Here is a 57,671-nt window from a genome sequence, read left to right on the forward strand (position 1 = left end):
ACAGGGCTTGACGATTCGGTATTGAATATTATTAGTATTACAGATACGGGTATACTCACTTATCAGACTAAAGCTTCGGCTACAGGTATCACATATATAAATGTCGTTTTTGTTGTAAAATAAGTCTCTTGATATGAATTTCAGACTAAAAAGAATAATCTGCCTTACGTTAGCAAAGGGTACATATCTGTTGTCCACAATATTGATTACTCTAAATATGAATGCGCAGAACTATGGGAGTTTCCCTTATGAGGAAAGCTTTAAATCGACAGGACAACCATTTGCAATATCTATTCCTTCCGTATCCAGTGGTACTAATTCGGCCGTATTTACAGATGCAGGACTAAAATTGACCAATGCGGTGCAAAGTCAGTTTGGAGCAGTATTTGTAAATAGTCTCCAATTTAAGACAATCAATGGTATAAAAATCGAATTTGAATACATGATCTATGGCGGAGAAGCTACAAATAACGCAGATGGCATTTCTTTATTCCTTTTCGATGCATCAGTTAATAATCCTACCATAGGAACAAAGGGTTTTGGTTTGGGATATACCTTCAACAGGGCTATTGAGATATATAAGACTGCAAGAGCTCCCGGCTTAACGGGTGGTTATTTGGGTATTGGCTTCGATAATTATGGAAACTTTAAAAGCGTAAGATTTCAGGGCGAATCCAGGGTGAATGGTCTGTCGGATGGTAATGTTTTAAGGAATAGTAACGTAACTTTAAGAGGAGCCAAAGGGGCGATAGACAGTAATTATAAAGGTGCAAATATAGATGGATATTCCGGATATCCCGTCCTGATTTCACAGTCTACACTTACCCCTTCACTTAACAGAAAAATTAATGTAAATACTGGTGCGTACACTAGCTTTACTTCCAGTATTAATGCCGGTGATGCTTTTTCGTTAAGGGGGGGAGCAAGCTTTAATGATGAACAAACAAGCAACACTGCTTATCGAAAAGCCATTGTAGAGCTTTATCCCTGGGTGGATAATAACACAAACACCGTTTTAGGTAAACTTGTAACTGTCAAAATTCAGGTTGGCACTAAGCTTGTAACTGTTATTCAAAATTTTGAATATCCCGTTCAATTAACTTATATCGAAAACAGTTACTCTAATATGGCAGATGGGGATTTGAGTAATAGTGATGGTAGTGCCAGAAGTGTGTCTAAAGTGCTGAATTCTAAAGCACCGGAATATGTTCGTATAGGTTTCGCTGCATCGACAGGTGCTTATTACGATAATCACTATATTAAGAACTTAAAAATTACCTTGCCATCAGCAGCTATAGCCGCTGATGACGAAGTTGAAACTCCATTAAATAAGCAGGTAAGTATATATCCATTTACAAACGATATCGGATTTACCGGTCCGATAAAGCCTGACCAGATCGGCAATTCTTCTTATCTCGATCCTTCTTCTTTCCGCTTTGTTGATAACAGTGGCAATCCTCTGCCGGGGTACTCATATGCAACCACAGAAGGGCTCTGGCTATATGATCCAGGCACAAGTAAAGTGATATTTACTCCGGCACTGAATTATCAGGGAGAAGCTACTGTTAAATATGATATAAAAGCAGGATTAGGAGGCGAAGAACCTTATATAGACGATGCTTACAGGTCGTTACCAGCAACCATTACCATATTAGTAACTCCTCCTCAGGCAATTGTGACTAATTTAATGTTACAGCCGTTGATCCGGTAAACTATAAACTATTTTCAGAATAAAATGGATTTTGATATAGAGTATCCGGTCTGGTTTTATTAGAAAGAATAAAGGAAATGTTGAATATTTATATATCCTCTTTATTACGATACTTATCTGGTCAGGAACAAATTTAAAAAGTATTTGAGATATCTTTTTCTTCGCTGAGAAAGGCTCTGAAATTATATAAAAAGCTTACCTTCTCAATATAAAATATCGCATGACTGCTACCGAATACCTATAAGTAAGTACTATAAGGGATTAATATCATTATCAAATGCTATTTCGGAACTATTAATCGTTTTGTATTTTTATCGCAAAATAATAATTAGCATGGAATACGATAGCATATATTTATCCAAACAACTCCGTTGTCCTGCCGGAGCAGAAGCGCGTCAAATAGGAGTGAATATGTTTCAGTCAAACAGCAACATGATATTCGAAACAATAAAAGCCTTGAATATTCGTCCACATACAAGAGTTTTTGAAATCGGATTTGGTAACGGAATGCATTTATCCTATCTGTTCGAAAAAGAAAATACTCTCATATACGAAGGTATTGATATTTCGCAGGCAATGGTGGAGGAAGCTAATAAGAATAATGATGCACTCGTAAAATCGGGCAGAGTTGCTTTTAAGCATACTGCCGAATCTGAATCTTTATCTGCACCAGACTCTTCTTTCGTTTATTGCTTCTCTGCAAATACCCTTTATTTCTGGAACAATCCACAAAAATATTTCGACGAAATATACCGTATTTTAGATGAGGATGGGCTGCTTGCTATAAGTTTTATCACCAAATCTTTTGGTGATAAACTATCTTTTACGCAAACAGGCTTTACTTTTTATGAGATCGAAGAAGTAGAAGTATTTCTAACTAATTCGGGATTCGGAAATATACAATCCGTTATATTAACCGAAAATACAATTAGTAAAGACGGACAGAAGGTTTTACGTCCTTTTGTTATTATGACCGCAACAAAAGATCAATACTAAGTAGTATGAGAATGGGTTAAAATACCTAGAAATGGTGATTGTATAATTTCATTTATCGATGTTATTTTGTATTCATAAATGAACATTGTTCACTATTGAGATGAGAATATTGAGAGACGATAAATATAAATCGATACTGAAGGCAGCCCGGACAGAGTTTGTACAGAAAGGTTTTAAAGATGCATCTATGCGCGCTATTGCAAAGAATGCAAATGTGGGATTGAGCAATATTTATAACTATTTTAGAAATAAAGATGAAATATTTCTTGAAGTTGTGTCTCCTGCCAGAGATGACTTATTTGCATTTGTAAAAGAAAAACATACTGAAAAATATATCGACTTCAACTACATGTCAACTATCGATTATCAGGAAGAGACAGTAGATGTATATATACAATTACTTGTGAAGTACAAAGAAGAAATCCGTCTGCTACTTTTTCATTCGCAAGGATCAACAATGGAAAACTTTCGTGAGACCCTGACCGAGTATCTTACCCATGTTTCGGATAATCATAAATCAATAGTAAAGATGCATTATCCGCAAATGCAAGAAGTATCATCTTTTTTTACCCATACTTTATGTGCATTTATGGTAAGTACTGTAGGTGAAATTGTAACGCACGATATGGATAGGCAAAAAATCAGAGACTTCTTTAAAGAATACTTCAGATTTCAAATTGCCGGTTGGCGAGAATTGACAGGAATATAAACGGAGGCAATTTTTAGCCTCCTTTTTTTTGAACAAAACGGGACATTGTTCGCTATTGGTTAAACAAAATAAATATATATACAATAATCGTATGAATACATTAAAAAAACTTCGGCAATATATGGGAAACCGGAAAATCCTATTTCCCGTATCTATGCTATTGTCGGCACTCAGTGCATTGGCTGGTATGCTGCCCTTTATCTTTATCTGGCTTATTGTAAAAGAACTTTTAGTGACAGGAGGTACTCCTGGCTCAGATGTGAGTGTCTATGCATGGTGGGCTGCCGGATCAGCTGTTGGGGGCGTTATTCTTTACTTCGCAGCTTTGATGTCGTCTCATCTGGCAGCATTCAGGGTAGAATCCAACTTACGTAGTGAAGCTATGCAAAAAGTTATAAAGATGCCGCTTGGATTTTTCGACACCAATACTAGTGGGCGTATTCGTAAGATTATCGACGATAATGCCAGCGTAACACATAGTTTTCTGGCACATCAGCTACCCGATCTGGCCGCAACAGTGTTGATTCCTATCGTATCACTGATTCTTATGTTTGTGTTTGATTGGCGGTTGGGGCTTGCCAGTCTTATCCCCATTTTTATTTCTTTTCTGTTGATGGGATTTATGATGAACTCGGAAGGACGCTCGTTTATGCAGAAATATATGACATCGTTAGAAGAGATGAATACTGAGGCTGTTGAATATGTAAGGGGGATTCCGGTGGTGAAAGTTTTTCAACAAACGATTTATTCATTTAAAAATTTCCATAAATCTATTCTGAATTATAATAAAATGGTGTACAATTATACCCTCATGTGGAAACAACCCATGTCAATATATATTGTTGTTATCAACGGATTTGTTTTCTTTTTAGCACCTGTAGCCATCTTGCTGATTGACTATTCGGGCGATTATGCCTCCGTTATACTCAATTTCTTCTTGTTTGTATTGGTAACCCCGGTTTTTTCGCAAGGCATTATGAAAAGTATGTATCTGAATCAGGCTCTGGGACAAGCTGCCGAAGCAATGGAACGTTTAGATAATCTTATTGCTTTTGCTAATCTGCCAATCTCAGGTAACCCAAAGAAAATAGAACGATATGATATAAGCTTTAAGGATGTTTCTTTTTCTTATCCAGATGCTGAGCAGAAAGCTATAGATGGCATAAGCTTCAGCATATTGCAAGGAAAAACCGTTGCTTTAGTAGGAGCTTCCGGGAGTGGCAAAACTACTATTGCCCGTCTTATCCCGCGTTTTTGGGATGTAAGTAAAGGGCAGGTTTCGATTGGAGGTATAAATGTAAAAGATATCGAATCGGAAGAATTAATGGATAAAATATCCTTTGTTTTCCAAAATACAAAACTATTTAAAACCTCTCTACTCGATAATATCCGATATGGTAATCCGGATGCGACAATGGATGATGTTCACCGGGCTGTAGATATGGCTCAATGCCGGGAGATTATTGAAAAACAGCCATTAGGCTTACAAACCAAAATAGGCACAGAGGGAACTTACCTATCGGGAGGAGAACAACAACGGATTGTACTAGCTCGTGCTATACTGAAAAATGCTCCAATTGTTATATTGGATGAAGCTACGGCTTTTGCTGATCCCGAAAATGAACATCTCATACAGCAGGCTTTAGGCGAATTGACCAAAGGTAAAACTGTCCTTATCATTGCCCACAGATTGACCAGCATTGTCGACGCAGACCAAATACTGGTGATTGATAAAGGACAAATTGCCGAACAGGGCACTCATAAAGATCTGCTGGATAAAAATGGAATATATCTAAGAATGTGGAATGAATACCAACAATCGGTTCGTTGGACAATAAGAAAGGAGGCTAATAATGCTTGAAACAATAAAACAACGTTTTGCCCTGTCAGATAAAGGCGCAAAAGATTTTTGTAAGGGAATTTTTTTTACAACACTACTCGATATCGCTTTAATGCTTCCCGCTGTATTTACTTTCATTTTTCTTGAAGATTATCTTCGTCCAATATTCAATTCATCTGATAGTATTTTGCATGGAATAGCATATTACATAATTTTGGCTCTTGCTTTTATGTCGGTTATGTATCTTATCACTCTTTGGCAATATCAAAGTACTTTCACCAGTGTATACGAAGAAAGTGCAAATCGTCGTATCTCATTAGCTGAAAAATTACGAAAATTGCCTTTAGCATTTTTTGGAGAGAAGAATCTATCGGATTTGACAGCTACTATCATGGACGATTGTACCGATTTAGAACATACATTCTCCCATGCTGTACCACAATTGTTTGCATCATTGATTAGTATTGTACTTATTGCAATCGGTATGTTTTTCTACAATTGGCAACTGGCATTAGCTCTCTTTTGGGTTGTACCATTGGCTATGTCTATACTGCTAATATCCAAAAAGAAGATAAGAAAAGACTTTGGAGGAAACTACCTGGATAAACGCGATGTAAGTGAATATATACAAGAAGGCTTAGAAGCTGTTCAGGAAATAAAATCTTACAATAAGGAAAAAGATTATCTCAAAGATCTAAATAAAAAGATCAATAAATATGAGAAAAGTCAGACTACGGGCGAACTGATGACTGGTATACTTGTAAACGGTGCACAAAGCCTGCTAAAGCTTGGCTTGGCTAGTGTCATCATTATTGGCGCTAAATTATTGGCAACAGGTGATGTCGATTTATTTACATATCTTATTTTTTTGGTTATCGGGTCAAGGGTGTATGCTCCTGTATCGGAAGTCTTTAACAATTTGGCAGCTTTGTTCTTTCTTGATATCCGGATCAATCGGATGAATGACATGGAAGCATTACCTATTCAGCAAGGAGAAACTGTATTCAATCCTTCTGACTATAATATTGAGTTCAATAATGTTAGCTTTTCTTACGAATCGGGCAAACAAGTATTAAGGAACGTTTCCTTTACGGCCAAACAAGGAGAGGTTACAGCATTGGTAGGCCCTTCCGGAAGCGGGAAGAGTACAGCTGCAAAACTTGCAGCCCGATTTTGGGATGTTCAGTCAGGTAAAATATTACTTGGAGATCAGGATATCAATCTTATTGAACCGGAAAATTTGTTGCAAAATTATGCTGTTGTTTTTCAAGATGTGGTACTCTTTAATGCTTCTATCATGGAAAATATCCGAATCGGGAATCGGGATGCATCTGATGAAGAGGTGATGTGTGCCGCAAAACTAGCTCAATGTGACGAGTTTGTAAGTAAGATGTCGCAAGGATATCAAACTGTAATTGGAGAAAATGGCGAGACACTTTCGGGAGGCGAACGTCAACGGGTATCTATTGCCCGCGCTTTGTTGAAAGATGCGCCTATCGTCCTACTCGACGAAGCAACAGCGTCATTGGACGTGGAGAATGAGACAAAAATACAAGCTGGCATATCGGCACTTGTGAAAGATAAGACTGTATTGATCATTGCGCATCGTATGCGGACAGTTGCTAATGCAAACAAGATTGTTGTGCTGGATAAAGGTAGTGTAGCCGAGATGGGAACGCCGGAAGAATTGAAGGAACAAAATGGGATTTTTGCAAAAATGATGGAAAAACAAATGGCGACATGATTATTCTCAGCCAGCGGATAAGAGGATGATGCTATCTATGAAAACGCGAGGCTGAAAAGAATTTTAGAGGACGGATGATATAATAAAGAGAGAAATTATTACTTTTACGTTTCTGATTATCTGGATAACAACCGGATAGCCGCCAATGCTGTAGTATTGACGGAGCAGAGCACAGGGTATTATCCTTTCGGTATATTGTTCGCTAATGTACCGGACTGCCAAAAACAATCGCACAAGGGTAATAATAGGGAATTGAAAGACGAAATGAGCTGAATATATATAACTACAGAACTTGATGGAAAGACGATTTCAGATTTACTGCCGTAGATCCGTTGGTGGAGAAAGGTTATTCGAGTTCGCTATATACATGCTATGTTAATAATCAACTAATTATTTTGTTCCTCCGGCAGGGATATAGATTATTATTAGTGATGGAAATATATAATGCATTGTATATAGAGGAATTCAGCTTCAGAATTTTATACAACCAAGGCTAATACAGAGTATAATTGAAAGAAATTAGGTTAAGCCAGATTCATAAAATACCAAAGTAATAATCTGAAAATGAATTCAATATTACGAGAAATAACACCCTTGTCCGAAAAGGACTGTTTTTATATAACAGACAGGATAAAAACAGAATTTACATACCCCTTGCATTGCCATGATGAGTATGAACTCAATTTTGTAGAAAATGCTTCAGGTATAAAGCGGATCGTTGGCGATTCGGCCGAAATAATTGGCGATTACGACCTTGTACTCATAACCAGTAAAGATCTTGAGCATGCCTGGTTTCAGAATGACTGTCCACCGAAACAAATAAGAGAGATTACTATCCAATTTTCGTCAGACCTATTCATTAATAATTTTCTTAATAAGAATCAGTTCAAATCGATAAATAGGATGTTCGAACAAGCACGAAAAGGTATTTGCTTTTCGAATAAGGCTATAATGAAAGTTTATCATATGCTCGATGTATTGGCCTCTGAGCAACAGGGCTTTTATTCCGTTATTAAATTTTTAAGCATATTGTACGAATTGTCATGTTATTGTAATAGCGAGGGTATGTATACATTATCCAGTTCTTCTTTCGCCAAAATCAGTTCGCATTCCGAGAGTAGGAGAGTACAAAAGGTACAAACATATATCGATGAGCATTTCAAACATTCAATCCGTTTAGAAGATCTAGCTCATCTGGTAGGCATGTCTCCGGCTGCATTTAGTAAGTTTTTTAAACTGAGAACCGGAAAGACTTTATCAGATTACGTTTTGGTTATACGAATCGGGCATACTATAAGACTGTTGGTAGACTCATCGATGTCTGTATCTGAGATTTGTTACGAATGTGGATTCAATAATATATCTAACTTTAATCGGATATTCAAGAAAAAGAAAGACTGCACTCCATCTGAATTCAGAGCTAATTATCCGAAACGAAAAGTAATTATTTAAGCACCAAGGATCTATTTCCCTGCACATGATATTTTGTATACAATGATTGTTTGCCTTGGTCCGTATGTGTACATATATCGGAGTAAAGCGTGTGATAGAAAAAAAGCTTATCTGCCAATGCTGACAGATAAGCTTTAATTACCAAAACTTTATTTACCTTACTTAGCTTTGAACATCCAGAACCAGGCTGTTCCTCCTACTTCTACGTCAGCCTCTGGATAAGAAAGAACCAGTTGGTTATTATTTATTATTAAGATATCATATTCATATACCTTAACCCTTCCTTCGTTGGGTGATATACCACACAATACGTTTACAGCTTTTGTTTTGAGTTTTCCGGTTGCCCATACTGTACCATCGCCTAAAACTATTTTCTGAGTTATATCGAAAGAAAACGTACCTTTTTCCTTAGTTCCATCCGATTTGTTCTTGGTCAAACTGGCACCTTGTAATGAAAATATCATACTTGCTCCAACACCATCGCCTGCGGCTTGTCCATCTATTGCGTCAATGTTTAAGGTCCACCAAGCCGGAGCATTGTTAACCATATAGCCGCCATTACCCCACACTGCCGGTTGAGTCGTATCCCATACCCATTCTTTCTCTCCTGTACCACACAGATATCCCCACTCTAAAGGTACAGGGAACGATAGTTCGTCGACAGATACACTCAGTTCTTTTGATATAGTAGTTCCATTCGGATTCAGCCCGGTGAAGGTTATCTTATTAGTACCTTCTACCACCAACAGTACAGTATCGGTTTGCCGCTGAGAAGTTCCCACACCGTAGTCCCAGTTAGAGAGAACCGGACTATGATTTTCTAATATGACTTTATTCGAGTTTTTACCATTAACAACTATTGGTGTAGCTTTGATATTCAACTCATTTGCCGATATCTCACCTCCTATAGGATTCGTTTTTTCGATAGGATCGCAAGAGGAAAAGATAATTGCCAGTAACGAAAAATATAATATAGTTAATTTTTTCATTTTCTTATTTTTTAGTAAAATTAGTCATCATTTATTACCAGCCAGGATATTCTACATCAGACGTTCCCCAACCTTTATTTTGAGTTAATACACCATTCGATAATGCTATCTGTGATTCAGGAATAGGCCAGAATCCGCCGGTAGCTTCATAACGGGCTTTGTAACCTCCACCAAATACTTTCATAACAGCATCTACACCTCTGTTTTTTATAGCGGCGCCTTCCTGCTGGGCTAATAATTGAGGAGCGTCGTGCCATCTCATTATATCAAAATAGCGTTGTCCTTCAAATGCTAATTCCCATCTGCGTTCACGCTTGAGGGCTTCTAAAGAATAACCAACGATAGGCAATCCTACACGGGCTCTAACTTTATTGAGACCTGTATTGTCTTGTTTTAGTTCGGAATGCATTAATAATATATCAGCAAATCTGATCAGTACCAAATCTTGCATATGACATATCTGTAGGTTAGGATTTGCCTTCTCTTTCAGTACAGCATACGATGCTACCAAAGCGCCACCATCAGGGTCGTGTGCCGTGATTGGGATATATTTCTTTTGCCAAAATCCGGTTTCCTCCATTTGTTTATCAGCGCCATATATGTATTTCGTCAATTCATCTTCTACATTCAATATAGATGCTACACGGCGAGGATCGGTTGGCTCCTGGGCTCGCCAATCATTCCATAGTTTTGAGTTTACCGGGCCTGCACCCCAACCTTGTCCGAATGGGAAAGTGTCTTCGCCTCCGTTGTTGCTTCTCAAACCGAAATGTAAGACATACTGGTTCGAGTATCCTAGTTGATATGTATCACCCCAATCTACAGTTGTTCCGAATTTGACAGCGAAAACAGTTTCTTTGTTACCATCATCGGCCCACATCAATCCTTTACCTTTTGTATAGGCATACTCTTCTACTGTATAAGAATTTGTATATGGCCACAGGTTTCTGAAATCTCCTACTAAGCCGTGTCCGCTATTCGCAATACAATTGTCTAACCATGATATAACTTGATCTTTCGAAATCGATCCATCATTTGTAGGCAAATCTGTTTTGTTATAATAGCCTGTGTAGAATAAAAATACGCGTGCCATAAGAGCCTGTGCTGCCCATTTTGTTGCATGGCCGGATTGAGTTTCGGTATATGCTTTATCATACATCAGGCTAATAGCTTGTTGCAGATCGGAGGCTATTTGGGCATATATGGCATCGGCCGGTGACTTAGGCAGATTTTCAGCTTCTGTTTTAAGTACTAATGGAACTTCACCAAACATCTGCACCATCTCGAAATAGAATAATGCACGCATGAAATAAGCTTCTCCATAATACTGGTTTTTCTGAGCGTCACTTTCCCAACCTGTACAGTTCTCCAAAGTTTCCAAAGCCATATTTGCTCTGAATATTCCTTGATAGCGAGCTGTCCAGAATGTACCGAAACGACTTGGTGCAGTATTCATGAAGTGATCCAGTCCCTGCATATCTTTATCGTTTTCGCCACCTCCTCCAAATCGTTCATCAGAAGCTAACTCAGACATATAGAATAGAGTGTGTTGAGGATTGGATATAGCCTGGCTCATTGTAGAGTAAATAGCTGTAATCATCTTATTGGCATCGTCCAGCGTTTTAGGAAAGTTACCAGTATTCTTTTTTGTATAACTTTCTGAATCTAAAAAACTGTCACAGCCGGTAAATAACAATATGGCGCCTATTATAAATATGATCTTTTTCATGTTGTTTTTGTTTAAAATTTAAGATTAACTCCAACTAAATATGTACGTGGACTCGGATAAAATCCAACATCGATACCTGAAGCCCAAGGAGTTTCGTTCGAATAGCCATAGCCTATCTCAGGATCCATACCTGAATAGCCTGTAATGGTGAACAAGTTTTGAGCAGTGAAGTACAGTCTTGCTTGAGTTAATGGCATTTGAGGAAATAATTTCTTGAAATCGTAACCAATAGTGACATTCTGCAATTTTAGAAAATCAGCATCTTCGATATAGATATCCGATATGTTTTGCCAGTTACTATGGCTGCCACTTGTCAGTCTTGGCAATTTGTTGGATGTACCTTCACCGTGCCAGCGATCAAAAATATCTGTTGTATAGTTTTGTAACGGACTGTCGGCAAACGATCGGTACGATTTTGCAATCTGATGGCCAAATGCGCCATAAGCTACAAATGATAGGTCTACACCTTTGTATTCAAAATTCATACTGAATCCTATTTTAAACTTAGGATTAGGATTACCTATCTGGACTTTATCATCGTCAGTTATAGTTCCGTCATTATTGGTGTCGACAAAGATCAAGTCTCCGGCCTGAGCTCCGTTAAGCACACCTTTACCGGCTGCTTTATACTCATTTATTTGTGCCTGATTCTGAAATACTCCATCAGTCTTATATCCCCAGAAGTATCCGATTGGGTAACCTACCTGCGCTCTGAACATTTCTTTCGTTCCCTGGCTAAGCACATGTTCCGGACCATGGATAATACCTTCTGTATTGTCTATTTCAATTACCTCATTTTTGTTGTATGTGAAATTGAAATTAGCACCGTATCTGAAATCTCTGGAGAATTTATCATTCCAGTTGAAAGCCACTTCTATACCTTGATTTCTTATATAACCGCCATTTATATATGGAGCACCTGTTCCGTATGAAGCTAATATCGGAGCTCTTACCAGCCAGTCTTTTGTGTTTTTTGTATACCAGTCAAATATTACACCTAGCCTGCTATTCAAGAAGTAGGAGTCGAAACCGATATCCCACTGCTCTGACTTTTCCCATGTCACATCTGCATTGGGTAATATATCAGGATATCCACCATTAATTAATTGACCTTTATTGTTTCCCCAATAATATGCATTATGAGTATCAAATGATATAGTTGCCAAATATTGGAACGGATCTATATTACAATTACCATTTTGTCCCCAACTGGCTCTTAGCTTGAAGAAATCTAACCAAGATTTAGTTCCGTTCATAAATGCTTCGTTGGTTGGTACCCAGCCCAATGAAACAGATGGAAAATATCCCCAACGGTTTCCTTTTGCGAAATTTGATGAGCCATCAGTACGCATTATTACTGAAGCCATATAAGTTTCATTAAAGTTATAATTAACACGGCCAAAGAATGAAGCAATTGATCCTTCGCCCCATGGTTGCCCCGAAATACGTGTGTTTGTTGAGTTTATACCTTGTGTATTACCTATCCAGGCATGATCCCAAGAACCAGGGAAAAGTGAGTTTCTGTTTTCTGCTTCAAGATCTTCTCCCATACCCCATTTTTCCATCGATTGTCCGATCACAGCATCAAAATTGTGTTTCATCTCAATGTTCCAGGCATACGATACAGTATTGTCTAAAGTCCAGTTATGTCCTAATCCCATATTCTGAACCACCCTGTCTTCCACATTTTTATTTGTTGTAGACAGGTCATATACCGGGGTGTAGGAACGATAAGAGCTGGAGTTTTGTTTATATCCAAAAGATGATCTGAAGATCAAGTTCTTTATAGGTTGTATTTGCACATAAGTATTGGCTTGTAGAGCATAATTTTTACTCTTGTTCAGACCTCTTTGGTAAACCATATCTGCAATAGGGTTAGACATGGCTCCATCAAGCCCCCAATCTGTCGCAACCTTACTCGGTTGGTCAAAATAACCTCCATTGCTATTGTATACCGGCATCAAAGGGGTTGCTATCAGTACATTATGAATATCGTTCCAATACTGATTTCCAATACCTATACCCGCATTTGTGGTATGAGTATAAGTCAGATTCTCACCTATCTTTATAGCATCAAAATCTTTTACTTTCAATAAGACATGATCAGAATTGATACGAAAAGTATAACGGCTATAATCTGGTGCAACAGGCTTACCTATAATACCATCTTGTGCGCTATAGGAAAATCCCATAGCAAATTTAGATGTTTCAGATCCGCCTGTCAGATTGATGGAATGATTTTGAGTGACTGCATTTTTGTTCCTTATTTCATCCAGCCAATTGGTTCCGTTCCATCCATTTTGTACTGCCTTATATTCATTAGGAACCACACTGGCAAAGTCGATAAGAGGAGTACCTTCATTGAAGCGTATCTCATTCATGATACTCATATACTGTTGAGCATTCAGCAACGAAGGCATCTTATAAACATTCTGCCAACCAACATATCCGTCATAACTTGCCTGTATTTTTCCGGCTTTGGCCTGTTTGGTAGTTACCAGAATAACCCCGTTTGCAGCCCGGGCTCCATAGATAGCAGAGGTAGCAGCATCTTTCAATACGTCGATTGATTCAATGTCGGATGGATTTAACAAATTGATATCTCCTCCTGCTACTCCGTCTATAACATATAATGGGTTAGAATTTCCGGTTGTACCTATACCACGAATATTAACCTTAAAGCCTTCGCCCGGCATACCCGAACTTTGTGTTATATTAACACCTGGTGTCTGGCTTTGCATAGCTCCTATTGCCGAACTGGTACTTAACTTTTGCAGATCGTTACCTGATACCTGTATAGTGGCACCGGTAGTCAGTTTCTTCTTCTGAACGCCATATCCTACTACTACAACTTCGTCCAGTTCTTTTGTATTTTCATGCAATATAACTTCTAAAGTATCTTTTCCGCTGGTACTAACTTCGAGGACATTAAAGCCTATGTACGAAAAAATTAAAGCATCGCTGCCCTGCACTTTGATCTCAAAGTTTCCGTTAAGATCCGTAATTGTAGTAACATTAGTACTTTTAGCTTTTACACTAACGCCGATCAGGGCTTCGCCGTTCACATCTTTTACAACACCTTTTATTATCCTTTCATCATTTCTGACCTGAGTAGATTCAGTAACAATAGGCTTTGCTCCTATAGGGGAGAAAGGGCTAATAAATAGTAAACACAACAATATACCATATTGGGAATATTGTCTTATCCTACACTTTTTTTGATTATAATTCATGTTTTTCATGTGAAAATATTTATGATTCTTGTGCATTTGTTTATCATTAAATCATAGTAAATTAAATTATAGTTCTTCAGACAGTTTTGTACTAATACAGTAATAGATCATGAGTTGTCGCAACATAATTTTGCTGTTAACAAAAGTAGATTATCTGAAACAAGACAACAAGTACTATTATATTGATTATTTGTATTATTATATCCTGAATTTAGAATGTTATACTTTATTAAAAGATGTTTTTATTAATAAAAGTAATTTTGTAAAATACTTATAATCAACATTATATGCTTTGTGTAAGGGGGTGTTGTTTGATCGTGTAATGGAAAAGGATAATATAATAAATGGACAAAATAGTATTATTATATTCGTGCATATATACATACTTTTGCACAGGAAGATCTATAACACTGTAATCTCAAATCCAATGCACAAAAATATAAAATCGTTTGTTTACAAAATATTTCTGATCATTACACAATCCATTACCTTGTTTATATGATTCAAAAAAAAACTTCAAAGAAAAGATAAATCTAAATAATTAACGAATGAATTTAAAAAAAGTCATATTATTCTTTATCGCATCAGCACTGGTATGCTTTGCCTGTACACCAAAAACGGAGAATAAGCAACATTTTGTGTCGGTGAAAAACGGACATTTCGTAATCGGAGATCAGCCTTATTACTATATAGGAACTAACTTTTGGTATGGAGCCATACTTGGTTCAGAGGGTCAGGGTGGCAATAGAGAAAGGCTCCATAAGGAGTTGGACTTTATGAAATCTGTCGGAATCAACAACCTCCGTGTATTAGTAGGAGCAGATGGTTATGCCGGGCAATCAGTTAAAGTCATGCCTACTCTGCAGCTCGAGCCGGGTGTATATAATGATACCATATTCGATGGCTTGGATTACTTATTAGCTGAAATGGGGAAACGAAATATGCATGCAGTCTTATTCCTTAACAATAGCTGGGAATGGAGTGGGGGATATGGCCAGTATCTGGAATGGGCAGGAGAAGGCAATGTTCCCGAAAAGGGAGTTTATGATTGGCCTGTATTTGTGGAACATGTAGCAAAATATGCGGACTGCGATTCATGCCATACCTTATTTCTCAATCATGTAAAACATGTAATGGCACGGACAAACAGATATACTAAAACAAAATACACAGACGATGCCACAATTATGTCGTGGCAGGTGGGCAATGAACCCCGTGCATTTAGTGATGAAGCGAAGCCGCTAATGGCAAAGTGGGTGAAAGAGACAACAGCCTTGATGAGATCCTTAGATAAAAACCATCTTATATCGATCGGATCGGAGGGAATGTGGGGTTGTGAAATGGATATGCAACTATTCGAACAAATGCATGCTGATGAAAATGTAGACTATCTGACAATGCATATTTGGCCCAAAAACTGGAGTTGGATAGACGTCAAAGATATACCAGGTTCGGTGCAAACTGGTATTAATAAAACAAATGAATACATGGCTGATCATATAAATATAGCCCAGAAATTAAAAAAGCCGATAGTAATGGAAGAATTTGGTTTTCCACGCGATAACCACAAATATACGCTCGACGATCCTACTACAGCACGCGACAAATATTATAAAAATGTATTTGCGCAAATTGTAAAGTCAGCAAACCAGCAAGGAGTTTTTGCCGGTTGTAATTTCTGGGCATGGGGTGGATTTGCCCGGCCTGCGCATACCTTCTGGCAACCATGGGACGATTATGTAGGCGACCCATCGCAAGAAGAGCAAGGGTTAAACTCTGTATTTGATACTGATACAACGATAGAAGTAATAAAAAAATACGCAATGCAACTAAACCATATAACGAAATAAGTAACAACTAAGAAACTGACAAAATTATGACAGAATTATTTAATAACCGATTAGAGGCGGTTAACAATGCATATGAAAAACTCATTATACAAAAAAATGAGCCTGTATTGCCAGGTAACGGCATATATGAACGTTATAAATATCCGGTACTAACTGCTGAACATGCACCCATACTTTGGCGTTATGATATAAATCCTGAAACGAACCCATATTTTATGGAGCGTTTTGGTATTAATGGAACATTCAATGCCGGAGCAATAAAGTGGCAAGGCAAATATGTAATGGTTGTGCGTGTGGAAGGTAACGATCGCAAATCGTTTTTTGCAATAGCAGAAAGTCCCAACGGAATAGATAATTTTCGGTTTTGGGAACACCCTATAACAATGCCCGAAACAGACGATCCGGACGTTAATGTTTATGACATGCGCCTCACAGCTCACCAAGATGGCTGGATTTATGGAGTTTTCTGTACCGAACGGAAAGATCCTTCAGCTAAGCCGGGCGATTTATCATCAGCCGTTGCAGCGGCAGGTATAGCACGCACCAAAGACCTTAAAACATGGGTGCGCCTATCAGATTTGAAATCGAGAAGTCAGCAACGTAATGTTGTTTTACATCCCGAATTTGTGAATGGTAAATATGCGCTATATACACGTCCACAAGACGGATTTATCGATGCCGGAAGTGGAGGGGGAATTGGCTGGGGATTGGTCAATGATATTACAAAAGCCGAAGTTGAAGACGAAAAAATTATAAACTTTCGTCACTATCATACAATAAAGGAACTGAAGAACGGAGAAGGGCCGCATCCGATCAAAACATCGAAAGGATGGTTACACCTTGCTCATGGCGTACGAGCGTGTGCAGCGGGATTAAGGTATGTTTTATATCTCTATTTGACCGATCTGGAGCAGCCCGATAAGCTGATAGCTGAGCCTGCAGGACATTTATTGGCCCCTATAGGAGAGGAACGAGTTGGAGATGTGTCTAATGTTTTGTTTTCCAATGGATGGATTGCCGACGAGGATGGAACAGTATATCTTTATTATGCATCGAGTGATACACGAATGCATGTAGCGACATCGTCTATAGACAGGCTTTTGGATTACTGCCTCAATACAGTTCCCGATGGATACCGTTCTGCAAAGTCGGTACAAGAAGTAAATGCAATTATAGATAAAAATATAGAGGTATATAAATCTGGCATTTAATTCTAAAGACCAGAATTGAACCTTTTAAATATAATACATGGAAAAAGAATTAAAGATTTCGTTAAAAGAGAAAATCGGATACGGGTTTGGTGATGCGGCATCATCTATGTTCTGGAAACTGTTTGGATCATACCTGATGATATTCTATACAGATGTTTTTGGCCTCGAAGCAGCATTAGTCGGAACAATGTTCCTCATCACCCGCATCTGGGATTCCTTTTTCGATCCGATAGTAGGTATAATATCAGACCGAACGAATACGAAATACGGAAAATTTCGTCCATATATTTTATATTTGGCAATACCATTTGGCATTATCGGTGTATTAACATTCAGCACACCCGAATGGTCGAATACTGCAAAACTGATATATGCTTATGCTACATATTCGTTGATGATGATGATATATTCAGCCATCAACGTCCCTTATGCTTCGCTTTTAGGTGTAATAAGCTCCAAGCCTCAGGATCGCAATGTATTATCCACCTATCGTATGACATTTGCCTATATTGGCAGCTTCATTGCATTATTGCTATTTATGCCTATGGCAAACTACTTTAGCGAATATAGCAAAGATATTACAGACCAGCAACATGGCTGGATGATGGCTGTAGTGGTGATAGCTATTATGTGCGTGGCTCTGTTTCTTTTATGTTTCTGGTTCACTAAAGAACGTGTAAAACCAATCAGCGAAAACAAGACGCCCCTGAAGGAGGATATCAAGGATCTCTTTCACAACAAGCCTTGGTGGATATTGCTTGGAGCTGGTATTGCTGCGTTGATTTTCAATTCTATACGCGACGGGGCTGCAGTCTATTATTTCAAATACTATGTTGTAGAAGATCATTACGGAACGTTTGATATATTTAGTATTCCGTTTGTACTTAGTGGTTTATACCTTGCAGTGGGCCAGGCTGCCAATATAATTGGAGTTATCCTCTCTGCCCCTATTAGTAACCGCATAGGGAAGAAATATACATATCTGGGAGCAATGATCATAGCTACCGTATTTAGCCTCCTGTTTTATTGGGTCGACAGGAGCAACTTAGCCCTTATTTTTACGATGCAAATACTAATCAGTATATGTGCAGGAAGCATTTTCCCGTTGCTATGGTCTATGTACGCCGATTGTGCCGACTATTCGGAACTGAAAACAGGTAACAGGGCTACCGGACTGATATTTAGCTCTTCATCTATGAGCCAGAAGCTAGGGTGGGCTATTGGCAGCGCCATCACAGGCTGGCTGTTGGGGTATTTCGGTTTCCAGGCCAATCAGGTACAAAGCGCCGAAACGATAGATGGCATTAAAATGTTTTTAAGTATTCTGCCAGCTATCGGTACAGCTATGTCGGTAGTATTTATATACTTCTATCCATTATCGGAAAAGAAGATGGCTGAAATAACAACAGCATTGAACACACGCAGAAGAAGCGAAGAAAAATGATACTATGAAAAGTTTTAAGGACGAATTACAAAATAATATTCTGCCATTTTGGATACATAAGATGACTGACAATCAGAATGAAGGTTTTTTTGGTCAGATAGATGGAGAAAACCATCTGCATCCTCATGCCAACAAAGGAGCTGTACTCAATGCACGTATTTTATGGACATTCTCGGCGGCATACCGCATACTTGGTAATACAGAATATATGACAATGGCTCATCGTGCTTTTGCATATATCAAAAAATATTTTATCGATCATGAATACGGCGGTGTTTATTGGGAATTAGACTACTTGGGAAAACCTGTAAATACAAAGAAGCAAGTTTATGCACAAGGTTTCGTTATTTACGGACTATCCGAATATTATCGCATCACGCGAGATGATGAAGCATTGCAATTGGCACAATCTCTTTTCTACTTGCTCGAAAAACATAAAGACAAGGAGAATGGAGGATATTTTGAAGCTTTCACCCGCGAGTGGCAACCTATCGAAGATATGCGTTTGAGTGAGAAGGACGCCAATGAAAAAAAGTCTATGAATACCCATCTACATATACTCGAACCTTATACCAACCTGCTTCGTGTATGGAACAATGTAGATCTGAAAGAAGCGCATAAAGCAATTATCGATATATTTATCAACAAAATAGTAGATCACCGAACCTATCATCAACATCTTTTCTTTGATGAGCAGTGGACGGTCAAATCTACCCCCATATCTTACGGACATGACATAGAAGCTGCGTGGTTGTTGTATGAAGCTGCACAGGATTTGAATGATGAAGAAGCGATGCAACAAGTATCGGTGATCTGTCTCAAAATTGCTGACGCTGCATCTGAAGGACTACAATCTGATGGAAGCATGATATATGAAAAAGATAACAATCATATAGACACAGATCGCCATTGGTGGGTACAGGCCGAAGGTGTAGTGGGCTATATGTATGCCTATAAGATATCGCAAGATGAACAATATAGGCAATATGCTGAAAAATTGTGGGCATATATTCAAAACAATATATCAGACAAAACTTATGGTGAATGGATATGGAGCCGCAATGCTAAAGGTGCTATCAACAGGAAAGAAGACAAAGCCGGATTCTGGAAATGTCCCTATCATAATAGCCGGATGTGTTTAGAAATGATAGAGAATTTCAATTTAATATAAATAATATACCATGAAAAAAATATTAATAATGGCACTGACAGCAGGAATGACTGTAGCAGGTAATGCACAGACAGGAAATATAAACAAAAAGGCAGAAGAGATCGTAGGCAATATGACTTTGGAAGAAAAAGTAGGCCAGATGGCTCAAGTCAGTATCGATGCTGTATGCAAAGGTGAAGATACTCCACCCACAAGTACTATCGAACTCGATATAGAGAAATTGCGTGAGGTGATTGTTAAATATCATATAGGGTCTATACTCAATAGCCCCAACACGCGCGCCCGTAGTACACAGTGGTGGAACAAGGTTGTGGAACAAATACAGGATATAGCCATGAAAGAAACCCGTGTAAAAGTTCCGGTTGTGTATGGACTTGATCAGATACATGGAGCTACTTATACTGCCGGGTCTACAATGTTTCCACAGGAAATAGCACTTGCTGCTACATGGCAACCACAATATGCACGCCGTATGGGAGAAATAGCTGCTTATGAAACACGTGCAAGTAATGTACCCTGGAATTTTTCGCCCGTATTGGATCTCGGACAAGACCCTCGTTGGCCTCGCCAGTATGAGAACTTCGGTGAAGACCCTTATATAGGTTCTGTTTTTGGGCGCGAATTAGTTAAAGGATACGAAGGTGATGATAATGATATATCTGATCCTACCAAAGTAGGAGCATGTATGAAACATTTTATAGGATATTCTGTTCCCGTAAGTGGCAAAGACCGCACTCCAGCCTATATACCTGAAAATATACTGTTAGAGTATCATATACCCCCATTTCAGGCCGCAGTAGATGCCGGAGTGGCTAGTGTGATGATAAACTCTGCATCGATCAATGGCGAGCCGGTACATAGTAGTTACAGGCTACTGACAGAATTGTTGAGAAATAAGATGGGATTTGACGGAATGATTGTCACAGACTGGCAAGATATCGAAAACCTATATTCGCGGGAACGTACCGCCGATAGTCATAAGGAGGCGATCAAACAAGCTATCAATGCCGGGATAGACATGTCGATGATCCCGTATGATTATAAACGCTTTTGTTCGCAATTAGTAGAACTTGTGAATGAGGGTGCTGTGCCTGTGTCGCGTATAGATGATGCGGTAAAAAGAATTATTGTATTTAAATTAAAATTAGGCTTGTTCGACAATCCGAATACTTATGCCAAAGATTATCCCGAATTCAATAGTGATAATTTTAAAAAAGCATCATACGATGCTGCTGCCGAAGCAATCACCCTGTTGAAAAACGAAAACAATATCCTTCCCCTGAAAAAAGGAGCAAAACTCTTGGTTGCAGGCCCTAACGCTGTAAGTCGAAGAGCGTTGAATGGTGGTTGGACATATTCGTGGCAAGGAGAAAAAGTGGATGAGTTCTTGGTCACCAATACTATTTTAGCTTCCTTGGAAGGAAAATTTGGGAAAGAGAATGTAACGCATATACCGGGAGTGAGTTATTCAGATAAAACCGAATACCGATCAGAATATAAAAACCGTTTCGAAGAGGCTGTTGCAGCAGCTAAAAATGCAGATTATGTTATTCTATGTTTAGGAGAAAACTCTTATTGTGAAAAGCCCGGTGACTTGGATGATCTTTATTTGAATGATTTGCAAACAGAACTGGCTCTGGAAATGCTGAAAACTGGGAAAAAAGTAATTCTTGTATTGAGCGAGGGTCGTCCGCGTGTTATATCCAAGATAGCATCGAGGCTTAGTGCTATCATACAGACTTATTTGCCGGGACCATACGGATCAGACGCTCTTGCAGACATTCTAGTAGGTGAAATAAATCCATCGGGAAAACTACCTTATACTTATCCTGCATTTCCAAACTCGTTTACTCCATATTATCATAAATACTCTGAGGAGCAAACCGCTAACGCAGGGGCATATAATTATCAGGGAGACTTCAATCCTGAATTCCATTTTGGATTTGGTTTGAGTTATACATCTTTTGAATACTCGAATATGACAATCAACAAAACCTCGATGGTAAAGGATTCGAACGAAAAAATACAGATCACAATAGATGTCAAAAATACAGGAAATAGTCAGGGAAAAGAAGTAGTGCAGCTATACTCCAGCGACTTATATGCTTCTGCCTTACCTGATATGATACGTTTGCGTAGGTTCGAAAAGATTGATCTGAAACCTGGCGAAACAAAAACTGTAAAATTTGAATTATCACTGAATGACCTCTCTTTTATCAATCTGAAGAATGAAAGAGTTATAGAACCCGGTGATTTTGAATTAAAAATTGGAGCTTCTTCTTCCGATATTAAAGATAAAAAGATGTTTACAGTTACAAATTAGAAATTGATTCCATGAAAAAACTAATATATATTATTGTATTTATACTAACCTTTAGTTCTTGCAGTAAGCACAAAGAGCCAAATCTGAAGCAACCTGTCGACAAAAATGCGACATCCGAAACGGTGCAATTATACAACAGGCTTTTTAAATTGATGGACAGAGGCATCATGCTGTGTCATCAGGATGATCTGGCATACGGACACCAATGGTATAAAGAGACTGGTCGCAGTGATGTAAAAGATGTGACAGGAGACTATCCGGCAATGGTGGGGTGGGAACTAGGACATGTAGAGATAGATGCCCCTTACAATCTCGATTCTATCTATTTTTCGGACATGAAACAGTATATAAAGGACACTCACAAACGTGGCGGGTTTACGACCATTAGCTGGCATGGCGATAACATAGCAACAGGTAATACGGCTTGGGATTGTAAACAAGATACTGTAGTAACTTCTATCTTACCGGGAGGTGTGCATCATGCACAGTATTTGGTTTGGTTGGACAGGCTTGCGGATTTTTTCTCAGACCTGAATGACGAGCAAGGAAAACCAATTCCTGTAATATTCAGGATGTACCATGAACATACAGGTAACTGGTTTTGGTGGTGCCGCGAACAATGCACTCCCGAAGAGTATAAGCAATTGTGGATAATGACTGTTGATCATTTGCGCGAGAATAAGAATGTTCATAATCTACTTTATGCCTATTCTCCGGCAACTATCAGTACCGAAGCCGAATATCTGGAACGTTATCCCGGCGACGAATATGTCGATATAGTGGGTTTTGACTGTTATGCATCCGCTGAAGATCTGAGCCGTTATATGAAAGAGATGGATACTAATCTGAAAATAGTAACAGACTTCGCTGCCCGTTCGGGGAAGCTACCAGTAGTAGCCGAAACAGGATTGGAGAGTATACCGGATACTACTTATTTTACCCGGAATGTATATCCTGTTATAAATAAATATAAAATATCATGGATATTATTTTGGCGAAATGCATGGGATAAGGAAAATCATTTCTATGTACCTTATAAAGGGCATCCGGCAGAGAATGATTTCAGGGAATTTGTAGCTAAGGAGAATATATTGATGAACAATGATCTATAATGAATGACTTATGAAAAATGTAAAGCTAAACTTAAAGAACAGTGCCCTCTTGTTTATATTCATATTTATGGCAGTACAAAGCCATGCACAAAAACAATTTAGTTTACAATCGCCAGACAAAAAGATTGAGGTTCAGATCAGAATAGGTAATATCATAGAATATAGTATTCAGCACGATAAAGATATCATGTTGGCATGGTCTCCTATATCTTTAACATTAACCGATGGAACGTTTTACGGAGTGAATTCAAAACTTTCGGGAACATCGGCCCAATTGGTAAATGAAACCATCCTATCACCTGTATATAAAAAGAATGAGGTTATAAACCATTATAACGAATTGCTATTCAGGTTCAATAATGAATTTAACCTGATATTTCGTGCCTACGATGATGGTGTGGCGTATAGATTTGTATCTACATCTAAAAAGTCTTTTCAGATAAAGGACGAACAAGTGGAATTAAACTTTCCGGAAGATAACAAAGCTTATGTACCCTATGTACAACACAAACGTAATTCGTTGGAAGAACAGTTTTACAATTCTTTTGAAAACACTTACGAGCACATAAATTTATCGCAATGGGATAAAGAACGCTTGGCTTTTCTGCCAATAGTAATAGAAGGAGCCAAGGGGAAAAAAATAGCTGTCTCCGAAGCAGACTTACTGAACTATCCCGGTATGTATCTATATAACGGATCGGCTAAAGCGAGTTTGAAAGGTGTTTTTGCCCCTTATCCGAAAGAAACAAAGCAAGGTGGCCATAATATGCTGCAAGATGAGGTAGAATCGAGAGAAGACTATATCGCTAAGTTTGACAAAGGAGGCGAATTTCCATGGCGTGCATTTATTATTTCAGAACATGATTATCAGTTGGCTAACAACGATATGGTCTATAAGTTGGCTTCTTCTGCTCCAAAAGATTTAGATTTTGGATGGGTGAAACCCGGAAAAGTAGCATGGGACTGGTGGAATGACTGGAACGTATATGGCGTAGATTTTAAAACCGGAATAAACAATCCGACATATAAGTATTATATAGACTTTGCTTCACAACATGGTATCGAGTATGTGATATTGGATGAAGGCTGGGCCGTTAATCTACAAGCAGACCTGATGCAGGTAGTGCCCGAAATAAACTTGGCTGAGCTAGTTGCATATGCTGATGAACGCAATGTCGGATTAATATTGTGGGCCGGATATTATGCCCTAAATAGAGATATCGAGGGCTTGTGTAAGCATTATTCCGAGATGGGCATCAAAGGGTTTAAAGTAGATTTTATGGATAGAGACGATCAGCCAATGGTGGCATTTCATACTAGGAGTGCCGGTATTGCCGCCCGTTACAAAATGCTGATAGACTATCATGGAAGTTATAAACCGACAGGCCTTCATAAAACTTACCCTAATGTAATTAATTTTGAAGGGGTATATGGCCTTGAGCAAATGAAATGGGCTTCAACAGATGTAGATCAGGTTACTTACGATGTCACTATGCCTTATATACGTATGTTGGCCGGTCCTATCGATTATACACAAGGGGCAATGCGGAATGCCGTAAGAGAAAATTATAGACCAGTCAATAGTGAGGCTATGAGTCAGGGTACACGTTGCCGGCAGTTGGCACAATATGTAATATTTGAATCGCCGTTGAATATGCTTTGCGACAGTCCGTCTAATTACATGAAAGAAGCTGAATGCACGGCTTTTATCTCCGAGATCCCCACAGTATGGGATCAGACTATAGCATTGGACGGAGAAATAGGTAAATATATATCTATTGCCCGTAAGAAGAATGACATCTGGTATGTAGGCGCCATGACAAACTGGGATGCGAGGACTATTGAATTAGACTTGTCATTTCTGGGCGATGGAAATTATCAGGTCGAAATATACAAGGATGGTGTAAATGCCGATAAAGCGGCTCGAGACTATGTGAAAGAGGTAATCGCGATAGGTGGAAATAAGAAATTGATGCTAAATATGTCTCCCGGTGGAGGATTTGCAATGAAGATAACAAAACAGTAATTTATCTATTATTCTTTTTCAGTACTAATAACATTAGTCTCTTTGTCGCCGAAAACGAATGGAGAGAATATATACGACCAATATCCCATGAAAACAATACAATCCCATCACTTTTATTTGCTATTAATCTCTTTAAGCATTTTTGCAGGATGTAGCAACGCTGAGAAACAGGTTTTTCAAGAACGAGATTTTATATCGTTAGCCGGAATGTGGGAATGTGATTTAGGTAATATTCACCTTCCCGGAACGGTAGACGAAAGCAAATTGGCTCCATTGACGCAAGATACAACTAATACGGCTCAACTGACAAGACTTCACCCTTATGAAGGAAAGATAAAATACAGAAAAGAAATAGAGATAGCACCTGGTCAGGCAGACAAAGAATGGCGCCTTATTATGGAGCGGACCAAACCATCGGTACTATATATAGATGGAGACAGTGTTGGAACCAGTTCATTGATACTATCGCCCCAAATATATGATATAGGAAAACTATCGGCAGGAAATCATACTATTACAATAGAAATAGATAATGGCGAAAAATCCGTTCCTGATGGAATAAAAGGTTCGCATGCATGGACCAACTCTACACAAACAAACTGGAATGGAGTAATAGGTAAATTCGGACTAGAGGCTCATAACGGAGTTTTGATAGAATCGGTTCATGTATATCCGTCTGCCTCTACAAATACAGTTCCCGTTGTAGCAAAAATAAAGTCATCGATAAATGGAAAAGCAGAGATAATGATACAAGGCTATACTTGGAATACAAAGGAAAGTATAGCTATTCCCGTACAACGTGTAACCATAGACCTGACTTCCGGTGAGAATATTTACAACTTTGAACTAAAAGTGGCAGACAAGAAAGCATTATGGAGCGAGTTTGATCCGGCATTATATAAAGTTAATTTTGAACTCGGGTGCAATAACGTAAAAGATTATCTGACAATAGATTTTGGTATAAGAGATTTTTCTACAGAAGGAACACAATTTACAATAAACTCACTCAAGACATTCCTTAGAGGAAAGCATGATGCTTGTATATTTCCACTGACGGGTTATCCTCCTATGGATAAAGAAGAATGGATCCGCCAGATGCGTATAGCAAAAGAATATGGATTCAATCACTACCGATTTCATTCGTGGACTCCACCACAAGCCGCATTTGAAGCTGCAAACGAACTGGGTATATATATGCAACCCGAGCTCCCGTATTGGGGTGAGATGAAAAGGGAAAATGTAGATCTTAACCAATTTCTAATCAAGGAAGGAGAGTATATTCTCGACAGTTATGGTAATAATCCTTCATTTGTGATGATGGCGTTAGGTAATGAGCTTGGAGGTGATTTCTCCTTGATGCACGATATCGTCGAAAAATTAAGAGTTAGAGATAATCATAAGTTATACGCATTTGGCTCCAACAATGCTTTGGGTACAGCAGGACCACAGAAAGGGGAGGATTTTTTTGTCACCAGTAGAGTGGGGGGCGAGGTTGGTTCGGACGACTATAGCCAGCATGCACGTACTACATTTTCATTTGCCGATGCTAAAGAGGGAGGCTATATGAATGGTTTATACCCATCTACCGATCGTACATTTGCTAAACCCGTTTCTGATTGTAATGTACCAATTGTAGCTCACGAAACAGGTCAGTTTCAGATGTATCCCGATTATGAATCAATAGGTAAATATTCGGGAGTGTTATATCCCTACAATTTAGAAATATTCAGACAACGGCTGACTGAAAATGGACTTATAGAGCAAGCCAAAGATTTTCATAAAGCCACTGTGCAGTTTGCAGCCATATGCTACAAAGCAGATATGGAAATGTGCTTCAGAACTGCCGGATTTGGAGGTTTCCAACTTCTCGATTTACAGGATTATCCCGGTCAGGGAAGCGCATATGTAGGGTTGCTTGATGCCTTTATGGATAGTAAAGACGGAGTAAACCCGCAGGTATTTTCGCAGAGCTGCTCCGATATTGTATTACTAGCCTCCATGCCCAAATATTGCTGGAGAAATACTGAGCATTTCAAAGCACAGTTGGAAGTATTCAACTACTCTTCGGATGCTGTTAGAAATAAACAGCTTGAGTGGTCTTTATCCGGTGCCAAAGATAATGCAATCATACAAAAAGGGAGTTTTGACATAGATGCCGCTCAAGGGCAACTCAGCAATGTAAGCTCTCTGGATATACCTTTGAATATGATTAAAGAAGCGACAAAGTTAAACTTAAGTCTCAAACTCGGAGATAAAACCAACAGGTATGATATTTGGGTATATCCTCAGCAATATGCAGAAAAACAAAGTAATACTTTCGAGACGGCATTTTCTCTGGATAATGCCATGTCAATGCTGGATAAAGGAATAAATGTACTTTATGTACCAAAACATAGTGAAATAGAAAAGCTGAGTGTGGGAGGACTATTTACTCCCGATTATTGGAATTACGCCATGTTTAAGAATATTTCGGAATCATTGAAACGGGATGTGTCGCCGGGTACGCTTTCGATATTAACAAATCCGCAACATCCGATTTTCAGGAGCTTCCCAACCGAAGCTTATAGCAATTGGCAATGGTGGATTATTCTCAAAAATTCGCGCCCTTTCATATTAGATGGAATCCCATCTGCTTATAATCCAATAGTACAAGTTGTAGATAATGTAGAACGGAATCATCGTTTAGGCCTTATATTTGAAATGAAAGTTGAAAAAGGAAAACTCCTTGTTTGTATGACGGATCTTGATAAAATTAGAGAAAAACCGGAGGGCGAACAGTTTTATCGTACAATTTGTAATTATATGAATTCCGATCGCTTCTCTCCTGATATATCTTTTACTAAGAGGGAATTAAAGGGTTTGTTTACACCTTCGACTCATTATAAGGAGGATCGCAGTTATCAGGAATAATATTACTTCAGCCTGTCATTGTGTAGACAATTTATTTAAGATTTATAATGGTTATATGTTTTGTAATCAGCGTTTTATGGAGTGTATGCAAAATAATAAAAGGAAATACCCAGGTATTTCCTTTTATTTACTAAAATTGTCAGATGTAGATTGGAACTAATTTATTCGGCAGCAGTTTCTACAAATTCCTTACCTTCGTCGTCCAGAATAACAACTTTAATGCTTTCATCCGATTTTGAGGATAAGGTTACTTTAGTAAGTTTTTTGTCTGCGTTGTAGGCAAGAGCTGTGACATTATATGATTCTGTGTACCCTTGAATAGCAGCTTGTACTTTCTCGTTCAGGTCTTCAAACTTCACGTCTACATATCCGTCATCGTTTGATTGGCTAATAGCAACGACTGCATTATTCTCAACTGATAAACTTTGTACATTGCAAAAGCTGATGTTCCAAAAACTATCGCAATGGCTAACATCATTAATTTCATTGTTTTCATGTCTCCAAATTTTTAAATTACTATTAATTGGTATAAATGTGTAAACTTCCGTTACACTATATAATTTGCAATAGCTATGCCAAAAAGAATATAAATCTTCTTCTTCTTTGTAAGTTGTTGTAATATAGTGTTTTGTGTGAATGTTCTTAATGGGGTGATAAAAATGAAATTGTAGAACTGTGGAAAATTTCCACAATTTGGACTGTGGAAAACTAAATAGAATAATTATTTGTTCGTTTTATATATGTATTAATGGAAATATTGGAAATATGTCAGAAACTCTCGAAAAAAATATAAGGTTCAAAGCTATATTGATATATGTAATTGTGGCTGTTATCTGTGGCGGTATGCTTATTTATATATATAAACTAAGAGATGATATTGATGATCAGAAAAGAAGTATTTCGCAGTACTATAAAGAGTTATCATTAGTCAACAAATTGATTGATTCGGTAAACGCATCACAGTCGAAAGTAAATATGTATGTGTCTACAAAACAAATAAAACATTATAAATCTTTCAATGAAAGCCTGAATGTTGTGGAACAGCTAATGGATTCTCTTAGTCATATAAACCCGTTACACAACGAAAAATTACAACAAATTAATAATCTTTTGATAAAGAAAGGGGTGATTGTTTCAAATTTGAATAGGCAATTCAATAATAAAAACCCCATAGAGTCTATAAATGAAATATTGAAAGACATTGACCCTGTTGTCAAGAAAGATACAGTTTTGATCACTACCACCGTACAGGATACTGTAATTTATTCGGGTGCCAAGAAAGGATTTTGGCGGAAATTGGGGGAATTGTTTTCTGCTTCAAAAGGGGCTGATACTGTGACTTCAATTACCACAGCCAGACTGGATACTTTGACTATGCCGAAAAACGATACCCTCCATGTAGTTTCGGAAGTCACAGAAATAGCAGAACAAGCGAAAGACGACTATTTAAAAAGAATTATATCTATCGAGAAAAACTTGAGCAACCTCATTGTAGCAGATCAGGAAATTTCTTCTGAAATCACGACACTACTGATTGGCTTGTATAATCAAACTGTTCAGGCCAGGCTTGATGAAATCCAGAAAAGTGAACAACTGATCCGGAACAACAATACTTATTCGATAGTAAGCAGTATTGTCTCTCTTATCCTGATTTTTATATTTATATTGCTCATTATTAATGATGTAAACAAGAGCTATAGATTGCGAAAGAATGTAGAACAAGCAAATCTGAGAATTAAGCAAGTTATGGATAGCCGGCATAAACTGTTACTGTCTGTTTCACATGACATAAAAACGCCTCTTAATTCTATACTGGGGACATTGGAATTGAAAGAAACAAACAATGGGTTTCTACATCACGAAGTGCGTACTATGAAAGATTCGGGAGAATATATTCTTGCCTTGCTGGGTAACCTTCTGGAGTTTTCGAGTATCGAACAGGGTACATCGAATATATCGAGCCGTAACTTTAATCTGTACGACCTGTGCAAGCAGACTGTAGAAATGTTTATTCCCCTTGCAGATAAGAAGAACCTTACATTAGTCTATTCGTTCGACTTCGATAAAAGTTTGATATTGTCGTCCGATTCTTTAAAGATCAAACAAATACTTATAAATATATTATCTAATTCCGTTAAGTATACATTAGACGGTTCTATTCGATTTGATGTAAGATTCTCTGATTCCAGATTATATTGTACAGTAGAGGATACAGGCGTTGGTATACCTGAAAATAAAATCAAAGATATATTCCTGCCATTTAGCCGGGTTGATCAGAATTCACATTTATCGGAAGGCTCAGGATTTGGAATGTATGTAGTAAAAGGTTTGGTCGATTTATTTCAGGGAAATATAAAAGTTACTTCCACAGAAGGGCAGGGGACCAGAACTGAAATATCTATCCCTGCAAGCGAGGTATTTATAAATGATACCTTTATTCCGAAGAAAATATTGATAGTAGACGATGATATGTCTTATTTGATAATTATCCGTAATATGTTATCAGAGTTAGGGCATATACCATCCATATGTGGCAATATAGTTGATTTTGAAAATATAATAACAAAAATCGACCAATATGATGAAATATTGACAGATATGGAGATGGAAAATTTTAATGGTATTGATGTTTTAAACAGGATAAAGCACAGTGGGATAAATATACCCGTTACAGTGATTACAGCCCAGGAAGATGTTAATAATGAATATTTTATGGCAATGGGGTTTAGCGCCTATATAAAGAAACCTGTATCGGGAGGTGACTTAAGGCTGCTGTTTGGAGGACGGCAAAAAGATGAAAGAGCAGAAGGCGTTGGCTCGCTCGATAAAATGCTAGAAGGAGACTCCGAAGCATTACATGAGGTTTTGGCATCTTTTGTCGATTCTACAAAGGAAAATACCGGTAAACTAAAACAGGCTCTACTCAATAGTGATTATAATATGGCCCAGTTTATCAGCCATAAAATGAAGCCAATGTTTATACAGGTCGGAGCAGTGGAGAAGTTAGATATATTGAAGAGGCTGGACACTCACCGTTCAGATGGAACGTCCATATTGTATCCCCAATGGGAGGAGGATGTAATTGAGCTTATTGAATATGCGGAACAGATAATAACCGAGACCGAAAATTATTTGAAAACCCATTAAATATCCATACCATACTGGTGCATTTTGTTATAAAGAGTCTTTCTATCTATATTGAGTAGGTTTGCCGCTTTGGTCTTATTTCCTTTTGTTATTTTCAGGGCTTTGGTAATTTGTTCACGCTCATCTGCCGGCAATAAGATCTGTTCAGTTTGTATAGGACTCTGAATGAATTCAGGTAAAAGGTCGGGGGTAATTTCCGTTCCTTTTGTAAACAATACGGTTCTGCGTATGACATTCCTTAATTCACGGAGGTTTCCCGGCCAGCGATATTGTTTCAGTATAGACATACTTTCCTCCGAGAACCGCTCCACATTTCGTTCCAATTCTTTATTGGCTTCAGATAAAAAACTATTCGCAAAAAGGACAATATCCTCCTTACGCTCACGTAAAGGGGGGACTATCAGAGTAAATTCATTTAACCTGTGATATAAATCTTCACGAAAACGCCCTTCGGAAATAGCCGTTTCCAAATTTTCGTTAGTAGCAACTATCACCCTTACGTCTACCTTAATATCGGTTGCGGAGCCTACCGGACGTATTTTACGTTCCTGTATCGCACGTAACAACTGAACTTGCACCTCGTAAGACAAATTTCCTACTTCGTCTAAGAAAACAGTTCCTCCCCCTGCTTGTTCAAATACACCCTTCTTATCTGCAATGGCCGAGGTGAATGATCCTTTCAGGTGTCCGAACAGTTCGCTTGGCGCCAATTCTTTAGATAAGCTGCCACAATCCACAGCTACAAAAGGAGCTTGTTTCCTTTGGCTGTTGTCGTGTATCATTCGTGCGGTATATTCTTTTCCGGTTCCGCTTTCGCCTCTTATAAGTACAGACAGGTGTGTAGGTGCAACCAGCTTTATATGCTCATACATCTGTTTGGATAGAGCGCTGTTGCCATACACAATATTTGCTGCGGGAGTATTTTCTTTTGGTATTTCAGCGGGAGTATAATTTAGGGCCTCATCTATTTTTGATCTTAGAATATCCGGATTCACAGGTTTTTCCATATAATCAAAAGCTCCCAGTTTAATCGCTGCAACCGCACTTTGAACCTCTCCGTAGCCGGTCATGACAATTACGGGGGTGTTTATTTTCTTCTCTCTTATCCATGCCAGCAGCATTATCCCGTCTCCGTCAGGGAGTCTCAGGTCGGTAATAATTAACTTGAAATCAGTCTTTAGCAAATCCTTTTTGGCTTCATCTAAAGTAGATTTAACGCATGCGTCATATCCATTTTTATCAAACCATTTCTTAAGGACAATTCCGAATGTATTGTCATCTTCAATAATTAAAACCTTGGAAGCCATTGTACATTATGAATTAGAGGAAAGTTTCTTCAAAATTATTCGTTTTTATTTTCAGACGAAAGGGTTTTATTCTTAATTAACACTAATAAATAAAATATGTTTGGACTGATTTAAGGCAATATGTTCAAAACAATATTCTTATTCTAGGCACTTATATCGATAACCAATTTTTCTTAATCCTTAAAAATTTCAACAAATACAATAAAAATTTAATTATGCAACATTGTTGCAAATGAATTTTAATTACATTTGTATTCTTGTTTCATATGTGGATGTGTGGACAAAATTGTATTTAGTTGGACAAGGCGTGCATGAAAATGTAAACGAAAATGGAAGTTTGCCTTTGCATGAACTTTGAATACAATGATTATCAGAACCAATTACTGACGGATAATAACTAGTATTTTTTATAAAAAAAGCGAATGAAATTAATTTATATATATCTGGCTTTCCTTTTTATAGGTATTGACTTGCCTGCTCAATCTTCTTTCAGAATCAACGGGTTTGTAATGAATGAAGACAAGGCGCCGATAGAAGCAGCAACGGTTTTAATTGATGGAAGCCATATTGTAGGGCAGACCGACCGAAATGGTTTTTTCCAGCTTACATTATCCGGATCAAAATTAGTAACAATACATATCGATGCCCTGGGATATTTTCCACTATCCGTACCATTCACTGTCGCAAGTGATCTTAAACGGAATTTCATACTGAGGAAGAATGATATGGAGCTAAACGAAGTGGTTGTCAGTGGAGATAGTAAGAGAAATATTCAAATGGGATCTTCTCAAAACCTCATTAAAGTGAACAAATCTTACATTGAAGAGAACTTTTCGGGTAGCCTGATGCAAAGTCTTGAAGGAATACCCGGAGTCAAAGCGATGAATATTGGTTCGGGACAGTCTAAGCCGGCAATAAGAGGATTAGGTTTCAATCGAATGATTGTCGTCGAAAACGGGATTAGACACGAAGGCCAGCAATGGGGAGAAGATCATGGGTTGGAAATAGATCAATTTGCAATAGATAATATCGAGATAATTAAGGGGCCGGGATCGTTATTGTATGGCTCTGATGCTATTGGCGGAGTAATAAATATGCAGAGTGATTATGTTCCCGTAAATACATTTGAAGGCAGACTCAATCTTTTTGCCCGAACCAATAACGAATCTATTGGGCTTTTCTCGCAACTGGCAGGCCGGAAAGACAAGTTCTATTATAAAGCTAATATGACATTGATAGACTATGCTGACTATAAGGTACCCACCGACAGTATCCAATATTATTCTTATTATATCAAGCTCAAAGACCGTAGATTACGGAATACTGCGGGCAAAGAACAGAATGCAGGAGTTACACTGGGATATATTTCGGAACGATTCAAGTCAGATTTCCAGATATCGAATGTATATGCCAAAAGCGGTTTTTTTTGCCGATGCCCACGGATTGGAAGTCCGCCTTTCGGATATAGATTATGATAAATCGGCAAGGGATATAGACCTGCCTTTTCATTCGGTCAATCACCTGAAGATTGTAAATAGTTCGGCTTGGCAGCTAGGTCGATTTCGTCTCGAAGGTAACTTTTCATATCAGAATAATCTTCGCAAGGAACAGGCCGAAGCTGTATCGCATGGATATATGCCGATGCCGCCGAATTCATTGGAACGAAAATTCAACAAGAATACTTATACAGCGAATATCCTGTTAAAATACTTATTAGCAGGTAAGCACAATGTAAACGTTGGGATAAATGCAGAACATCAGAATAATAAACGGGATGGATGGGGATTTGTCATTCCTGATTTTAACTCGACTTCTTTGGGTGGCTTCATATATGATCGTTACCACATTTCTGATGATCTTATATTCAGTGCAGGCATGCGTTTCGATCATATAAATACACATATTCGGAGCTATAACGACTGGTATAAAACCCCGGTAGGAAAAGGCGATTCCATCTATAAAGAACGGTCAGCCGATTTAATGCGGACATTTAACAGCCTGACTTGGTCGGCGGGGATTAATTACAATACGGATCAGTGGAATTTTAAGGCGAATATAGGAAAAAGCTTTCGCACACCCGTCGCAAAAGAGCTGGGTTCTGACGGTGTGAATTACCACATATTCCGTTACGAAAAAGGAGAACCGGACCTCTCACCGGAAGAATCATATCAATTAGACCTTGGAATCAATTGGAACAATGGCCTTCTGGATATTCAGCTCGATCCTTACTTCAATTACTTTCCTAACTATATATACCTCAATCCCACAGCGGGTTATTATGAAGGATTGCAGATGTACTATTATACGCAGAGCAAAGTGATTAGGTATGGTTTCGAAGCTGCACTGAATATCAGGTTATCCGAGAATCTGCAAGCTGATCTCAAAGGTGAATATCTTTATGCAGAACAGTTATCAGGCGAAAAGAAAGGCTATACATTGCCATTTTCCCCGCCGTGGTCTGCAAATATAGGATTCAGATATATGCCGAAAGCAAAGTGGGCGGGAACAGACGGTTTCATTTCTGTCAACTATAAGATTAACGGAGATCAGGATGAAATAGTACCTCCTGAAAATAAGACAAAGGGTTATCAGACACTGAACATGTCGGCCGGAAGAAGCTTTAGCTGGCAGCAATATTCAATTAAAATAAATATGCAAGGACAAAACTTATTTAATAAAAGATATTACGACCATACAAGTTATTATCGCCTGATAGATGTACCCGAACCGGGACGTAATTTTTCGGTAATGATCGGACTCGAATTCTAATCAAGAAAAAATCAATTATCCTATTAATAATCGGGATTAATCCCTTAAAAACAAGTAAGAATTATGAATAAAAAAATTGTATGGGGAGCAGCACTCCTTTTAAACCTGTGTTTATTAGTATTCTCATCGTGTAGTAGTGATGACGATGATAACGGTCCCGTCTTTCCCAAACCGGCTATAAACCTCACGGAAATAGGCAGTGAGAATAATAAAAAAGCAGTTGCCGGAAGCGACCTGCATCTCGAGGGTGGTATTATCGCTGACGGTTTAATAAAACAGATCGATATAGAAATCCATCAGGAAGACGGAGGTAGTTTCAGAATCGAAAAATCATATAAGGATGGTAAATACATAGGGGTGAAGAATGCAGATTTCCATGAGCATATCGATATCCCGGCTGATGCTCCTGCCGGAGATTACCACTTGCACTTTACTGTTACTGACCAGTCGGGACAAACTACAACCGTAGAATCGGAGCTGGCAATCGAATCTGCACCTGTAAATATTACGATTGAAGGTTTGAATTTTGGATCGGGACATGATTTCCCTCACGACAAAACCGGATACATCGGTACGGCTCCGGTAGTAGAGGCAACGTCTATTAAGGCTGAAAATGGAATTGACAGGGTATTTGTAGAAATACATAGCGAAGGAGAAACTGCCGCTTTTGATATGGATACTACTTATACATATACAGGTGAAACAGAACTGAAAGACTTCCATAAGCATATACTTATACCCGGTAATGCTCCTGCTGGGGATTATCACCTTCACTTCAAAGTATATGATAAAAACGGGAAATCACTCGAAAAGTCGATGGATATAGAGATTAAAGAAACAGGGATCGCAGTGTCAGGTTTGGAAATAGGAAACAACAACTCTGCTGTGGCATCAAACATCCATACCGAGTTTAAAGTAGATGCAACTGATGCTATAAAATCTATTCGTGTCCGTATCTATAAAGAGGCAACTCCGGCAACTTATGCTTTTAACGAAACATATTCCGATGAATTTATTGCCGGAGATGTGAAAGAGTATATTTTTCACAAACATCTGAAAGCAACAGATGCAGTGGCCGGCGAATATATAATGGAAATAAGAATCAACGATGCTAAAGGAGCCAATAAAACGATAAAAGAAAAATTGACTATTACCGGAGCGTAATAATAACCATTAAATAGCGGATAATCTTTATCCGAAGGCTATCCGCTAAAATAAGAAACAGGATGAAAAAAAAGATTATATTATATAGCCTTATCTGCCTTTTTTCGGTGGCGTGTAGCAATGATGATGAAGACGGCGGCAAGGATATGGAAAAACCAAGTATTGATATGACAGGTGACAGTGCTTTTCCTCAAAACTGTATTGTCCTTTACAGAGGAGAGAGTTTCCCGTTTAGAGCTGTATTTGCCGATAACCGCGAGTTAGGTAATTATAATATCGAAATTCATAATAATTTCGATCACCATTCTCATAGTACAGATGATGTGGAGTGTGACCTGGAACCAAAGAAAACTCCTGTAAAAGCATTTGTCTATAATCAGGATTTCTCCATACCTTCAGGAAAAACAAGGTTTGAGGCTGATAACGAGATCTCCGTGCCCGGAGATATTGATACCGGAGATTATCATTTTATGGTACGGTTAACAGATAAGGCCGGATGGCAGCAACTAAGAGCAATAAGCTTGAAAATAAAAGACAGAAATTAATATTAATTCCCGTCAGATCCGGATATATTAATTGTATGTCCGGATTTATTTTTTCAGGCAATCCGGGCAAGTACCTTCAAATAGAAGCTGTAGTGACTCCACTTTGTAGCCGCTGGGCAAATGTAGATTATTATCTAAGATGGACGAATCCAAACATATAACCCTGTCGCATATAGAGCAATGAAAGTGAGGATGTATCTTCGATAAGACCAGTTGACCATTCAGGGCATATTTGACTACATTACTATTGAGCACAATGCGATGAATAACCTTAGATTCTTCCAGGGTTTTCAGAGAACGGTAGAATGTTACACGGTCAAACAGATCAGAGAATGCGTCTTTGATCTCATTTTCGGTCAACGCAGTATCTTCGCTTTGTATCAGTTTATCGATAATACATTTGCGGCATACAGTTTTCTTAATACCATGCTCTTTTAATATCTGTTCGGCTGTCATAACTATTCTTTTTACAAAAATAATAAAAAGCTTAAGATAAACATAGCTTCTATCTGTTTTGCAGGTTCTTCTACTTTCAAGTGGCCTTAATCTGCCTCTATCGTAGTTCTCAAAATAGACCGCTGTTACACATTTACAGCGGTCGTATTTATCACCCTATTTTATCCTCGCATTATACGAGTCCGAATAATGATATTTCATCTGTAAGACAAACAGGTCATCCTTACTGTTGTGTTTCACATTCAGCTCATCTACTATTATATAGCGCTTAGTAGACAATTCATAAACAGCTATCGACACACTGATTTCCTTCAACCATTCGGCCACTTCCCTGTTTATGGGTAAGGTTTGTACCGTAAACTGCTCTGTCACGTCTTTATTGAAGACCGATTCTATCCGGCTACTGGTTGTATATCCCGGTGTCTGGGTGCGATGAATGGTTGTGGTTTCCGACTTAAAATCAGTCTGTTCCGTACCTCCGAAATTGAAGGAACACCATCCTCCGAGCGAGCCCAGGAATGCAAAGTCATTCACTTTGTACAGACAGTCGGGAAGTATCCTATAGGTTAGAGGTTTACTTATAGCTTTGCCGTCGCGACACAAATATACTCTTACAATGCCCGCTTTAGCATATTTATCCAGTACTATTTTATCTATGTCGAGGCATGCTGTATTTACGGTGTGGTAGTCACTCTTGTCTTGTACATCTGAAATTTTGTAGTCCAGATAACTATCGGCTTGTGTGTAAACTTTGTATAATATGCCCAGTTTGCACTGCGTGTCGTTACTTTCGGGCGCAGGATCGGAGAGGATAAAGTTGAAATATTGCTTCTGTCCCCTGATATGAGTAAGTACAGGCTGCCGGGTCAATGACTCTATCTCATTGTTTTGGCTGATGTCATAAACATATTCCGATAAATTATTTTTTTCCAGATTACGGTCGTATCCAGTAAGAGCAAACAGGATATCAGAATGGTAGAACGTTTCGGTGTCGACACCATTGAAACGCTTGGCTATAAAGCGAAAATCGGTCATTGTACCTGTATTACACCAGCCTCTTCCTTCGAGAAATTTATCCGAATATGTATTTGTATTAGCCCACATTGTATTCATATCGAACCACAAAGGCATTCCGAAATAAGACTTGGATAGGGTCGTGGCATATGTTCCCATTTTGGTATAATCCTTTATGCCCGGCGATATACCTGTGTCTTTGTAAATGTCGAGTTGTATTTCGCAATTTTCGTCATCTCCGAGAATGGAGTCGGGATAGTATGATTGAGTATAATTTCCATTGATGCTAATAAAATCACTGTTTTCAGGTTTAAACGATTTGAAAGTATATGCTGTACCGTAACCTTTCGAGACGATATTGATTGTTGTCCCATTTTTAATTTCGGCTCCATTGATGATAAGGGGTATCGATATATCGAAATTCCCTTTGAAGAAGGGATCGGAAAGCAGGCATTTTCTTATGTTTTCTGTTGTAATGACAACACTTTCTCTGTTTATATGGAATGTGGTATTATTGACTTTACTCTTATTGTCTGTACCTGTAAATTTGTGGGAGGTACTTGATGATGTATCAATAAACTCAAACCCGGTTTCACTTTCTGCTATATCATTTACTTTTAAAACCTGTAAGTTGAAATCAATTTTATTGTTTAATGCAGATTCTTTCTCTATCACACTTTCGAATACTACAAAATTGGGATTTCCGGCCAATGAAACTATTTCCGGCTCGTCTATCTGTGCTATTTTATTTATTATATTTTTCATTTTTTACTTACTGTTTTATTCAAAATATTTACTTAACTCATCTGTTATTGCATCAAAAAGCATATCCGCCCATTTGCCGTCCCATTGCTTTTCTATTTCCTCCTCCAGCATTGCCAGTACCGGACGCCCCCTGTAGCCGTCGCGCCGGATAGCCCTGCCGATCAGGAACAGCGTACTGTTGTCGGTAGGTATGCCGCGCGATAAAGCCCAGTCGCGTAATGCGTCGATTGGCGGTTGCTTGCCTGTGCAGGGTTTTCGTCCCTGCTCGATGTAGTCAATATAATTGTCGAACAGGGTTTCTATCACCACCGAATCGCCTATCTTGCGGATTTCCACTCTTACACTCTCTTGTAGTGTGCTGCTTTTGAGCGTGTTTTTGCCTGTTTTGGCATTTGTGCCCACCTTATTGTCCGACAGTATGGTTTGCGACAGCTTCAACACATCGGCCGCGATAGCCTCTATGACTTTTGTAATCGCTGTATCCATTATTTACGGGTTTTGATGTCGAAGTCGGGTAGCTTTTGCACGAATACCTCACAATTGTTCGCCGGAAGTATATCGAAACCGGGCAGAAGGGATTCGTCTTCAAACTGATTATCCGTATTGAACTGTTCGTCTATCAGGCAAAGGTTTTGCATATTCGCCTGAGTGAAGTTGACCGAAAAGCGGCAACCGCAGGCATTGTTGTCGTAATAGTCGCGCAGGGTGGTGTATGTCCAGTCGGGGCGGATACTGATACCATAATCCGGATTTTTCTTTATCCGTTCCACGATGTTCAGCCCGATGGAGAAAGCGAGGTTTTGCAGGTGATGCACCGACTCTTCGGTGGAAGGAAGAAACAGGATGGAAAAGTTTACCGAATTGGTGAATACATTGTCCTGATTACGCCCCGTGAGCGGGTCTTCGAGCCAGAACAGGGGATGGGTTTCCTTGCCGCTGCCGAGTTCGTAATTGCGGTTGTAATAAAAGGCCCTGATGGTCTTGTGTTGCTGCGCCTGTCGGCGAAAGATTTGTAGAATGTTGTTTATCATATCCTTTTTGTTATTGGTGATGTTTTTATGGTATAGATAAAGTTTTTGAAATTTGATAATGATTTACCATCGGAAAATTCCATTGTGAGTATTAAACTTTTGTTAAATTATTCAGTCTATATTTGTAGGACGTATAATTTCAAGATTTCAAAATTTCATAATCTCAAGATTATGTTTTTCAATTTTGAAATCTTGAAACTTTAAATCTTGAAACAAATATCACATGAAACTACCCACCCACATATCCTCTATATTCCCCCTGCGGGGGCTAGGGGGCTTATTCTTAGCCTGTTGCCTGTTCTTTGCTGCCTGCGGTGACAAGAACGACCCCTATATCCCCGAACCCGAACCACCCGTACCCCCGCCTGAGGAAAAGGAAAATATCGTCTTTAACCTCGACGGAAACCTCATCCGTGCGAGGAAATCTACATTGGGCGATGCGGTATTCAATATCGACGGCGACTATATCCGTGCAGGGGAAAAGGCTACTGGCGACATTGTATTTAATATCGACGGCAAACTGATCCGTGCCGGAGAGAAAAAGACAGGCGATGTGGTCTTTAATATCGATGGCGACTATATCCGTGCCGGAGAAAAAGCTGATGGGTATATTGTTCTTAATATAGATAGATTGTATTTGAGAGGAGTGAGTGAATACAGTAATATTATGTATAGAGTAATCAAATGGTTTGATGATGATTATAAAATATATCCGGGAAATAATACAAGCGGACAGCCAGTTTTTAGAGTAATCAAATGGTTTGATGATGACTATAAAATATATCCGGGAAATAATACAAGCGGACAGCCAGTTTTTAGAGTAATCAAATGGTTTGATGATGACTATAAAATATATCCGGGAAATAATACAAGCGGACAGCCAGTTTTTAGAGTAATCAAATGGTTTGATGATGACTATAAAATATATCCGGGAAATAATACAAGCGGACAGCCAGTTTTTAGAGTAATCAAATGGTTTGATGATGACTATAAAATATATCCGGGAAATAATACAGGCGGACAGCCAGTTTTTAGGATAATCAAATGGTTGGATGATGACTATAAAATATATCTAGGTAATAATTACTATTAGCCTTTTCTCCATTCTATTGTATTTTTTATTGCCGGGGCTTGTATTCCCAAACCCCAACAATAGAATAACAATTAATTTCCTGACCACCTATCTACTTGCACTGCATCTTCCTGTGCACGGATAATATCGGTAACTGCTACCCTCGATTCTATACGAATATTTTTTATCGCATGTATCAGAGCTTCGTTATCTATAGAAGAAGTCGGTTCTATCGGTGGCATTAGCCCGCCTGCTGCAAATTCCCGTTGAAATGGCAGCTCGAAACCCTGTGATGCTCTGGCGAAAAAGCCTGTCATATCTGTTACACTTAGTTCCTTTCGCTGGGAATTTATATAGCGTACTAAACCGAGATTTTTAGACGTAGATTCACGATTGATTACATATTCGCCACCTTCCACTTCTATATTTGTACCTTCGATGCGCATACCGCCTTGAGAATTTTGATTGTGCTTATTAAACTTTAACCAAATTATTCAGTCTATATTTGTAGATACTAATACTAAACCTTATGAAACCATTCTACTACATACTATTCTTATTATTTATCTTCACCTTCTCCACATGCGGCGACAAGAACGACCCCTATATCCCCGAACCCGAACCACCCATACCCCCGCCTGTGGAAAAGGAAAATATCGTCTTTAACCTCGACGGCAACCTCATCCGTGCGGGGAAATCTACATTGGGCGATGCGGTATTCAATATCGACGGCGATTATATCCGTGCAGGGGAAAAGGCTACTGGCGACATTGTATTTAATATCGACGGCAAACTGATACGTGCCGGAGAGAAAAAAACAGGCGATGTGGTCTTTAATATCGATGGCGACTATATCCGTGCCGGAGAAAAAGCTGATGGGGATATTGTGTTTAATAGGGATGGGGTGTATGTGAGAGGGGGAGAGGGTAAAGAGAGTACTATAATATTAACCCTTACAAAATATTATGATGATAGGTGGACTATATATACAGGAGATAGCCCTCTTGGTACTCCCTTATTAACCCTTACAAAATATTATGATGATAGGTGGACTATATATACAGGAAATAACCCTCTTGGTACTCCCTTATTAACCCTTACAAAATATTATGATGATAGGTGGACTATATATACAGGAAATAGCCCTCTTGGTACTCCCTTATTAACCCTTACAAAATATTATGATGATAGGTGGACTATATATACAGGAAATAGCCCTCTTGGTACTCCCTTATTAACCCTTACAAAATATTATGATGATAGGTGGACTATATATACAGGAAATAGCCCTCTTGGTACTCCCTTATTAACCCTTACAAAATATTATGATGATAGGTGGACTATATATACAGGAAATAGCCCTCTTGGTACTCCCTTATTAACCCTTACAAAATATTATGATGATAGGTGGACTATATATACAGGAAATAGCCCTCTTGGTACTCCCTTATTAACCCTTACAAAATATTATGATGATAGGTGGACTATATATACAGGAAATAGCCCTCTTGGTACTCCCTTATTAACCCTTACAAAATATTATGATGATAGGTGGACTATATATACAGGAAATAGCCCTCTTGGTACTCCCTTATTAACCCTTACAAAATATTATGATGATAGGTGGACTATATATACAGGAAATAGCCCTCTTGGTACTCCCTTATTAACCCTTACAAAATATTATGATGATAGGTGGACTATATATACAGGAAATAGCCCTCTTGGTACTCCCTTATTAACCCTTACAAAATATTATGATGATAGGTGGACTATATATACAGGAAGTACCCCTCTTGGTACTCCCTTACTAACTCTTACAAAATATTATGATGATAGATGGACTATATATACAGGGAGTAATACCTATTAATTTCCCGACCATCTATCCACTTGCACTGCATTTTCCTGTGCACGGATAATATCCGTAACAGCCACTCTCGAATTAATTTTTATAGATTTTATGGCATCAATAAGTGCCTCATTATCAATCGTGTTTGGCGTTTCTATCGGTGGCATCATCCCTCCCGCGGCAAATTCCCGTTGGAATGGCAGTTCGAAGCCTTGTGATGCTCTGGCGAAGAATCCTGTAACGTCCGTAGGTGTCAGTTCCTTACGTTGTGAATTAATGTAACGAACCAAGCTTAGATTTTTACTCGTTGATTCTCTGTTTATAACATATTCGCCACCTTCCACTTCTATATTTGTACCTTCTATGCGCATGCCGCCTTGCGCATGGCGTTTGCCATTAAGTAATCCGCCATCGGCAAATTTAGCAAGCTGCTTGGTCATTATGCCCACCTGAATGGCACCTGCTGCGGTAACTACCGCTGCCAGTATAGGACCGAGAATAGGGCCATAAGATAAGGCTTTGGTTGCTCCTTGTGCTACATTGGCTATGGCTTCACCGATATTTTTTATTAATGTGGCTTTGCGGTTGAGTTTTTCTATTTTTTCTTGTTCGGCTTGCTTTTTAAGTTTTTTCTCTGTTAGTTCTTTTTCTTTTTTTTCAGTTTCTTCTTTTATTTTTATCGATTCAGCTGCAGCACTTTTTTCTGCATTTAGTTTTTCTGTTAAACTTCGTATGGCTTCTCCATTGTTAGTTTCAGTAGCTTCTTTTAGTTTTGCTTCTAAATCTGTTATGACTTTAGTCCTATTTTCTGCTTCTTTTATAATTCCATCATTCTTAGCTTTAAGATGTTTTATATCTTCATCTATTGCTTCTACCTCTGCCTTATATACACTACTAATCGCAGTAAATGCCGTACCCAAATAGTCGGCGGTCTGAGTCAATGCCCCTTTTATGCTATTTGTTATTTCCTGTCCTTTTGCCGCATATTGTTTCATTTGCTCCAGCCTTAGGCCCTGCTCTTTCTTTTCGGCGGTAGTAATCATTTCTTCGATGCGGATTTTTTCATCGGTGTATTTTTTCAGTATGGCAGCTTTTTCTTTTCCTATTGTTTCCACCATTTCTTTGTCGTCCTTATACGTCTCTTTCAGTTGATTGAAGCGTGTTATCTCGTGTATCATAGAAGCTGTGAGGCTGTCGTCGTAATGTTTGAGGTACTTAAGACCTTCCTCTATATTGCGCGACATTTCGCCGACATTGATAATTCCTTTGAATGAGTTTTCTGCTTTCTTTCCCACTTCTTCGGTCTTTTTAGCTGTATCTTCAGCTTGCTTGACTGTTTCCTTAGCCGCTTCGTCGGATGTTTCTTTGGCTTTTTTGGCGGCGTCTTCGTTTATTTTGGCCATTTTGGCCCTATGTATAGTTTCAATGGCCTCGGCCCGTGCTCTGCGCTCATCTTCAATCTCAGCCAGACCTTTCATATTGGCTTGGGAGTTTTTTATCTGCTCATTGTTCCAGTTTTTCAGGATTTCTTCTTTTTTTGCCGCTTCTTTATTGAGCCGTTTTATCTTCTCCTCCGAATCTTTATCCAGTTTTTGTTTGCCATGATAGATATTCTTTGTCAGCAATTCGGTCGTCTCTTTCAATCCTTTGTCTACAAAGGTTTTCTGAGCAAAAAAGTGTTCCTCATTGTTTTTCTTCAGATCTTCTTTCAGTTTTTTGTCGAGGGCGGCAAGGCTGTCATTTTTCTGTTTGTCGTAAATGGTAATGTCTGCCCCGGTTTTTTTAGCTGATTCTATTATCAGGGCATATTCTTTTTCCAGTTTCTTTTTTGCCGTTTCGCTTTGTTCTATAAGCAACTGTTCTTTTTCTTTGTATAAGGCATTGGTCTGTTCTATCGCCTTTCCTTTTTTGGCTTCGGCTTCTATTTCGGCCACAAGTGCCTGCATGCGTGCTTCGTTGAGTTTCTCCACGGTGCCGAATGCTTTCAGGTTCAGCGTGTTTAGTGCCTCCACGCGCGCGGCTACTTCTGCCGATGCCGTTGCTATCTGCCCGATATTGTCTATCACGTTTCCGGAATGTTTATAAAAGTTTGCAATCAGGATATCTTCTACTCCCAGAAATTTGCCAAACTTGGAAACTGCTTCCTCTGCTTTCTTTGTATTGATCTCAATATCAACGTTTATTGTTTTCTTTGCCATAAGTTTTTATAGTATAGATAAAGTTTATTATTTTTAATAATGGATTAAACCAATTATTAATTCTAAAGTCTATATTTATAAGTAATAATACCTAAAATCATGAAGAAGTATCTATATATTTTATTGGCCTCATTACTTAGCTTCAGCTTTAATAGTTGTGAAGAAGATATTTATTCTAGTCCTGTATCCGAACCGCCATCTAAATTACATTATAATGCTAAACGTACAGATACAGGCTATGTAATATATTCAGGAGGTTCTTCATCCGCAAGTGATATAGTTTATAATGTCAAACCTTCAGTTGCAGGCTATGTAATATATTCAGGAGGTTCTTCATCCGCAAGTGATATAGTTTATAATGTCAAACCTTCAGATGTTGGCTATGTAGTATATTCAGGAGGTTCTTCATCCGCAAGTGATATAGTTTATAATGTCAAACCTTCAGATGTTGGCTATGTAGTATATTCAGGAGGTTCTTCATCCGCAAGTGATATTATATATACTATATCTACTTTTACTAATAGTTTTTTGATATATAAAGTTTAATAATCTTCTTACTCAAAATATTTCATCCAATATCAAATAATCCTTATATTATTCCCTGTTCCCGTGCGATTACATTGCATAATTATTCTTCGTTTTATCTCCTTATCTGCCTTTCAAATTTATACTGTTCATCCTCAGTCCGCATCTTATCTATCCGGTAAAGGAGGAATCCGAAAACTTCGACAACTGCTTTTCCAGTGATTTGGTCAAATAAGTATATTTTATCCTCCGCCAGATCGGCAATCGTTTTATACCACCCCCATTTATTACAAAAGTCTTTGTATCCTTTAGAAACCGGTTTGCCTGAGCCACCACCGTTGAATAATGGTGCAAAATCGCTTCTGATTCTTTCTTTCTGTGCAAAAAAAAAGCTACCAACGGCAAGGCTTTGTCACACGACAGGCGGCGGAACATCTCTTTGCGCTGTGTGACAGTCACCGTATTGTAGCTTTCTCCGGCAGGTCGGCATACGATGGCAAGTGTTTCCGAAATCTTGGTCGGGCTGTCACTTTCCAGCGTTTGTTCTATGTCTATCCATTCGCCTAGTGTGAGCTGATCCGATGGGGAAATAAAGTAGTCCCGCCCATCGATATTTACGTGTGTATCCGGCTCCACATCGGTATTAGAAACAAAGCGGATAGCATCAGATACAGCATTAAACTGCAGAGGACGGGAGTTGAGTAACTCGCCGGCATCCAGTTTGCAAATATCAGCCACCATCTGCACATATTCTGTCTGGTCTTGCGGTATGCGCTTAAACCATTTTTCATAATCGGCAAGGCTAAGGTCGGCCCATGATTGTGGCACGGAGATTTTTTGGTTGTTGATTTCGATTTGTAACATAATTTTATAATTAATAGTTAATAATGAATAATTAATAATGAAAAGTTAAATTGAGTATTATAGATCGCTTGCGCCATTCTTCATTCTTCATTCTTTCTCACTGTATAGATAAATTACTTTTATTTTGATAACAGATTAATCAATTTATTTTATACAGCGATAGTGAAAAACACTTAAAAGAGAGGCGAAAGTGAGTGTACATGCAATAAAATATTTCATAACTTTTAAAGCAGACTCATATTATTTTTGATATATTTGAAAGAATATGGCTGACTAATGAGAACTAAAAAACGTATAAAATGCAAAAGAAACTATTAATCATTACTTTACTTATCGTCACCCTCGTATCCTGCGGGTCTATGAAAGATGCGATGTACTCCGAAAAGAACGTGCGCAAAGTAGAACTGGGTATGACCAAAGAAAAAGTTATATCCATAATGGGCAAATCGTACACATCGGCAGGAGCAATACAGACGCCGGAGGGCAGTGTCGAAATCATCAGATGGGATTCGGTTGATGATCTCGAAAAATATGAGTTTCACTTTGTGGATAAGATATTGAAAGAATGGCACAGGGTAAGGTTGGATTATCACGACCATCGGCCGAGAGTAGCACCATAAACAAGGCTCTTAATACTATACACAAGAAGCCCGGACAAATGATTTGCCCGGGCTTTCTCTAACCAAATGAATCTTTACTTACTTGAAAGCTAAACGTTATTCTTCTGCTTCACCGGCTTTATAAGTATCCGATACGATGAACAGGTCGGTGCTTTCGGCGGAGTTATCCACTGGCAGATAACCGGATGCTACTTTGTCTTTTTCGTCGATCACACCGTCTCCGTCCATATCAGCTATCCTTAATGATCCCAATCCTAACTCGTCCAGTGCTGTTTCTGTTTTATATTCCGGCGCTTCGTCTATTTGCTCCTGAGTGGTGAACAATCCTACAACCATATAACCATCGCGGAACGAAGTCTTGCCTTCCAGTTCTACTTTGTAGAATAATCCTTCGCTATTGAAGTGTTCAAACGCGGCTTTACCTTCGGCATCGGTAGTTACGCTATTCACTTCCACATATTCTTCCCCTTCGAGCTCGAAGAATGTGATTTTCGCACCCTCTGTCACAGCTTTTTCCGCAGCGCCTGCAGCCCATTCTTCGTTGGCGGCATATACTACAAAGTTTGCTGTAAATTCAGGAATGTCAACTACCGGAATTACCGATGCTACAACGTAGATTTTGCTTAGTCCGGCATCAGTTGCACTTGCCGAAGTGACCTCAATGTCATTTACCCAGATTTTACCATCTTTTTTGGCTATTCTGAGCGGGTCGCCTTTTGCGCTCTCTACGATAACTTCATCCCCTTCCTCTGCCGGAAAGTCGAATGTGCCTTTTACTATGTGGCGGGTAATATTTTCGGCTGTTACGTCAGTTTCTTCTTCTCCTTCGCCCTCTTCACCTTCTTTTGGGGCTTTTGCCGATTCGGGAGCCGGTTCTTCAGTTTGGTCGGCTACCGCAAATACTGTCAGTGCTTCTGTTCCGAGGTCATCTATCTTCACATCTTTCAATATGCTGGTAAAATCCCCTACATTTTCCATTTCGCCTAGTTTACCCAGCACTTCTTCCAGTTGTGTTTTTGCAGGCGGCGGCGTCGGATCGTCATCATCACTACAGGCTACAGATGTGAAAAGCAATGCTACTGCTACAAAACTCAAATAAAATAACTTTTTCATAATAAACATTTTAGTTAATAAAATTGATTAATAATTTAATTGATTAAAATTTATTTAATATCAGATCGATATAACTCTTCCGTACCGAAATCCTGATAAAAAGGCTTCGGTATATCCGCAATGTTTTATGTGTGAAGTTATTACTGGCAGGTCTTCGGCTATGGAAGACAGCCTTATTCAAATTTTGGTGTAGTGTATTCTATAAGAAAGATTTGGCCGTTAGACTAGAATCGTCATCTCCGGATCGACCGAAATCATAAGTATGACGGAAAAAAAGAAAAAAATGCTGTATAGGGTACAGTACTTTTAACTTTTTATCACATTTTTGCGAAATTATCATTGTGTATTATTTACGATTTAAGAAAATTCCGGCTTAATATTATTTTGTGTTAAAAAAAAGTTCTCGAATTACTATTTACTGTATCCTGAAAGTTACACAACCCATTACACTTACCTATACACTCATCACTACACTCACCTATACACTCACCAATACTATACTAAAGACAAGACTAAACAAGACTATATAAAAAAAGAAAACTATATAAAAGAAAAAAAAATCAGAGTATGGATAATTCAAAAAAAATATCATAAAATCTGCATAAAGTTGAAATGAGTTTATCTATACCCCAAAAACGAGCCGCAACTATGATAAATTTAATTCACAATACAGTCTACAAGCTAAAATCGGAACTGGTATCCGGTTGTATCCGCAATACCTGCCGGCTGGTGTCAGAGCACACTTGCTACCTGCTGTTGTTGTTTGCTGCTCTGTGGGAAATGTTTCACGGAAGTAATGATAATTTTTCGGAAAATTTGTTCAGATATCGCTGCTTGGATTATCTCTACACTGGTGATCTTTTTGGTTTCTCTGCTGCGGGGTGTGTGCCTGTTATGAAGAAAACTGCCAGATGTAAAGTTGTTTCACTTATTTCGCAGCAATTATTTTCTATGAAAAGCAATACTGAAATATTTTCACCGGGCGAGTCTCCACCACGGGTTTCATTGCTTTATCGACACTATCTATTTTAACATAGAAACAATCCATTAAACAAAATTTACTTTCGTTACGTTAATACTATGTGTTTTTCATGGTATTAGATTTTAAGGTTAATAATGAAGATTGGTTGTTGTGAAACAACCTTTTCTTTTTTTATCTCGGAAGTAAATTTTTGCAGGACGATTCATAATTGCGGTAATTCATTAAATGAAATTATTTTCATTTTTTTTTGAAAAAAAATATCAGATAAATATTCCATTTCAGGATAATGTGGATAGGATTAACACATATTTGTTATCGTTAAATCATAAAATATGCTAAGTTTAATTCACTTAAAATTAAACATTTATTCCCTCTGATTGTTATTTTAGAATATTGGATTATTTGGTTCAATGTACTCACAAACAGTTTGATAATACCTAAAAAAGCATCACTTAATTATGAAAAGAACTATCTTCAGCCTATTGGCATTGTGCATGCTGGTGGCATGCGACAACGATTCCGATGATTCTCCTAAATTTGATAAAGATTCCTATAGAGTCGATATCAGTGCAACAGTGCAAACCGCTAATTTAGTGAAGGCGGGACCTGTTAACGGTAATTTTACAACTGATTTTCCGATAGGCGTATACGCCTACAACATTTCGTGGAAAGCCGGAGCTTCGGCTAATGTAATCAACAGGGACTCGGCTGTAGTAGCCGGAGCTGCAGGCCATAGTGTAACATTTGCCAAAGGTCCATACTATTATCCAACGGATGGCACCGATCTTAGTTTCTTTGCATTTGCCCCCCGTGGCGCTGAAACCACAGCGGCTACTGCCGGTGTAAGTCCGGTAGTGGCTATAAATATGACAGGGCAGGAAGATGTAATGTGGGCTTCAGGCACAGGAAATAAGGTGGGATCTGCGGCCGCCGTTCATCCGGTACTCAATTTCCAGCATAGGCTTACGCAGTTACAATTTATATTCAAATCTGATGCTACTTACCCTGCATCAGGAAATTCCGTAGTCTCACTCACTGTGAACGGGCAGCCCAATCTGGCCACGATGACAGTGGAAACCGGTGCATGCACATTTAGCGGCAGTGCTAACATGCAGGCGTTGTCTTCGGCAAATCAGACCGCAGGGATAGCTATTACCACAGCAGGTACAGCCGCAAATTCTCCTGTGATGACAAATACAGCTTCAGGAGCAAGCGCATATACACTTACCATCGTAGTGAAACCGGCCGGAGGAGGCTCTAATGTGACGTATACCAATGTTCCTGTAAATCTTACAACTGTAGCCGGCAGTGCCCATGCCATAACACTCACATTCACTGCTACGGCTGTTAGCGCTACTGCTACTGTGGCCGATTGGCAGACAGGTACAGGCGGTACGGTGTCTGTATTGTAAATAATATAACATAATATACTATAGAGTACCCGGTGAATGTATCGGGTGCTCTATATTGGCTAACAGAAAGAATGATAGTGCTTTGAAAAATCTATTTTTTATTTTCTCTGTTCTTGGGCTGTCCATATTAGGAGGATGTACCTCCGATACAGATTTCATGCCCGATGAAGAGCTAGCCCATAAATATATTCCTGTCACTTTCTCATTGGATAATGTTGCGACTAAAGCTGTAGATAACACATCTTTGGGATGCGATATGGTTTTGTCCAACGATAATCCGGTAATATCCGTATCCATGGAGAAGGAGATACGGCAAGGGAAAAATCTGTTGCCATATGGATTGAAGACTTCATGGACTACAGGCAACAATCAGGTGAAATGGACTACCGGCGACCGCGTAGGGATGTTTATGCGTGATGCGGGAGGGAGTAATTCTTATGCAAGAGACAATGTCCTATATACTGTAGCCTCGGGTGGTGCAGCAAGTGCTTCTTTAACTACTAGTGCTTCACCGCTTTATTTCCCAAACAAGAGCAGCAGTATCAAATTTTACGCATATTATCCATACTCAGCATCCGTAAGTTCATTATCTGTAAATTATACATTACCAGCCGACCAGTCTACAGAACTGGCCTTGGGGAGTGCAGATATTATGTATGCCTCGCCTGCTGCCCAGAACGGTTCATCGCCCAATGTGCCTCTTGCTTTCAACCATCAGATGGTGTTGTTATCCTTCAATATAAAAGGGGGGATCCTTTCGGGGCTTTTTACTCTTACCCAGGTCACAGTCAGTGGCTCGGCAGTGACCAATACCGGAGTATTAAATCTGGCTACCGGAACATTAACTCCCAACACGGCAAGTACTTTCACAGCTACAGTAAATACAAGTAAGCCTGTGAGCAATACTCTTGTTGCAAATGTAGATGTGATCATAAATCCTTGCAGGATAGTAAGCAACAGTACTCTGCTGCCTACCGAACTGAAAGTAACCCTGACTTTTGGTTTGTTGTCACACGCTACTCATCTGGTAACCAGCGGTACATTTGTGGCAGGAACAAGGTATGTGTATAATCTGAATGTTGCTCTCTGAAATATGATACCTACCTATCTGTTTGCAGAAATATTTTTTTATTTGATAAATAAACTTTTATCTTTATCCTGTTATTATGGAAATCGGACTTATCAGAAAGCGCTAAACGTGAAAAATACGGGACAAAATCTTTCGAATCTCTTTTTTTAGCGATTGATTGTTAAAAATAAATCTATATTTTTCATTTTAACCATATGTGTTAAATTGCTATATATGTTAATCTTAACAAAATAATATCTAAGAAAAAATCTATATTCAATCTTTTCAATATGTTAATGTAAAAAATAGGATGTAATTTTATATAATCCTCTCACAACTTTATCTATACTTCTTTTATGTTTATTAATTAAAGTAAAAACTAAACAATTATGAGAATTAAAATTTTTTTTCTTGCGTTTTTGATCTCTTGCGTTGGCGGAATAGGTTATGCTGCCGTTGATAAAGTAGTGAATGTTGCTTTGCATAATGCTGGCGGACCAGGTGAAGGTGGCGGAATATTTCCTATGGCCAGAATGCTGTCTGTATCTCCGGTAACAGTGACTGTGACGGATGATGTGAATCTGGATGTATTATTCAGAACAAGTGTTGGTACAGTAGCTGTAACAATTAAAGACGAAGCAGGCGCGGTACATTATGTGAAAAACGTGGATACATCAGAAACAAACACTGTATCGGTGGATATCAGTATGCTTCCGGCAGGAACATATACTATATCATTTACAAATGCGGATAAGACATTGAACAAATTCGGCACTTTTGAGGTTAATTAATCGTTTATTTTTTATATAATAAATTTTAGAGGGGTTCGGGTTTACCAGCCCGAACCTTTTCAATTCTAGGTCTTAGTTTAATGAAAAATATAGCATTTGGTAAAAGTTATATACTTTGTCTACTATTAGTTTTCTTTTTCTATTCCTGCAAAAAAGACAATCATTCCGCAGAATTGTTAATAAAGGCACAGAGTATTGCTGAAAATAATCCATCCGAAGCTCTTTTATTGCTCGATTCTATTCAAAATCTGGAGCAAATGGACAGAAATAGCTATATGCAATATATAGTAGCACGGGTACAAGCGAAATTTAATATTCATCGTCCTGATATAAAGAATGATACCCTGATTTTGGACGCGTATAAGTATTTGGACGAAAAGAAAAATTATAGGCAATCGGCACTGGCTCATTATTACACAGCTGCATTATATAATGAAAATGAATTTGTAGATAAAGAGCTTGAACATTTCAAATTGGCGGCACATTATGCACGAAAGGTGGATGATAGTCTTTTGGTAGGTAAAAGTTTGCACTGGATCGGCATTCTGTACTTCAACAAAAATATGATGGATAGTGCCATCGTTAATTTTAAACAGTCATTACATTATTATCCAACATATAAGGAAGCAGAGAAATACAGGCTTCATGCATTAAATCTTATAGGCTTTTCATATGAAATTGCAGGCAAACTGGATAGTGCACTTGTTTATTCAGAAGAAGGTATGGTCTTGGCTGAAAAGTCTGATGATAAATCCAATATATTTACATTTTCACACTTGATGGGAGTAGTTTATCGGGAACTGGGTGACTACCCAAAGTCCGAGTTATACTTGCATAAGGCACTTTCCGGAACTACAAATTCAAATGAGTTGCGACGAATATGTCTTAGTATGCTGATGTTATACAATGGAATGAACCGGCTCGATTCTGCCAGACATTATTCCGACTTGCTTATTAATTATATTCCTGAAATGACATATATTAATACCCGGCAGGAAAGCTATGCAGCTATATCGGAATACTATAAGAAAAGTGGTGATTATAAAACGGCACTTTATTACACAAGTTTGTATGATGCTACTACCCAGGAAATCAAAGAAGCCGATAATACAAAAAAACTGGCCGAAGCCGACAGAAAGTATAAGGCGGTTATAGAACAGCAGGAACTGCAAAGTACACGTATGCGCAGTTATCTCTATTCAATAGGTGCTGTATCATTCACCCTGATTATTCTTCTTACTATCTATTTCAGGAGTAGGACATCACGTCTTAGACGTCAGAGAGTGGCCGAGCGCAACAAGCTGCTAGAGGAACAGTCGCAGGTGCAAGAACGGTTGCTTGTGCATCAGCACGAAAGCCTTACATATATGCAGGGTATATACCGTAGTATTGTAGACGAATGGGTCGATATAGACAAAAAGGTGAAGTCTCTTGCTAAAGAATTCGGGGTGAAAGAAGAACCCGAACTCTACATGAAAATAAAGCAGATGATAGAAAACTTTAAACAAAATACCAATCAGCAGCTAGTAGTACTGGCTAAAGAACATTTTCTGAAACAACCCTATGGCGATAGTGCTGTTTCTACCCTGAAAGATAAGGACTTGCTGCTGTTTATGCTTTACTATTGCGGATATAAACGTAACGATGTAGCAATTTTGTTGGGTGTTAATCCACACAAGGATAATATGGCCTTCCGCAAACTGGATTTGAGGAACAAACTACTCAAAGTAGGTATGGAACAGTACGATATTGAAAAAATATTATTTTCGGAAGAAAATGTAAATTAAAATATCTAACTTTATCAATTGGCTGTAAATGCCTGTTTAGAACACGCAATAATTTAAAAATTAATCTATTATGAGAACAAAATTTTACTTCTTAGTGTTTATTATGTTGTGTCTGGGGGGAACAACTTTTGCTGGTAATATCGTAGATGTTCCGGTGGGAGACGGACCCGGTGAAGGTGGTCCAACTATAAATCCTCCGGCTGCACGAATGGCTGTTATATCTCCTATATCAGTAAAAATGATTGATGATAAGAGTCTGGTAGTATCATTCAGTGCTAATTTAGGTGTTGTAACCGTAGCCGTTAAAGATGAAGCTGGCGCTGTATATTACACAAAAGTTGTAAATACGTCATATTCAGGCAAATTGTCGGTAAATATTTCTGCACTTCCAGCAGGTACATATACCATAACATTTGTGAATACTGCTACTTCTTTGAAAAAATATGGTACCTTTGAAATTGATTGATATTAAATTTTTCAAATAACAATATTGAGGGGGTTCGGGATTGCAAGTCCCGAACCTTTTCTAGTCTGGTTCTTTTTTAATGAGTAAAATAGCATTAGCTAAAAGTCTTACATATTCTCTTTTATTTATACTCTTTCTTTATTCTTGTGAGAAAGGCGGGCATCCTGCAAAACTATTGGAGCAAGCTCGGACTAAAATAGAAGATAATCCTTCCGAAGCACTTCTTCTGCTAGATTCTATCCGTAATCCTTCAGGTATGGATCAGGACAGCTATATGCGGTATATTTTACTGCATGTTCAGGCAAAGTCCTTGATGCGTAAGGATATAAAGGGAGATACTCTGGTATTTGATGCACAAAGGTATTTTGATACTAAAAATGATCCTTATCTGTCGGCTCTCGCACACTATTATACAGCAGGTGTATATCATGCGAATAATACTCCCGACAAAGAATTGGAGCATTTTATGCTGGCTGGGCATTATGCCCGCAAAGCCGGCAATAATTTACTGATGGGCAAAAGCCGGCATAGTATCGGTAACCTGTATTATGAAAAAGGTGTGATGGACAGTGCTATTGTCAACTACAGACAGGCACTGGATCTATATGCGAAGAATGGCAGAATGGAAGCCTTCAGGCTACAGATAATGAAATTTACAGGTATAGCTTACCAGGCTGAGGGAAAATTAGATAGTGCTTATTATTATTTCGACGAAGGTTTACGTTATTCGAAAGAGTTGAATAATGTTCCCTCTCAGGTATCTTTCACCCATATGCTGGGGATGCTATATCGTAAAAAAGGTGATCATCAGAAATCTGCTGATTATCTGAGAACTGCGCTTGCTGAAACTACCGACCAGCAAGAGGCTATAAGGATATGCCTTAGCTTTCTCAAATTATATCATAACCAGAATCAACCCGATTCGGCAAAATATTATTCAGAGCTGATGAAAGGACATCTGGCCAAAATAACATATCCGAGAACACTGGAAGACCTTTACAAATCGTTGTCGAGCTACCACGAAGAAAATGGAGACTACAAGGAAGCACTGCATTACAATAACTTATTACTGGATCTTACCCGGCAGATAAATGAATCGAACAGCCTGCAAAAATTGTCGGAAGCAGATAAAAAATATAAAGCCGCCCTCCATAAAAAAGAGCTGGATAGTTTGCTCATGCGCAACTATCTCTACTTGCTGGGTGGTATATCGCTCATACTCATTGTGCTTGTAATAGCATACTTCAATAACAGAACGATGCGGCTCAAACGGCAGAGGATAGACGAGCGCAACAAACTGTTGGAGGAACAGTCACTCGTTCAGCAGAAACTACTCGAACATCAGGACGAAAGTCTGACGTATATGCAGGGTATATACCGCAATATTGTAACCGAATGGGTGGAAATAGATAAACAGGTGAAATCACTCGCCAAAGAATTCGGAGCCAAAGAAGAACCCGAGCTTTATGTGAAAATAAAGAAGATGGTGGAAAACTTCAGGCAAAATACCAATGAACAGCTTGTGGGACAGGCTAAAGAGCATTTTCAGAAACAGCCGTATGGCGAAAATGTACTTTCGGTACTGAAAGATAAGGAGTTGCTACTGTTTATGCTTTACTATTGCGGATACAAACGTAACGATGTCGCAGTCCTGTTAGGTGTACGTCCACACAAGGAGAATATGAATTTCCGCAAACTGGACTTACGGAACAAATTACTTAAGGCAGGGATGCCGAAAGAAGACGTTGAGCAGATATTATTTGCAGAGGATAAAGAAGACTGATATTGTCCGGTTTTCCTCTGTACTCAAACCATTTCCTTTTTTGATATTTCTACTGTTTTGCCATCAAGCAGCGATACAATATTTTCAGGATTTATCTTTAATGTATGCAAACTGTCGCCCGTTCCTCCATAAACATAGTCAAAGTCCAATAATTTTTTATCAATAAAGCAAGGCAAATTATGCCCGATCAAAGGAACCGAGCCTGTTTCATAGCCGGTCGCCCTTTTCACATCTAGCCTGTCAGCCAGGCTGAATGTCGCGAAGCCTATATTACTACCCGTTTTTTTGAAATCTATTTTCCCGTTTTGGGCACTTACAATGAGTGCGACAAAGCCATTTTCTGTTTTTATGATAAATGCAGGAGCGGCTTTACTACTATCGAAGTACTTATCGGCGTCCTCTGTTTTTAATATAGGCTCATTGTGCCTGATTATTTCGTAGTCGCAGGCCGATTTATGCAGTAGTTCGTCTAATTGGTTAAGAGTGAGC

Annotated in this window: 44 protein-coding genes and 1 pseudogene (2 of these 45 running past the window's edge); 30 read left to right on the forward strand and 15 right to left on the reverse strand. The window is 38.6% G+C overall.

Annotated elements, in window-relative coordinates:
* The 7 genes from QZL88_RS19880 to QZL88_RS19910 all read left to right on the forward strand — a co-directional run.
* Positions 1-123, forward strand: partial view of a hypothetical protein gene (locus tag QZL88_RS19880; RefSeq protein ID WP_296944431.1) — the 3' portion only. It extends 630 nt beyond the left edge of the window; the window shows 123 of its 753 coding nt (coding positions 631-753); its start codon lies off the left edge, out of view; its stop codon occupies positions 121-123.
* A gap of 10 nt (positions 124-133) precedes the next feature.
* Positions 134-1,711, forward strand: a complete 1,578-nt coding sequence (locus QZL88_RS19885; RefSeq protein ID WP_296944433.1) for a hypothetical protein — start codon at positions 134-136, stop codon at positions 1,709-1,711.
* A 333-nt stretch (positions 1,712-2,044) separates the two neighbouring features.
* The gene (locus QZL88_RS19890) at positions 2,045-2,707 is read left to right on the forward strand and encodes a class I SAM-dependent methyltransferase (RefSeq protein ID WP_296944435.1); all 663 of its coding nucleotides are present in this window, start codon (positions 2,045-2,047) and stop codon (positions 2,705-2,707) included.
* 100 nt (positions 2,708-2,807) lie between these two features.
* Positions 2,808-3,416, forward strand: a complete 609-nt coding sequence (locus QZL88_RS19895; protein WP_296944437.1) for a TetR/AcrR family transcriptional regulator — start codon at positions 2,808-2,810, stop codon at positions 3,414-3,416.
* Between the two features lie 91 nt (positions 3,417-3,507).
* The gene (locus QZL88_RS19900; protein WP_296944440.1) at positions 3,508-5,277 is read left to right on the forward strand and encodes an ABC transporter ATP-binding protein; all 1,770 of its coding nucleotides are present in this window, start codon (positions 3,508-3,510) and stop codon (positions 5,275-5,277) included.
* A complete protein-coding gene (locus tag QZL88_RS19905; RefSeq protein ID WP_296944442.1) occupies positions 5,270-7,000 on the forward strand; it encodes an ABC transporter ATP-binding protein in 1,731 nt (576 codons plus the stop codon). The genes QZL88_RS19900 and QZL88_RS19905 overlap by 8 nt, the downstream gene beginning before the upstream one ends.
* A 564-nt stretch (positions 7,001-7,564) precedes the next feature.
* Positions 7,565-8,452 (forward strand): AraC family transcriptional regulator, encoded by an 888-nt coding sequence (locus QZL88_RS19910; RefSeq protein ID WP_296944445.1) that lies wholly within the window; start codon positions 7,565-7,567, stop codon positions 8,450-8,452.
* 158 nt (positions 8,453-8,610) lie between these two features.
* On the opposite strand, the gene QZL88_RS19915 is transcribed toward QZL88_RS19910, so the two are convergent.
* From QZL88_RS19915 to QZL88_RS19925, 3 genes are read right to left on the reverse strand one after another with little or no spacing between them, the layout of a single operon-like run.
* Positions 8,611-9,441: a hypothetical protein gene (locus QZL88_RS19915; RefSeq protein ID WP_296944448.1), complete on the reverse strand. Its 831-nt coding sequence runs from the start codon at positions 9,439-9,441 to the stop codon at positions 8,611-8,613.
* 34 nt (positions 9,442-9,475) lie between these two features.
* Entirely contained in the window at positions 9,476-11,170 is a 1,695-nt protein-coding gene (locus QZL88_RS19920) for a RagB/SusD family nutrient uptake outer membrane protein (RefSeq protein WP_296944451.1), read from the reverse strand.
* An 11-nt stretch (positions 11,171-11,181) separates the two neighbouring features.
* Positions 11,182-14,412 (reverse strand): TonB-dependent receptor, encoded by a 3,231-nt coding sequence (locus tag QZL88_RS19925; RefSeq protein WP_296944453.1) that lies wholly within the window; start codon positions 14,410-14,412, stop codon positions 11,182-11,184.
* 539 nt (positions 14,413-14,951) lie between these two features.
* Between QZL88_RS19925 and QZL88_RS19930 the strand changes: the two genes are divergently transcribed.
* The 8 genes from QZL88_RS19930 (at position 14,952) to QZL88_RS19965 (ending at position 28,450) form a co-directional block, all read left to right on the forward strand.
* Positions 14,952-16,253, forward strand: a complete 1,302-nt coding sequence (locus QZL88_RS19930; protein WP_296944456.1) for a beta-mannosidase — start codon at positions 14,952-14,954, stop codon at positions 16,251-16,253.
* A gap of 26 nt (positions 16,254-16,279) precedes the next feature.
* Positions 16,280-17,464, forward strand: coding sequence for a glycosidase (locus tag QZL88_RS19935; protein WP_296944458.1), 1,185 nt, complete (start codon positions 16,280-16,282; stop codon positions 17,462-17,464).
* A gap of 37 nt (positions 17,465-17,501) precedes the next feature.
* The gene (locus tag QZL88_RS19940; protein WP_296944460.1) at positions 17,502-18,908 is read left to right on the forward strand and encodes an MFS transporter; all 1,407 of its coding nucleotides are present in this window, start codon (positions 17,502-17,504) and stop codon (positions 18,906-18,908) included.
* Between the two features lie 4 nt (positions 18,909-18,912).
* Entirely contained in the window at positions 18,913-20,079 is a 1,167-nt protein-coding gene (locus tag QZL88_RS19945) for an AGE family epimerase/isomerase (RefSeq protein WP_296944463.1), read from the forward strand.
* Between the two features lie 10 nt (positions 20,080-20,089).
* Entirely contained in the window at positions 20,090-22,402 is a 2,313-nt protein-coding gene (locus QZL88_RS19950) for a glycoside hydrolase family 3 N-terminal domain-containing protein (RefSeq protein ID WP_296944466.1), read from the forward strand.
* Positions 22,403-22,413: 11 nt separating this feature from the next.
* A complete protein-coding gene (locus tag QZL88_RS19955) occupies positions 22,414-23,514 on the forward strand; it encodes a glycosyl hydrolase (protein ID WP_296944468.1) in 1,101 nt (366 codons plus the stop codon).
* A 67-nt stretch (positions 23,515-23,581) separates the two neighbouring features.
* Positions 23,582-25,540 carry a glycoside hydrolase family 97 protein gene (locus QZL88_RS19960; RefSeq protein ID WP_296944470.1) on the forward strand — a complete coding sequence of 653 codons (1,959 nt, stop codon included), beginning with the start codon at positions 23,582-23,584 and terminating at the stop codon, positions 25,538-25,540.
* Positions 25,541-25,627: 87 nt separating this feature from the next.
* Entirely contained in the window at positions 25,628-28,450 is a 2,823-nt protein-coding gene (locus QZL88_RS19965; protein ID WP_296944472.1) for a glycoside hydrolase, read from the forward strand.
* 161 nt (positions 28,451-28,611) lie between these two features.
* Here the strand turns inward: QZL88_RS19965 and QZL88_RS19970 are convergent, their stop codons facing one another.
* A complete protein-coding gene (locus tag QZL88_RS19970) occupies positions 28,612-28,809 on the reverse strand; it encodes a hypothetical protein (RefSeq protein ID WP_296944475.1) in 198 nt (65 codons plus the stop codon).
* Between the two features lie 2 nt (positions 28,810-28,811).
* Positions 28,812-28,946 (reverse strand): hypothetical protein, encoded by a 135-nt coding sequence (locus QZL88_RS19975; protein WP_296944477.1) that lies wholly within the window; start codon positions 28,944-28,946, stop codon positions 28,812-28,814.
* 269 nt (positions 28,947-29,215) lie between these two features.
* On the opposite strand from QZL88_RS19975, the gene QZL88_RS19980 reads away from it, so the two are divergent.
* A complete protein-coding gene (locus QZL88_RS19980) occupies positions 29,216-31,597 on the forward strand; it encodes a hybrid sensor histidine kinase/response regulator (protein WP_296944479.1) in 2,382 nt (793 codons plus the stop codon).
* Here the strand turns inward: QZL88_RS19980 and QZL88_RS19985 are convergent.
* Positions 31,594-32,904 (reverse strand): sigma-54 dependent transcriptional regulator, encoded by a 1,311-nt coding sequence (locus QZL88_RS19985; protein WP_296944482.1) that lies wholly within the window; start codon positions 32,902-32,904, stop codon positions 31,594-31,596. The two genes, QZL88_RS19980 and QZL88_RS19985, sit on opposite strands and share 4 nt — an antisense overlap.
* 509 nt (positions 32,905-33,413) lie before the next feature.
* Between QZL88_RS19985 and QZL88_RS19990 the strand changes: the two are divergent.
* The 3 genes and pseudogenes from QZL88_RS19990 to QZL88_RS20000 all read left to right on the forward strand — a co-directional run bounded on the left by QZL88_RS19990 (position 33,414) and on the right by QZL88_RS20000 (position 37,382).
* Positions 33,414-35,673 (forward strand): annotated as a pseudogene (locus QZL88_RS19990) (TonB-dependent receptor).
* Between the two features lie 63 nt (positions 35,674-35,736).
* Positions 35,737-36,837 carry a DUF4625 domain-containing protein gene (locus tag QZL88_RS19995; RefSeq protein WP_296944484.1) on the forward strand — a complete coding sequence of 367 codons (1,101 nt, stop codon included), beginning with the start codon at positions 35,737-35,739 and terminating at the stop codon, positions 36,835-36,837.
* A gap of 62 nt (positions 36,838-36,899) precedes the next feature.
* The gene (locus QZL88_RS20000) at positions 36,900-37,382 is read left to right on the forward strand and encodes a DUF4625 domain-containing protein (protein WP_296944487.1); all 483 of its coding nucleotides are present in this window, start codon (positions 36,900-36,902) and stop codon (positions 37,380-37,382) included.
* Positions 37,383-37,427: 45 nt separating this feature from the next.
* On the opposite strand, the gene QZL88_RS20005 is transcribed toward QZL88_RS20000, so the two are convergent.
* The 4 genes from QZL88_RS20005 to QZL88_RS20020 form a co-directional block, all read right to left on the reverse strand.
* Positions 37,428-37,838 carry a transcriptional repressor gene (locus QZL88_RS20005; RefSeq protein WP_296944489.1) on the reverse strand — a complete coding sequence of 137 codons (411 nt, stop codon included), beginning with the start codon at positions 37,836-37,838 and terminating at the stop codon, positions 37,428-37,430.
* Positions 37,839-37,994: 156 nt separating this feature from the next.
* Positions 37,995-39,617: a hypothetical protein gene (locus tag QZL88_RS20010; RefSeq protein WP_296944491.1), complete on the reverse strand. Its 1,623-nt coding sequence runs from the start codon at positions 39,615-39,617 to the stop codon at positions 37,995-37,997.
* Positions 39,618-39,632: 15 nt separating this feature from the next.
* A complete protein-coding gene (locus QZL88_RS20015; protein WP_296944493.1) occupies positions 39,633-40,103 on the reverse strand; it encodes a hypothetical protein in 471 nt (156 codons plus the stop codon).
* Entirely contained in the window at positions 40,103-40,648 is a 546-nt protein-coding gene (locus QZL88_RS20020; protein WP_296944495.1) for a hypothetical protein, read from the reverse strand. The genes QZL88_RS20015 and QZL88_RS20020 overlap by 1 nt, the downstream gene beginning before the upstream one ends.
* Positions 40,649-40,871: 223 nt before the next feature.
* Between QZL88_RS20020 and QZL88_RS20025 the strand changes: the two genes are divergently transcribed.
* On the forward strand, positions 40,872-41,741 hold the full coding sequence (locus QZL88_RS20025) for a hypothetical protein (protein ID WP_296944496.1): 870 nt from the start codon (positions 40,872-40,874) through the stop codon (positions 41,739-41,741).
* A gap of 71 nt (positions 41,742-41,812) precedes the next feature.
* On the opposite strand, the gene QZL88_RS20030 is transcribed toward QZL88_RS20025, so the two are convergent.
* A complete protein-coding gene (locus tag QZL88_RS20030; RefSeq protein WP_296944499.1) occupies positions 41,813-42,166 on the reverse strand; it encodes a hypothetical protein in 354 nt (117 codons plus the stop codon).
* An 83-nt stretch (positions 42,167-42,249) separates the two neighbouring features.
* Here QZL88_RS20030 and QZL88_RS20035 point away from each other — a divergent pair, with 83 nt between their 5' ends.
* Positions 42,250-43,593 (forward strand): hypothetical protein, encoded by a 1,344-nt coding sequence (locus QZL88_RS20035; RefSeq protein WP_296944501.1) that lies wholly within the window; start codon positions 42,250-42,252, stop codon positions 43,591-43,593.
* Here the strand turns inward: QZL88_RS20035 and QZL88_RS20040 are convergent.
* Positions 43,590-45,770 (reverse strand): hypothetical protein, encoded by a 2,181-nt coding sequence (locus QZL88_RS20040; RefSeq protein WP_296944504.1) that lies wholly within the window; start codon positions 45,768-45,770, stop codon positions 43,590-43,592. The two genes, QZL88_RS20035 and QZL88_RS20040, sit on opposite strands and share 4 nt — an antisense overlap.
* 99 nt (positions 45,771-45,869) lie before the next feature.
* On the opposite strand from QZL88_RS20040, the gene QZL88_RS20045 reads away from it, so the two are divergent.
* The gene (locus QZL88_RS20045; protein WP_296944507.1) at positions 45,870-46,316 is read left to right on the forward strand and encodes a hypothetical protein; all 447 of its coding nucleotides are present in this window, start codon (positions 45,870-45,872) and stop codon (positions 46,314-46,316) included.
* Between the two features lie 150 nt (positions 46,317-46,466).
* Here the strand turns inward: QZL88_RS20045 and QZL88_RS20050 are convergent, their stop codons facing one another.
* On the reverse strand, positions 46,467-47,159 hold the full coding sequence (locus tag QZL88_RS20050; protein WP_296944510.1) for a hypothetical protein: 693 nt from the start codon (positions 47,157-47,159) through the stop codon (positions 46,467-46,469).
* Positions 47,160-47,458: 299 nt separating this feature from the next.
* On the opposite strand from QZL88_RS20050, the gene QZL88_RS20055 reads away from it, so the two are divergent.
* Positions 47,459-47,779, forward strand: coding sequence for a hypothetical protein (locus tag QZL88_RS20055; protein WP_296944512.1), 321 nt, complete (start codon positions 47,459-47,461; stop codon positions 47,777-47,779).
* Between the two features lie 96 nt (positions 47,780-47,875).
* On the opposite strand, the gene QZL88_RS20060 is transcribed toward QZL88_RS20055, so the two are convergent.
* Positions 47,876-48,892: a hypothetical protein gene (locus QZL88_RS20060; protein WP_296944514.1), complete on the reverse strand. Its 1,017-nt coding sequence runs from the start codon at positions 48,890-48,892 to the stop codon at positions 47,876-47,878.
* A gap of 648 nt (positions 48,893-49,540) precedes the next feature.
* Between QZL88_RS20060 and QZL88_RS20065 the strand changes: the two genes are divergently transcribed.
* The 7 genes from QZL88_RS20065 to QZL88_RS20095 all read left to right on the forward strand — a co-directional run bounded on the left by QZL88_RS20065 (position 49,541) and on the right by QZL88_RS20095 (position 57,182).
* On the forward strand, positions 49,541-49,924 hold the full coding sequence (locus QZL88_RS20065; RefSeq protein WP_296944517.1) for a hypothetical protein: 384 nt from the start codon (positions 49,541-49,543) through the stop codon (positions 49,922-49,924).
* 408 nt (positions 49,925-50,332) lie between these two features.
* The gene (locus tag QZL88_RS20070; RefSeq protein ID WP_296944520.1) at positions 50,333-51,286 is read left to right on the forward strand and encodes a fimbrillin family protein; all 954 of its coding nucleotides are present in this window, start codon (positions 50,333-50,335) and stop codon (positions 51,284-51,286) included.
* Between the two features lie 82 nt (positions 51,287-51,368).
* Positions 51,369-52,376: a fimbrillin family protein gene (locus QZL88_RS20075; protein WP_296944522.1), complete on the forward strand. Its 1,008-nt coding sequence runs from the start codon at positions 51,369-51,371 to the stop codon at positions 52,374-52,376.
* A gap of 368 nt (positions 52,377-52,744) precedes the next feature.
* Complete coding sequence (locus QZL88_RS20080; protein ID WP_296944524.1) at positions 52,745-53,146, forward strand: DUF3244 domain-containing protein; 402 nt, start codon at positions 52,745-52,747, stop codon at positions 53,144-53,146.
* Between the two features lie 80 nt (positions 53,147-53,226).
* The gene (locus QZL88_RS20085; protein WP_296944527.1) at positions 53,227-54,933 is read left to right on the forward strand and encodes a tetratricopeptide repeat protein; all 1,707 of its coding nucleotides are present in this window, start codon (positions 53,227-53,229) and stop codon (positions 54,931-54,933) included.
* A gap of 70 nt (positions 54,934-55,003) precedes the next feature.
* A complete protein-coding gene (locus tag QZL88_RS20090; RefSeq protein WP_296944530.1) occupies positions 55,004-55,399 on the forward strand; it encodes a DUF3244 domain-containing protein in 396 nt (131 codons plus the stop codon).
* A 79-nt stretch (positions 55,400-55,478) separates the two neighbouring features.
* Positions 55,479-57,182 (forward strand): hypothetical protein, encoded by a 1,704-nt coding sequence (locus QZL88_RS20095; RefSeq protein WP_296944533.1) that lies wholly within the window; start codon positions 55,479-55,481, stop codon positions 57,180-57,182.
* A gap of 23 nt (positions 57,183-57,205) precedes the next feature.
* Here the strand turns inward: QZL88_RS20095 and QZL88_RS20100 are convergent, their stop codons facing one another.
* Positions 57,206-57,671: the 3' portion of a YbaK/EbsC family protein gene (locus QZL88_RS20100; RefSeq protein WP_296944536.1), read on the reverse strand. The gene runs 2 nt beyond the window's last position; only the last 466 of its 468 coding nucleotides appear in the window; the start codon is cut by the window's right edge — 1 of its three bases falls inside, at position 57,671; it ends in the stop codon at positions 57,206-57,208.

Source organism: uncultured Dysgonomonas sp. (genome assembly GCF_900079725.1).
In the GTDB taxonomy this organism is placed as follows: domain Bacteria; phylum Bacteroidota; class Bacteroidia; order Bacteroidales; family Dysgonomonadaceae; genus Dysgonomonas.

Bases quoted from the DNA above. Each gene is read 5' to 3' on its own strand.
- QZL88_RS19945 (WP_296944463.1), top strand. From the start codon at position 18,913: ATGAAAAGTTTTAAGGACGAATTACAAAATAATATTCTGCCATTTTGG.
- QZL88_RS20045 (WP_296944507.1), top strand. From the start codon at position 45,870: ATGAAGAAGTATCTATATATTTTATTGGCCTCATTACTTAGCTTCAGC.
- QZL88_RS19900 (WP_296944440.1), top strand. From the start codon at position 3,508: ATGAATACATTAAAAAAACTTCGGCAATATATGGGAAACCGGAAAATC.
- QZL88_RS20040 (WP_296944504.1), bottom strand. From the start codon at position 45,770: ATGGCAAAGAAAACAATAAACGTTGATATTGAGATCAATACAAAGAAA.
- QZL88_RS20080 (WP_296944524.1), top strand. From the start codon at position 52,745: ATGAGAATTAAAATTTTTTTTCTTGCGTTTTTGATCTCTTGCGTTGGC.
- QZL88_RS19890 (WP_296944435.1), top strand. From the start codon at position 2,045: ATGGAATACGATAGCATATATTTATCCAAACAACTCCGTTGTCCTGCC.
- QZL88_RS20030 (WP_296944499.1), bottom strand. From the start codon at position 42,166: ATGCGCATCGAAGGTACAAATATAGAAGTGGAAGGTGGCGAATATGTA.
- QZL88_RS19975 (WP_296944477.1), bottom strand. From the start codon at position 28,946: ATGAAAACAATGAAATTAATGATGTTAGCCATTGCGATAGTTTTTGGA.
- QZL88_RS20020 (WP_296944495.1), bottom strand. From the start codon at position 40,648: ATGATAAACAACATTCTACAAATCTTTCGCCGACAGGCGCAGCAACAC.
- QZL88_RS20085 (WP_296944527.1), top strand. From the start codon at position 53,227: ATGAAAAATATAGCATTTGGTAAAAGTTATATACTTTGTCTACTATTA.
- QZL88_RS19885 (WP_296944433.1), top strand. From the start codon at position 134: ATGAATTTCAGACTAAAAAGAATAATCTGCCTTACGTTAGCAAAGGGT.
- QZL88_RS19995 (WP_296944484.1), top strand. From the start codon at position 35,737: ATGAATAAAAAAATTGTATGGGGAGCAGCACTCCTTTTAAACCTGTGT.
- QZL88_RS19915 (WP_296944448.1), bottom strand. From the start codon at position 9,441: ATGAAAAAATTAACTATATTATATTTTTCGTTACTGGCAATTATCTTT.
- QZL88_RS20035 (WP_296944501.1), top strand. From the start codon at position 42,250: ATGAAACCATTCTACTACATACTATTCTTATTATTTATCTTCACCTTC.
- QZL88_RS19955 (WP_296944468.1), top strand. From the start codon at position 22,414: ATGAAAAAACTAATATATATTATTGTATTTATACTAACCTTTAGTTCT.
- QZL88_RS19940 (WP_296944460.1), top strand. From the start codon at position 17,502: ATGGAAAAAGAATTAAAGATTTCGTTAAAAGAGAAAATCGGATACGGG.
- QZL88_RS20070 (WP_296944520.1), top strand. From the start codon at position 50,333: ATGAAAAGAACTATCTTCAGCCTATTGGCATTGTGCATGCTGGTGGCA.
- QZL88_RS20000 (WP_296944487.1), top strand. From the start codon at position 36,900: ATGAAAAAAAAGATTATATTATATAGCCTTATCTGCCTTTTTTCGGTG.
- QZL88_RS19980 (WP_296944479.1), top strand. From the start codon at position 29,216: ATGTCAGAAACTCTCGAAAAAAATATAAGGTTCAAAGCTATATTGATA.
- QZL88_RS20060 (WP_296944514.1), bottom strand. From the start codon at position 48,892: ATGAAAAAGTTATTTTATTTGAGTTTTGTAGCAGTAGCATTGCTTTTC.
- QZL88_RS20010 (WP_296944491.1), bottom strand. From the start codon at position 39,617: ATGAAAAATATAATAAATAAAATAGCACAGATAGACGAGCCGGAAATA.
- QZL88_RS19925 (WP_296944453.1), bottom strand. From the start codon at position 14,412: ATGAAAAACATGAATTATAATCAAAAAAAGTGTAGGATAAGACAATAT.
- QZL88_RS19930 (WP_296944456.1), top strand. From the start codon at position 14,952: ATGAATTTAAAAAAAGTCATATTATTCTTTATCGCATCAGCACTGGTA.
- QZL88_RS20015 (WP_296944493.1), bottom strand. From the start codon at position 40,103: ATGGATACAGCGATTACAAAAGTCATAGAGGCTATCGCGGCCGATGTG.
- QZL88_RS19985 (WP_296944482.1), bottom strand. From the start codon at position 32,904: ATGGCTTCCAAGGTTTTAATTATTGAAGATGACAATACATTCGGAATT.
- QZL88_RS20095 (WP_296944533.1), top strand. From the start codon at position 55,479: ATGAGTAAAATAGCATTAGCTAAAAGTCTTACATATTCTCTTTTATTT.
- QZL88_RS19950 (WP_296944466.1), top strand. From the start codon at position 20,090: ATGAAAAAAATATTAATAATGGCACTGACAGCAGGAATGACTGTAGCA.
- QZL88_RS20065 (WP_296944517.1), top strand. From the start codon at position 49,541: ATGATAAATTTAATTCACAATACAGTCTACAAGCTAAAATCGGAACTG.
- QZL88_RS20055 (WP_296944512.1), top strand. From the start codon at position 47,459: ATGCAAAAGAAACTATTAATCATTACTTTACTTATCGTCACCCTCGTA.
- QZL88_RS19905 (WP_296944442.1), top strand. From the start codon at position 5,270: ATGCTTGAAACAATAAAACAACGTTTTGCCCTGTCAGATAAAGGCGCA.
- QZL88_RS20050 (WP_296944510.1), bottom strand. From the start codon at position 47,159: ATGTTACAAATCGAAATCAACAACCAAAAAATCTCCGTGCCACAATCA.
- QZL88_RS19960 (WP_296944470.1), top strand. From the start codon at position 23,582: ATGGCAGTACAAAGCCATGCACAAAAACAATTTAGTTTACAATCGCCA.
- QZL88_RS19895 (WP_296944437.1), top strand. From the start codon at position 2,808: ATGAGAATATTGAGAGACGATAAATATAAATCGATACTGAAGGCAGCC.
- QZL88_RS20090 (WP_296944530.1), top strand. From the start codon at position 55,004: ATGAGAACAAAATTTTACTTCTTAGTGTTTATTATGTTGTGTCTGGGG.
- QZL88_RS20005 (WP_296944489.1), bottom strand. From the start codon at position 37,838: ATGACAGCCGAACAGATATTAAAAGAGCATGGTATTAAGAAAACTGTA.
- QZL88_RS20025 (WP_296944496.1), top strand. From the start codon at position 40,872: ATGAAACTACCCACCCACATATCCTCTATATTCCCCCTGCGGGGGCTA.
- QZL88_RS19910 (WP_296944445.1), top strand. From the start codon at position 7,565: ATGAATTCAATATTACGAGAAATAACACCCTTGTCCGAAAAGGACTGT.
- QZL88_RS19935 (WP_296944458.1), top strand. From the start codon at position 16,280: ATGACAGAATTATTTAATAACCGATTAGAGGCGGTTAACAATGCATAT.
- QZL88_RS19965 (WP_296944472.1), top strand. From the start codon at position 25,628: ATGAAAACAATACAATCCCATCACTTTTATTTGCTATTAATCTCTTTA.
- QZL88_RS19920 (WP_296944451.1), bottom strand. From the start codon at position 11,170: ATGAAAAAGATCATATTTATAATAGGCGCCATATTGTTATTTACCGGC.